The organism is uncultured Flavobacterium sp., assembly GCF_963922255.1.
Taxonomy (GTDB): domain Bacteria; phylum Bacteroidota; class Bacteroidia; order Flavobacteriales; family Flavobacteriaceae; genus Flavobacterium.
Window position 1 is genome coordinate 1 of sequence record NZ_CAWUIC010000015.1, and the last position, 57,671, is coordinate 57,671.

Below are 57,671 nucleotides of genomic sequence, written 5' to 3' on the forward strand. Positions count from 1 at the left end.
TAGTTGGTATGCAACTCCAACAGGAGGAACAGTATTAGCTTCAACAGAAGTATTAGTTGATGGTACAACTTATTATGGTTCTTTGATTGATGGTTCAGGATGTGACAGTGCTATACGATTAGAAGTTTTGGTGATACTATCAAATAATGGAATAGCTCAAATAACTGGAGGTACAAATGAAGTTTGTTCTTCAGATGAGGTAACTTATACAACAGAATCTGGTATGACAAATTATGTATGGACAATTACAGGTGGAGTAGTTGTTTCGGGAGGCCAATCTACAGATAACACTATCACCATTTCATGGACAAACGAAGGATCTGCTTCTGTAAATGTATCTTATCAAAACTCATGTTTAGGATTAAATAATGCGACTTTAAATTTAAGCGTAAATATTTGTTCAGATTTAACAATCACTAAAACTGTAGATAATTTAACACCATTTGTTGGAGATAATGTGGTGTTCACTATAACAGTAAACAATGTTGGAAGTAGTCAAGTTACAGATTTAGTAGTTTCTGAAGTTATACCATCCGGATATACTTACGTAGGTTCACAAGTATCTGCTGGCACATATAACTATTTAACGGGATTATGGAATATACCGCTAATAGACGCAAATCAAAGTGTGTCTTTGGTAATAACTGCCACAGTTTTGGGTTCTGGAGATTATACAAATATTGCCTTTATTGAAACTTCAACACCAATAGATATTGATTTAAACAATAATTCAGCACAAGTTACTACAGAGCCATTATGTCTCTTAGTATACAATGAGTTTAGTCCAAATAATGATGGTTCTAATGACTTCTTTACAATTGATTGTATTGAAAATTATCCTGCTAATAAATTAGAAGTATTTAATAGATATGGTGTGCTTGTTTATTCAAAAGACAGATACACAAACGATTGGGACGGAACAGCCAATGTTTCTGGCACCGTAAATAAAGATGATAGATTACCTGCGGGTACTTATTATTACCTTTTAGATATAGGTGAAAAAGAAGGCAAAAGAAATGGTTGGTTATCAATAGTTAGATAAAGTCTTACAATAAATATTTACACTAAAATTTATTATTATGAAATTAAATATAAAATTAAAAATGTTTTGTTTTTTAGGCTTAAGTCTAATTGGATATTCTGAAATGAAAGGACAACAAAACCCTGAATATACTCAATATATGTACAATACTATGACCATTAACTCAGGTTATGCTGGTTCAGTTGGAACCTTAGAAGCTGCACTTCTTCATCGTTCTCAGTGGGTCGGAATAGACGGTGCTCCCACAACTCAATCTTTTACCTTACATTCACCCTTGCGAAATGATAATGTTGGGTTAGGTTTAAGTGTGGTTAATGATAGATTAGGTCCTTCTAGTGAGTTTAATTTTGAAGGAAATTTTTCTTATGCTCTTAAATTTGCTGAAGATAAAAAACTAGCATTTGGTTTAAAAGCCGGAATGCGAAAACTAGATGTCGACTGGACAAAAGGAAGATATAAAGATAACTCTGATGTTTTACTTAATTCAAATATTAGTAATGAAATAAAACCCTCATTAGGAGCAGGTTTATACTACTACACAGACAAATGGTATTTGGGAGCTTCAATTCCTAACTTTATAAGAGGTAATTACTATGATGATGTACAGGAATCCGTAAACATTGACCGATTACATTATTATTTAATTGGAGGTTACGTTTTTGATGTTACTGAAGGATTAAAATTTAAACCTGCATTTTTAGCAAAAGCAGTAAGTGGAGCACCACTTTATTATAATGCATCTTTAAACTTTTTAATTCAAGAAAAACTAACATTAGGAGCTTCCTATCAATTTGATGATTCAATGAGTGCTGTTGCGGGATTTCAAGTATCAGACAGTTTTTTCTTAGGATATTCCTATGATTATACTATTACTGAGCTTAATAAATATAACGATGGTTCTCATGAAATAATTCTTCGTTATCAATTTCAAAAGAAAACTACTCAAATTAAATCACCAAGATTCTACTAAAAACTACAACCATGAAAAAAATTTATATACTTAGTTTACTTTTATGTTTTGCAACCGTTTTTTCACAAGCTAAATTAAATAAAGCTGATGACCTATTTAAGTCATTAGCGTATATGGATGCAGCTAAAGCTTATGACGAATATCTTGAAGATGTTAAACAACCGTCTGTGCAAACCTTAAAAAATGCTGGGGATTCCTATTATCATATTAACGATAATAGAAATGCATTAAAGTGGTATCAAAAACTATACGAAATAGAAGGAAACGGTTTAAGCGATGATTATTTCCTAAGGTTTATCCAATCTTTAAAAGGAGTTATGGATTATGACAAAGCTCATACGTTAATTAGAGAACGTTTAAAATTCAAGGGTGACCAAAAGGAGATTGAAAGGTATATGTATCAGAAAAGATACAACGATAGTCTTGCTAAAGAAAAACCAATATACACCCTTACAAATTTAGACATAAATACAGATCAATCTGATTTTGGAACAACTTTTTACGGAAATAAAATTGTATTTACATCAAGCAGAGAAGACGGAAATTCAAAGGACAAATTATATTCCTGGAATAAACAACATTTTCTAAATTTATATGTTGGAGAGAGAAACCAAATTAATGGAAATCTTTATAACCCAATTCTTTTCTTAAAAGATGTTATGACAAAATATCATGAAGCAACAGCAACTTTTAGTCCAGATTTACAAACAGTTTACTACACAACTAATATTGTTAAGAAAAACAAATTGGCTTTGGATGATACAAGAACTAATAATTTCCAAATTATTAAAGGGAAGGTTAAAGACGGAAAATTAGTAGATTCAGAAAGCGTTTTCTTCAATAGTAAAGAGTATTCTGTGGGTCATCCTTCATTGTCAGCAGATGGGAAATGGTTGTTTTTTGCTTCTGATATGCCAGGTGGATATGGTGAAACAGATTTATATGTAGTAAGAATTGCTGATGATGGAACTATGAGTTCCCCAAAAAACCTTGGGCCAAAAATCAACACAATTGGAAATGAATTATTTCCTTTTTTTAAAAATGGAATTCTATATTTTTCATCAGACGGACATTATGGTTGGGGTGATTTAGATGTTTATCAAAGTACATTATTAGAAGGATTAGATTTTACAACACCACACAATTTGGGTTCACCCATTAACAGTAACAAAGATGACTTTGCTTATATAGTTGACGAAACAGATAGTTTTGGTTATGTGTCATCTAACAGAGCTTTAGGAAAAGGTGATGATGATATTTATTACTTTACTAAAGCAAAACCTGAGTGTAAACAAGTTGTTTCTGGAAACGTAATTAATACAAAATCAAGAGAAATTATAGCTAACGTTAAAATTGAAGTGTTTGATTTGTTTGATGTTCTTGTTTTAACTACAACAACAGATCAGAAAGGGAACTATAAATTTGAAATTCCTTGCAATAAAAAAGTTAAAGTAGTTGCATCAAAGGATAATCATAGCAACGACAAAAAAGAAGTTGAAATAGATGGTCAAAACGGTAAAGAAACTAAAGGTGTTAACTTTGAATTGAGCAATTATTCCGATTTAATAGTTACTGATAATGGGCAAGAAAAAATTAATATTGAGCCTATATTTTTTGATTATGACAAATTTGATATAACTCATCAAGCTGCAATGGAATTGGACAAAGTTGTTTTTGTATTGGAAAAATTCCCTAATGTAAAAATCAAAATAGAATCGCATACAGATTCAAGAGGAAACGACGATTACAACTTAAAACTTTCTGACCAAAGAGCAAAATCAACTCAAACCTATATCTTATCAAAAGGAATTGATGCTTCACGAATAATCAGTGCAAATGGTTATGGAGAAAGTAGATTAATCAATAAATGTTCAAACGGAGTAAAATGTACAGAATTGGAACATTTTAAAAACAGAAGATCCGATTTTATTATAACTGCAAAATAAGATTTTTTATAAATATCTATAAAAAGCCTTCTATATCAGAAGGCTTTTTTTTTATCTTTACCCAACATTTATACGATTTAATGAAATACGCTAGACTAACAAAAGAACAATTAGAAGAATTACATCCTGAATTTATTAATTTTTTGGCTACTCAATCAATAGACAAGAAAGAATGGGATGAAATTAAAGAAAATAAACCTCAAGTAGCTTTGCAAGAAGTAGATGTTTTTTCTGATTTAATTTGGGAAAGAGCTTTAACTAATGTCAATTATATTGATCATTTTTCAACTAATTATATCTTTTTGTTTAAATGTGTAGGCACTGTAGTTTTTTCATTAGTAATTAATACAAGTGATAAAAACGTTGACTTTCTTACCAAAGAAGGTATCAATTGGTTAAGTGAAAATATGTTTTCAGACAGTGTAGAAATTCAAAAAGGTAAAAAAGATATCTCTGAAGACAGAAATCAAGCTCTTTTTAAAATCATCAAAGAAGGAGGAATCATCAGTAAAGGCGAATTGTTTTCCAAATTAGAACATCTTATCAATAACTAGTTTTATGAACGTTTTAGAAACTATAACAAAGCTTCGTGCTGAATTAAATCAACATAATTATAATTATTATGTTCTAGATAACCCAACAATTACTGATTATGAATTTGATATAAAGCTAAAAGAACTTCAAGAATTAGAAAACAATCATCCTGAATATTTTGATGAAAATTCACCAACACATAGAGTAGGAGGAACAGTAACCAAAAATTTTGAAACAGTTCAACATGAATATCGAATGTATTCGTTAGATAATTCCTATTCTAAAGAAGATTTACAAGACTGGGAAGCTCGTTGTAAAAAAATAGTAGGTGATGTTGCTATAGAATATACTTGTGAACTAAAATATGATGGAGCATCAATTAGTATTAGTTATGAAAACGGATTACTTAAAAGAGCTGTAACTCGTGGAGATGGTTTTCAAGGTGATGATGTAACGAATAACATCAAGACTATAAAATCAGTTCCTATAAAATTAAAAGGAGATTTTCCTGAAAAATTTGACATTCGTGGAGAAATCATTTTGCCTTTTGCAGGATTTGAAAAAATGAATCAAGATTTAATTGAAATTGGAGAAACTCCCTATTCAAACCCAAGAAATACAGCTTCAGGAAGTTTGAAATTACAAGACAGTGCTGAAGTTGCAAAACGACCTTTAGATTGTTTATTATATTCAATTATTGGAAATAACTTAAATTTTAAAACGCAAGATGAAGCTTTACAAAAAGCAAGAGATTGGGGTTTTAAAGTTCCAAATCAATCCAAACTAGCTAAAAACTTAGATGAGGTTTTTCAATTCATTGATTATTGGGATGTGCATCGTCACGATTTGCCTTATGAAACGGATGGAGTAGTGGTGAAAGTCAATTTAATTCAATACCAAAATGAATTGGATTACACAGCAAAATCACCACGTTGGGCAATGGCTTATAAGTTTAAATCAGAACAAGTTAGTACTGTTTTAAACTCAATTTCTTATCAAGTTGGACGAACCGGAGCCATTACACCAGTTGCAAATTTAGAACCTGTTCAATTAGCTGGTACAATCGTAAAAAGAGCCTCTTTGCATAATGCAGACCAAATTGAAAAATTAGATATTCGAATAGGTGATACCGTTTATGTAGAAAAAGGAGGAGAAATTATTCCGAAAATTATAGCAGTTGATTTAGCAGCCAGAAATTCAAATGCTGAACCAACGCAATACATTACTAATTGCCCAGAATGCAACACAGAATTAGTAAGAATTGAAGGAGAAGCCAATCATTATTGTCCAAATTTTTACGGTTGTCCACCACAAATTATTGGAAGAATTCAACATTTTATTTCGCGAAAAGCAATGGATATTGAAGGTCTTGGTGGAGAAACGGTTGCTTTATTGTTCAATGCTGGTTTGGTTTCAAATTATGCAGATTTGTATGAATTGCAAAAAGAACAAATTATTCCATTGGAAAGAATGGCAGAAAAATCAGCCGAAAATTTAGTTAAAGGTGTAGAAGCATCTAAAAAAGTTCCATTTGAACGTGTTTTGTATGCTTTAGGAATTCGTTATGTAGGAGAAACTGTAGCTAAAAAATTGGCAAAACATTACAAAAACATTGATGCAATTGCTAATGCTAATTTGTTAGAATTAATTTTAGTGGATGAAATAGGAGATAAGATTGCACAAAGTGTAGTTCAATTTTTTGAAAATCAAGAAAATATCACTATCATTGAAAGATTGAAAAATTATGGTGTTCAATTGGAAATGAATGCTGCCAACGACACAAGTGTTTCAGAAAAATTAAAAGGCAAAATTTTCGTTGTTTCAGGAGTTTTTGAAATTTATTCAAGAGACGAACTCAAAAAAGCCATTGAAGATAATGGTGGAAAAGTTGGAAGTTCAATATCGTCAAAAACCGATTATGTCATTGCTGGTGATAATATGGGGCCATCAAAATTAGAAAAAGCAAATCAACTTAAGATTCCAATCATCACGGAAGTTGATTTTAACCAATTATTGAATGGATAATACAAGATTATTAAATTTATATTTCAGTCTAATAGCACTAGAGTTTATTTCTTTGTTTTTTGGACTGGAAATATTGCATATTCTTTCAAATGTTTTAGGAGCTCCGTTAATATTGTTTATTTATTTAAGAATCACAAAACTTAATTATAAATGGTATTTTATTTTCTTAATTTTAGCTCTTTATGCAACAGATATTTATCATTTAATAACAAAACCAAGTATTAATAATTTATTTTGTGCCTATCTAAATTCAATAGCTTACATCATTTTGGTTTTCTTTATTTTAAAAACTATGGATTATAAAAAATCTAAGCACTTAGACTTTATTTTCTATTTATCCTTTGTTATTGTTTGCTGTTTTTACCTTTATATTCTATATGTCGTAAATGAAATATTGTTAGAGCAACAGGTAGAAAACTACTTTATTTTGGCACTTTATGCTGTTATTATGTTTATAATGAGTATTCTAATAACAATTAAATATATTCTTAAACCAAACATAAGTAATACAAGTTTACAAATTGCAGTAGCTTGTTTTATTGTCAGTGATGTTTTCTATTTAATTTTAACCATTTATGATGATATAAATGTATTTAAGTTTCTATTCTTAATTCCACAAATAACTGTCTATTATTTTTTGTTAAAATTTGAACTAAACCGAAATAAAATTTTTGACCTTAAATAATAATGTTTTTTGATTCATTACTATATTTTTTATCATCAGAAAAATAAAAATCCAATCGACCTAAATTAATTCCATAGCACCCAACTTGATTAATTAATACATCGTTTCCATCACTATTTTTTTCAATAACGGGCTTGTCTAAAAAAGTATGAGTATGACCACCAATTATTAAATCAATATCTTTTGTTTGTTGAGCTAAAAGTACATCGCATATTTTTTCAGGGTTGTTTTTGTATTTAAAACCAAGGTGTGAAAGACAGATAATCAAATCACATTTTTCAATCTCTTTTAATTCTCGAACAATATCTTTAGTAACATCAATAGGATTGTTATAAGCTGTTTCTTTGTATAGTTTTTTGTCAACCAAACCTTCTAGTTCAACACCTAAACCAAAAACTCCAATTTTTAAACCCGCTTTTTTAAAGATTTTATAAGGTTTAACAATGCCATCTAAAATAGTGTTTTTGAAATCATAATTAGCTGAAACAAAATCAAATTTTGCATTAGGTAATTGTGTATAAAAGCCATCAATTCCATTGTCAAAATCATGATTTCCTAACGTTGCCAAATCATATTGCATCATACTCATTAATTTGAATTCCAATTCCCCACCATAATAGTTAAAATAAGGTGTTCCTTGAAAAATATCACCAGCATCTAATAACAAAACATTTTCTTCTTCGGACCTAATTTTTTGAATAATTGAAGCCCTTCGTGCAGCACCAGCTTGGTTAGGGTTTTTAGGGTCATCTGCAGGAAATGGATCAATGTGGCTATGGGTGTCATTGGTATGTAAAATCGTTATTTTTTTTATTTTTTCAACAGTATCGAAGTTGGTTAATGATAGTCCTCCAAAAGTCAATAAACTTGAAGTTGCTGCTGTGTTTTTTATAAATGCTCTTCTTTTCATCTTATTCTTCAATTACGGTTTTTTCATTAAATAGTTCAATCGTTTCCACTTTTTTGAAGTAATCAATCAGCAAATTTCGTAATTTATAATCCAAATCATATTTTAGTTGGCTTTCAACAAAAAAGCTCATATTATCACCACCATTAGCTAAATAATCAGAAGTAGCAACATAATAAATTTTGGCATCATCAACAGGTTGATTGTTGATCTCTAGTTTTGTGATTTCTTGCTTATTATTTACATGTATTTTTAAACCGTGTAAAGGATGAGGCTTTCTTTCAGAAATAATATAGTTGGCTAGCTCTCTAATTTTTAAACCAGATAAACCAATAATGATTACGCTGTTTTCAAACGGCATAACATTGTAAGCTGTTCGAGTTGTAACGTTTCCTTTTGGAATGATAGAACGAATTCCACCATGATTTAAAAGGCAAATGTCAATGGCTTTTTGTTCTCTTTTTTCAAAAATAGGATTCGCTAATTCATAAGTTACATTGGCCATAAATAAACCAATATTTGTTTCCCATTTTCCTTTACTTTTATCTAATGTTTCTGGACAAAAAGCTAAAACACTATCTAAATCTTTATTAATGTGAGTTCTAAAAGGTGCTATAAATTGTTCAATAGAACTGTCAGAATTATAATTTTCATTAACATTTATTTTCGAACTTAAAACTTCATAATTATAATAGCTTTTTGATTTACAAGAAACTAAACTTATAAATGTTAATAATATAACAAAATAGGTCGAAAATGCGTTTATCTTTTTTACTTTTACCATCATAATATAAGATGAATAATTTAATTTTGTATTTGGTAAAAATACTATGTTTTATAGAACTATTAAAGATTTTCTAGTAAAAAAGCAGATTAAGAAATCATTAGCTTTAGGTTTGTCGGCCGTTAACAATGAACCCATCAAAACAATTGGAGTTCTTATTGACGGAATTCACTTTTCTGATAAAGATAAACTAATAAATGAATTTAAAAAATATGCTAATGGTCAATTTAAAGTCAATTTGTTGGTTTACAGAAAAAAAGCAAAGAAGGATGAAAGTATAGAATACCCTTATTTCACTAAAAGGGATATTAGTTTTTCTGGAAATTTTTCTAAAGGAGAAATTGACAATTTTGTAAACTTCCCTTTTGATTTGTTGGTTAATTATTACGATGAAAGTAATGCAAATTTAGAATTAATTACAGCACAATCTAAAGCAAAATTTAAAGTTGGATTTGCTTCAGTAAATAAAGAATTAAATCATTTTTTTGTCAATACTTTTGTAGAAAAACATGTAGAATTTACACAAGTGTTATTTGATTATTTAAAAATTTTAAAAAAAGTTTAGTATGCAAATGTTTGTAGGAACGGGTGTTGCATTGGTCACACCATTCAAAAAAGATTTTTCAGTAGATACTGAAGCTTTAAAGCGAATTGTAAATTTCGTTATTGAAGGTGGAGTTGAATATTTAGTGGTTTTAGGGACAACTGCTGAATCCGCAACTTTGACAAAAGAGGAAAAAGAACTTGTAATTGAAACAATTAAAACTGCAAATGCCGGTAGATTGCCTTTAGTTTTAGGTGTTGGAGGAAATAATACAATGGATGTTGTAGAAGAACTTCAGACCAGAGATTTTACAGGATTTGCTGGAATTTTATCCGTTTCACCTTATTACAATAAACCTACTCAAGAGGGAATTTACCAACATTTTAAAAAAATTGCAGAAGCTTCACCGCTTCCAATAATTTTATACAATGTTCCAGGTAGAACAGCAAGTAATATGTTGCCTTCAACAGTTGTACGTTTGGCAAAAGACTTTAAAAATGTAATAGGAGTTAAAGAAGCTGCTGGTGATATTGTTCAAGCAATGAAATTAATCCAGCATGCTCCAGAAGACTTTCTAGTGATTTCTGGTGATGACATGATAACTTTACCTATGGTTTTAGCTGGTGGAGCAGGAGTTATTTCTGTAATTGGGGAAGGTTTTCCAAAAGAATTTTCAGAAATGGTTCGATTGGGATTACAAAGAAAAGTCCATGAAGCTTATGAATTACATTATAAATTAGCTGATTCTATTGATATGATTTTTGAACAAGGAAATCCAGGTGGAATTAAAGAAATATTCAAATCAAGAGGTTTGGCAGAAAACACAGTTCGTTTACCTTTAGTGAACGTAGATGAAAATTTGGCTAAAAGACTAGATGATTTTACTAAAAGCTTAAGCTAAAAAAAGATTTTTATACTCCATAAATATTCCCTAAATTTGCCGACTGCTTTTTATGGTCTATCAATTTAGAACTTAATAAGTTAAAAAAACATTGATGAATAAAATAATTTACATACTTCTTATTGCATTGGCTTTTGGCTCATGTAGCGAATATCAAAAAGCTTTAAAATCAGATGATTTGGCTGTTAAGACTAAATTAGCAGCAGATTATTTTGAGAAAGAAAAGTATAAAAAAACCATTGGTTTACTGGAACAAGCAACACCATCTCTTAGAGGAAAACCAAGTGCTGAAAAAATATTCTACATGCTTGCTAAGTCTTACTATGAGACAAATCAATATTATTTAGCAGGTTATGCTTTTGAAAGTTTTGCTTCAAATTATCCAAAAAGTGAAAAAAGAGAAGAAGCTGCTTTTTTAGGTGCTAAATGTTTTTACACCAAGTCTCCAAGATATAGTTTAGATCAAGCTGACACATACAAGGCATTAGAAAAATTACAAAGTTTTATCGATACATATCCAAAATCAGAATATTTGCCAATGGCTAATATTTTGGTAAAAGAGTTAACAGATAAGTTAGAGAAAAAAGCTTTTGAAAACGCAAAACAATATAATACTATAGCAGAATACTACAGAGATTTTGTGGCTCCAATTAAGGTTTTAGATAATTTTTTAGCAGATTATCCTGGTACAAAATACAAAGAAGATGCTTTGTATTATAAATTTGACACATTGTATCAATATGCATTAAACAGTATTGAATCAAAGAAGCAAGAACGTTTAACGAATGCTAAAATGGCATACGAAACTTTAATCAAGTTTAAAATCGACACAAAATATAAAGAAACTGCCGATAAGCAATTAGCAGAAATTGAAAGAGAATTAACGCAATATTCAAATAATTAAGATGGATTTAAAGAAAACAACTGCTCCAATAAACACTATCACTTACAACAAAAGTGAAATTGAAGCTCCAACAGGAAATGTGTACGAAGCGATTACAATTATCTCAAAAAGAGCTAATCAAATCAATGCTGATATTAAAAAGGAGTTAATTGAAAAGTTAGAAGAATTTGCAACTTACAATGATAGTTTAGAAGAAATCTTCGAAAACAAAGAACAAATTGAAGTTTCTAAATTTTACGAAAAATTACCAAAAGCTCATGCTTTAGCTGTTCAAGAATGGTTAGAAAATAAAATCTATTACAGAGATTCAAAAAATCAATAATAATATGTCTGTTTTAAGTGGTAAAAAAATCTTACTAGGTGTTTCTGGTGGAATTGCCGCGTATAAAACAGCGTCTTTAGTTAGACTCTTTATAAAAGCAGGTGCTCAAGTACAAGTTGTAATGACACCTGCTTCTAAAGATTTTGTTACTCCTTTAACATTATCTACTTTATCCAAAAATCCAGTTTATTCCAGTTTTTATAATGAAGAAGATGAAAATGCAATGTGGAACAACCATGTTGATTTAGGTCTTTGGGCAGATTATATGGTCATTGCACCAGCAACTGCCAATACATTATCAAAAATGGCCAATGGAACATGCGATAATTTGTTATTAGCTACTTATCTTTCCGCTAAATGTCCAGTTTATTTTGCTCCAGCAATGGATTTAGATATGTATAAACATCCTTCTACTTTAGTAAGTTTTGAAAAATTAGCCAGTTTTAAAAACACAATAATTCCTGCTGAAAGTGGAGAATTAGCCAGTGGTTTATCAGGAGAAGGTCGAATGGCTGAACCGGAAAATATAATTTCATTTTTAGAAAAAGATATTGAAAGTAAATTACCTTTAAAAGGAAAAACAATTCTTATTACAGCTGGTCCAACATACGAAGCCATTGATCCTGTTCGTTTTATAGGTAATCATTCTTCAGGTAAAATGGGTTATGATATTGCTCATGAAGCAGCACAATTGGGAGCAAAAGTAATTTTAGTTTCAGGTCCTTCTCATCAAAAAATAAATCATCATTTAGTAGAATTGGTAAACGTAACTTCTGCTCAAGAAATGTATGAAGCTTGTCATGCTACTTTTTCAAAAGTTGATGTAGCTATTGCAGCAGCAGCTGTTGCGGATTATCGACCAAAAAATGTGGCTTCTCAAAAAATAAAAAAGAACGATTCAACGTTATCTATAGAGTTAGAGAAGACAAAAGATATTTTAGCTTCTCTTGGTGAACAAAAGAAAAACCAATTTTTAATTGGCTTTGCATTGGAAACCGAAAACGAAATTGAAAATGCAAAATTGAAAATTCAGAAAAAAAACTTAGATTTGATTGTTCTAAATTCTTTAAACGATGAAGGAGCAGGTTTTGGAAAACCAACAAATAAAGTTACTTTTATCGATAAGAATTTTTCAATTGAACCTATAGCTTTAAAATCAAAAGAAGACGTTGCCAAAGATATCATTGAAAAGGTATTGCAACACTTTCAAAAATAAAATAAAATGATGAAGAAATTAACATGTATAGTTGCGTTTTTTGTGGTTAGTATGGCTAACGCTCAAGAATTAAAAGCTACAGTTACCATTAATTACGATAGAGTAACAAATGTTAATACACAAATTTTTAAAACCCTTCAAACTCAAATAACAGAGTTTTTAAATAACACTAAATTCACTAATCAAGAGTACCAACAAAATGAGAAAATTGAATGCTCTTTTTTCTTGAATATATCTTCTTTTGATTCAAATAATTTTGGTGCAACCCTTCAATTGCAGTCTTCTCGACCAATATTTAATTCAAGTTACAATTCACCAATTGTTAATTTTAATGATAATGATGTAAGTTTTAGATATATTGAATATGAGAATTTTATTTATGATCCAAATAGTTATACTTCTAATTTAATTTCAATTTTAGCGTATTATGCTAATATTATTATTGGATTAGATAAAGATTCTTTTGAAGAAATGGGTGGTACAAAACAGCTAGAAATAGCTTCAAATATTATGAATTTAGCGCAATCAAGTGGTTATGGTGGTTGGAGTCAATCAGATGCGAAATACAACAATAGATATTATATTATTTCTGATATTTTATCGAGTACCTATTCACCTTACAGAAAAACTTTATATGAATATCACTTAAAGGGATTGGATTTAATGGCTGAAGATTTAAAGTTAGCAAAGGAAAAAGTATTAGAATCCATAAAAACTATTTCTCAAATTAATAAAGTTAGACCAAATGCTTTATTAACAAGAACATTTTTTGATGCTAAATCTGATGAAATTGTAAGTATATTTTCTGGTGGACCTACAATGTCTAATACTGAATTATTAGATATATTAAATAAAATTTCTCCACTCAATTCAAGTAAATGGAATAAAATTAGATAAGCGTTTTTAAGTCTTATCTTTTTGCTTAAATTTGAAGCTTATTTATAAACTACATGCTTCAATCATTATATATTAAAAACTACGCACTTATTGAATCGCTAGAGATTAACTTCTCTACAAATTTCTCTATTATTACAGGGGAAACTGGTGCTGGAAAATCTATCTTGCTAGGTGCTTTAGGGTTAGTGCTAGGAAATAGAGCTGATTTATCTACACTAAAAGACAAAGAACAGAAATGTGTTATCGAAGCTCATTTTTCAATTTCAAATTATAATCTTAAACAATTGTTTGAATCTTTGGATTTAGATTATGACGATAATACAATAATCAGAAGAGAAATTCTTCCAACAGGAAAATCTCGTGCTTTTGTAAATGATAGTCCAGTTAATTTGCAAGAACTTCAAGAGTTAGGGAATTACTTAATTGATATTCATTCGCAATTTCAAACTAGAAACATAATTAATGAAGAATATCAAATTGATTTATTAGATAAAGTTGCTAATAATGAGTCTGTTATCCAAATTTTTCAAACGGAATTGAAGAACTATAAAGCTTTTCAATCAGAATTAAAGAAAATTATTTTCGAAAAAGAAACATTAGGAAAAGAACAAGAATACAATTTGTTTTTGTTTGAAGAATTAGAAAAAGCCAAACTTAAAGTTGGTGAACAAGAAGACCTAGAAGCCGAATCAGAAAAACTGAACAACCTAGAATTTTTGAAAGAAAATTTAAGTAAAGTTATTGCTATCTCAAACCAAGAAGAAATCGGACTTTTAGCAAATTTAAAAGAAGTAAAAACGAGTTTACAAAAGATTGCACCTATTTCTTCAGAGTTTAATGATTTACATGAGAGAATTACGGTTTCTCTTATTGAAATTGAAGATATCATTGCAGAAAATGAGTCATTAGCTGAAAAGTTAATTGATGATCCAACTAGAACAGAATTAGTAAATAATAAGCTGCAAGCTATTTATGATTTACAGAAAAAACATCAGGTAAATTCGATAGAAGAGTTGCTTCAAATTCAAGAAAATTTAGAACAAAAAGTAGTTAAGTTTGATGATATTGATTCCTTGATTAAAAAGTTAGAAAGTAAAATTTCAGCCTCAAAAGAAACATTAGACAAACAAGCTTCAATAATTACTCAAGCTAGACAAAAAGCGTCTAAAATATTCATTACACAAATCACTCAAATCATAACGCAATTAGGAATGCCTGATGCTCAATTTGAGTTCGAAATCACAGCAACAGAAACATATAACAAGTTTGGAAAAGATCAAATAAACTTATTGTTTTCAGCCAATAGAGGCTCAAAATTAGAACCTATAAAAAAGGTAGCTTCTGGTGGAGAAATGTCGAGAATAATGTTGGCTATAAAAGCTGTTTTAACGGATTATTCAAAATTACCAACAATACTATTTGATGAAATTGATACAGGAGTTTCAGGTGAAATTGCTTTAAAAATGGCAGAAATCATGAAAATAATGAGTGATAAAATGCAAGTATTTGCCATAACACATTTGCCTCAAATTGCATCAAAAGGAAATCAGCATTACAAAGTATTTAAAATCACACAAAATAACGATACTATTTCTGAAATTAAGTTACTAACAGATGACGAAAGGGTAGTGGAGATTGCAGAAATGCTTTCAGGTAAAGATATTTCAGAATCAGCAATCAATCACGCAAAAGCACTTTTAAATTAAGTAAATATGGATAATTTAGCCTATTATGAAAATCAGTTTATCAAAGCAGATGCTTTAATTTCTGAAGGAAAAGTTTCAGAAGCAAAAGAAATTTTAGAAGAAATTTTGGAGCAATGTCCAGATTTTGGTAAAGCTCATAATCATATTGGTTGGATTTACTATAATAAATTGAGTAATTATGAAAAAGGTATTTTTCATTATAAATTGGCAATGAAATTTGATCCAAAATATGCTGCTCCTTATTTAAATTATACTTATCTTTTGATTGATATTGGAAGATATAAAGATGCAAAGGAGCATATAGAAAAATCATTTAGAACGTTAGAAAATTTAGATTATGCTACGTTTTACAGTGAATTAGGAAGAATAGCAGAATTGGAATTTGATTACTTGGAAGCCTATAAAAATTATTCTTTATCAAAAAAACATGCCTTCAATCCACAGTTTATAGATAATATGAATATTAATAATAAAAGAGTTTATGATAAAATGTCTATTTTTGAAAAGTTAAAAGTAAAATTTAAATAAAAAATATAAAAGATGATTATAGAACCAAGAATGAGAGGATTCATTTGTTTAACAGCACATCCAAAAGGTTGTGAACAAAATGTAAAAAATCAAATTGAATATGTAAAATCGAAAGGAAAAATTGATGGTGCAAAAAAGGTATTGGTAATTGGTGCTTCAACAGGTTTTGGATTAGCTTCTAGAATTGCAAGTGCTTTTGGTTCTGATGCTGCTACAATTGGAGTTTTCTTTGAAAAACCACCGCAAGAAGGAAAAACAGCTTCTCCAGGTTGGTATAATTCAGCTGCTTTCGAACAAGAAGCAACTAAAGCTGGTTTGTATGCAAAAAGTATCAATGGAGATGCATTTTCTGATGAAATAAAAAGACAAACTTTAGATATGATTAAAGCTGATTTAGGTCAGGTTGATTTAGTAATTTATAGTTTAGCTTCACCGGTAAGATTACATCCAAAAACGGGAGTTTTACATCGTTCAACTTTAAAACCTATCGGACAAACTTTTACAAATAAAACTGTTGATTTTCACACCGGAAATGTTACAAATGTTTCAATTGAGCCAGCTAATGAAGAAGATATTGAAAACACGGTTACAGTAATGGGTGGTGAAGATTGGGCAATGTGGATAGAAGCTTTAAAAAATGAAAATTTATTGGCTGATGGAGCAACAACAATTGCATATTCTTATATCGGGCCAACATTAACAGAACCAGTTTATAGAAAAGGAACAATTGGTCGTGCAAAAGATCATTTAGAAGCAACTGCTTTTGAGATTACAGATAGTCTAAAAGACCTTAACGGGAAAGCTTATGTTTCTGTAAATAAAGCATTAGTTACTCAGGCAAGTTCAGCTATTCCAGTGATTCCTTTATATATTTCGTTATTATACAAATTAATGAAAGAAGAAGGAATACATGAAGGTTGTATTGAGCAAATTCAACGTTTGTATGCTGATAGAGTTTTTACAGGAAAAGAAATTCCATTAGATGAAGCAGGAAGAATCAGAATTGACGATTGGGAAATGCGTGATGATATTCAAGAAAAAATTGCAGTTCTTTGGGAAAAGGCAACTACAGAAAACTTACCAGAAATTGGTGATTTGGCCGGTTATAAACAAGATTTCTTAAATTTATTTGGTTTCGGATTTGAAGGAGTTGATTATTTAGCTGAAGCTGATGAAATGGTTCAAGTATCAAGTATATAACACGAACCTAATAATTTATATAAAACTCACAATTTCTTTGTGAGTTTTTTTTATTTTATTTACATTTTTTTTAATGATTAGGTAAAGTTATTTGTAATTTATTTCTTTAAATTAAATTGAATGAAAATTAAAAAATTTTCTCTAAGTAATTATGATTTCATGGTTTAAGTTGTTGTTTTTTAGGTAGTTGTTTTTGTTTTTTTGATTATAAAAGATTATTCACATAAAAATTTTATAACTTTTTAATATTTTTATGTGATAAAATCATTTTCAAGTAATTTTTTTAAAGTTAACTATTTAATAATAAACTAAATTGCATAGCTAAGTCATGGAATATTGACATGCAATATAATTAACTAACAAATACCATTAAAATGAAAAAAATTACCTTATGGTTATTTCTACTATTAGCGTGTAGTCAAATGAATGCGCAGTTGTGGAATATTACAACCTGTGGAACTGGTGGTTCATTAACTTACGGACCAATGTATAGTACCAGTGCAGTAAATGCAAATAACAGAACAGCTGTTATTTACCCTGCTTCTCAGCTTACAGGCATTGTAGGTCAAAACCTAACTACAATGTATTTTAATAGAACCACTGCAACTGGTTCAATGGCAGGAACACCAAATTTTAAAATCTATCTGAAAGAAGTTACTGTTACTGATTTTGGTTCAGGTGCGATAGATTGGGCAACTCAAGTAAGTGGTGCAACATTGGTGTATGACTCAAACCCTGCTACTGCAGTTGGGACTGACGCTGGTTGGAAAATGTTTACACTGTCGACAAATTTTTTATATTCAGGTCAAAATTTAGCAGTTTTTTATGAATATATTAATACTACTGCAAGTGCTTCCATTTCATGGAATTATGAATTTACTACACCATGTGCAAATACGTCTAATAATAATACTACAAAATATAGTAATAATACAACAGGTACTTTAGCAACTTCTCTTGGTTCGTCAAATTATAGAAGACCTATGATAGGTTTTGATTTTGTTGTTTCTTGTAATGCTCCAAACACAATAATTTCTTCAAATTTAATGAGTACATCTATTGATGTTGCATGGACAGAAAACGCTATTCAACCTCAAAACGGTTATGAATATTACAATTCAACCACAAATACAGCTCCAGATGGAACTACGACACCTACAGGTACTACAACAACTGGAGTCACATCAGTTTCTTTGTCTTCATTAACACCAGCAACTAACTATTATTTCTGGGTAAGAGGTAATTGTGGAGCTACAGACAAGAGTATTTGGGTAGGACCCTTATCATATACCACACCATGTATAGCATATGTTGCACCATTTTCAGAAAACTTCGACAGTTTGCCTTTAACATCTCCTTATACAAGTTTGCCAAACTGTTGGGAACAACAAGTTGGTCCTGACTATTGGGATGTTACAAATGATGTAACAAATAGTGGTCACACCTATTTACCAAATATTGGAGATCATACAACAGGTACTTCAAACTATATGTGGATTGATGCTTCGGGTGATATTACTGCAAATGAAATGGTTTCTCCTAATATTGACTTAAGTGGTTTAACTTCTCCTTATGTAGGTTTTTGGTTCGCTTCTAATAATGTTGATAATGCTATTAATCATACTATTAATTTAGATGTTTGGAATGGTACATCTTGGATAAATATAACTTCTTTATCAGGAAATTTTGCAACTTGGGTAAAAGTAGCGGGTGTTGTTCCTTCAACTATACCTTCTATAACGAAGTTTAAAATTTATGCTACTGCTAATCCAGCAGGTACAACTGCAGATTATTACTTTAATGATTTAGGTGTAGATGATTTTTTTGTTATTGAAACACCAACTTGTGTTGAACCAGTTAACTTATTAGCATCTAATTTAACTTCTAGTTCAGCAGAAATAAGTTGGACTTTAACAAGTTCAGCTTTAAGTTCAAATATTGAATATGGTATATCTGGATTTTCTCAAGGTTCAGGTACTATGATTAATGGAGTAACAACTAATCCATATACCTTAACAGGTTTAAATTCAAATACAACTTATAGTTTTTATGTACAATCTAATTGTGGAGCTACTGATGGATTAAGTATTTGGGCAGGTCCATACATTTTTACTACTCCTTGTGCAGAAGTTACAGATTTTAATGAAAATTTTGATACATCACCAACTGGCTCAGGTAACTTGCCTGCATGCTGGAGTAAATTAGGAACTAGTACAATAGTTTATAATCAAACTGGATCGACAGCACCTATGTCGCCTTCTAATAGGCTATACATGAGTATCTCTACGACTACAACAGCTTTTGCTATTATGCCACCAGTTTCTAATTTACAAGCAAACACGCATAGATTAAAATTCAAAGTTTATTGTACTACTTCTAATAAAACTATGAATGTTGGTTATTTTACTACTCCAGGTGATATAAATACTTATGTTCAAATTGCTTCTTTTCAAATGCAAGGAACAACTGTTGCTTCTACAGAAGAATTTACTGTTATCCCAACGGGTATACCTGTAGGTGTTAAACAATTGGTTTTTTCAATTCCATCAGGAACATCAACAACTCTTTATATCGATGACGTGAAATGGGAAATAAATTCTTCATGTGTAGAACCTACAGCTCTATCTGCAACTATGATAACAAATTCAAGCGCTACACTTGGATGGACTAATGGTGGACCTGAGACAATGTGGGACGTTCAATATGGTTTAGCAGGTTTTAATTTAGGAACAGGAACAATGGTTAATGGCTTAACATCAAATCCTCATGTTTTGACAGGTTTAATTGCTAACACTTCATATGAGTTTTATGTAAGAGGAGTTTGTACTGGGCCGCAAAATAGTTCATGGTCAGGTCCTTATGTTTTCAAAACACAATGTGGAGATGTTACAGAATTTTTTGAGACTTTTGAAGGTTACCCTACAGGAACAGCAAATCCATTGCCAGATTGTTGGGGAGAATTAAATACAGGAACCGGTAATTCCTATATTACTACTGGAGCTACAGCACCGATGTCTCCTTCAAATAGGTTATATATGACTGCTAGTGGAACAACTCCTACTGAAACTTGTGCCGTTTTACCAGCTGTTTCCAATTTACAAGCAAATACACATAGACTAAAGTTTAAAGTATTTTCTTCTTCAGGTACAGATAGAGTTGTAGCTGTGGGATATTTGACAGATCCATCTGACTTAGCTACTTTTATTCAATTAGAAGAGGTAAGTATTCCAGGAACTGCAAGTACGACTACTCAAGAAATTACTGTTGTTCCAGGGATACTGCCAGCAGGTGTTAGTCATCTAGCCATTAAAAATGCAGGTCACCCAACAGGAACTACAATTATTTATATAGACGATGTAAAATGGGAAGCAATACCATCTTGTGTGGATCCGAACATCAATTTGATTACAACAAATTTAATTACAAATAATTCAGCGAATATTTCTTGGGTTGAAGCAGGTACTGCAACACAGTGGGAAATAGAGTATGGGGCTCCAGGTTTTGTTTTAGGTTCAGGAACAATTGTTTCTGCACCAACAAACCCATTTGTTTTAACCGGCTTAACTGCTAATACAACTTATGATTTTTACGTAAGAGCAGTTTGTAATACAACAAGTTCAAGTCCTTGGGCTGGTCCTTTAACATTTAAAACTCAATGTGATGATGTAACCGAATTTTCAGAGAATTTTGATACTTATCCTACAGGAACTGCAAATCCACTAGGTAATTGTTGGGCAAAAGGAGGTAATGGTTCTGTTTATTTGACTACTGGAGCTAATTCACCTATGTCACCAGCGAATAGAATTTTTATGTTTGCTAGTAGTACTGCTACACCTAATACGGTTAGTTATGCAATCATGCCACCAGTATCAAATTTACATGCAAATACGCATAGACTTAAATTTAAAGGTTTTGCAACTGCTATGGATAGAGTTGTACAAGTTGGATACTTAACAGATCCTAGTGATGTTAGTACCTTTGTACAAATTGAAGAGGTAGCACTTGCTTCAACTGTAATAGCAAACACACAAGAATATACTGTAGTTCCAACTACTATTCCAGCTGGAGTTAAACATTTAGTCTTGAAGAATCCAGGTTTTGCATCTGCATCAACAACTATGTATATAGATGATGTGATCTGGGAAACTATACCTGCATGTCCTGAACCATATGTACCTTCAGCTACAAATATTACAGCAAGTACTGCTATTTTAAACTGGACTGAAATGGGTGCAGCGACAACTTGGAATATTGAATATGGACCTACAGGATATACTCAAGGTTCAGGAACATTAATTTCAGGAGTCAATACAAATCCATACACATTAATTGGATTAACTTCCGCTACTACTTATGATTATTATGTTCAAGCTGATTGTGGAGGCACAAATGGAGTAAGTACTTGGACGGGACCATTTACTTTTACTACACCTTGTACAGCTTTTTCAGCTCCATATACTCAAAATTTTGACAGTTTAGCATTGGTAAGTCCTTACACAGCATTACCTAATTGTTGGGAAACTCAGGTTGGACCTGATTTTTGGGATGTAACTAATGGTACAACTAATTTGGCTACTTATTTAGCAGGTTTTGTGGATCATACTACTGGAACAGGTAATTTTATGTGGATTGATGCCTCATCAAATATTACAGGAAACGAAATGGTAACTCCATTAATAGATTGTAGTAGTTTAACAAATCCTTACGTAGGTTTTTGGTTTGGATCAAACAATGTTACAAATGCCATTAATCATACTATAGCTTTAGATGTATGGGATGGTTCTGCATGGTTAAATATAGCAATGCAGACAGGGAATTTCACTACATGGGTTGAAGTTGGAGCAGCTATTCCTTCAACTGTACCTACAACAACTAAATTCCGTATTTATGCTATTGCAAATCCGAATGGTACAGGTACCGATTATTTTCAAAATGACTTGGGAGTAGATGACTTCTTTGTTACGGAAGCTCCTGTAATGTCTGTTGATAATTTTGATGCATCAAATTTTAAAGCATATCCAAATCCAGTTAATGACATTTTGAATTTATCTTACTCGTCAGAAATTACTTCTGTTAGAGTGATTAACTTACTAGGGCAAGAATTAATTTCTAAAAATGTAGGCAATACTACTGCTCAAATTGATATGAGTAGTTTATCTGCAGGAACTTATATTGTTAATATAATTATTGATGATTTAGTTAAATCAATAAAGATCAATAAAAAATAAAAATTATAACACTTTATAACTATTATGTGAAAAACCGCTTTCGAGCGGTTTTTTTTATAGAGATGATTAAATTATAGATTAAATTGCGCGTTAATTACTGTTTAATAAATTTACTAACAAGTCACTAACAAACACAAAAAAATGAAAAAAATTACTATTTGGCTTTTTACGCTCTTTGCGTTTACCCAAATGAATGCGCAATTATGGACTATAAATACATGTGTGACATCAACATCAACTGCTTACGGTCCAATGTATAGTACAACAACTGCAAATGCAAATAACAGAATGGCTGTTATCTATCCTTCTTCTCAGTTATCTACGTTAGTAGGTCAGACATTGAACTCTATTTATTTTAAAAGAGCCACTTCTTCTGGTGCAATGACAGCTGGTGCAAATTTTAAAATTTATGTAAAAGAAGTTACTGCAACTGGTTGGGGTTCAGGTGCGCTTGATTGGGCAACAGCTACAACAGGAGCAACACTCGTTTATGACTCTGACCCTTCTACAATTGTAGGTAATACAGCAGGGTGGAAATCATTTCCTTTTTCAACTAATTTTGTGTACACAGGAACTCAAAATTTAGCTGTTTTTTTTGAATACTACAACCCGACTGCCAGTACTTCAATAACATGGGAATATGAATATTTTGAACCATGTATTGATGGAAATAATACTAATTCTTCAAAATACAATAATAATACTACAGGAACTTTAGCTACTTCTTTAGCAAGTTCAAATGTTAGAAGACCTGTAATAGGTTTTGACTTTATAACTACTTGTTATTCCCCAACTACATTAAACACTTCAAATCTTACACCTACAACTGCAGATATTATTTGGACTGTAAATAGTGCTCAACCAGTTAGTAGTTTTGAATATTATAATTCAACATCAAGTGCATCTCCATATCCCACTACAATTCCTACAGGAACAACTGCGACAGGAGTTACATCTGTTACTTTATCATCATTAAGTCCAGGTACTACTTATTATACATGGGTAAGATCTGATTGCGGAACTGACGGTAAGAGTATATGGATAGGCCCTGCAGTTTATACAACAGTATGTGTTGGCGTTCCAACTTTTACAGAAAGTTTTGATTCTACTCCTACGGGAACTGGAAACTTACCAAATTGTTGGAGTAAACTAGGAACTTCGAGCAACGTATATGTAAGTGCTAGTTCGTCATCAGCTATGTCGGCACCTAATAGGTTATATATGAATATAAGTGCAACAACAACTGCTTATGCAGTTATGCCATTCCTTTCTAATTTGACATCAGGTACACACAGACTAAGATTTAAGGTTTATTGTTCAACAACTAATAAAGCTATTAGTGTAGGTTATTTCTCTACACCAGGTGATGTGAGTACTTATATTGAAATTAATCAATTTCCTATGCAAGGAACTAATGTTGCGTCTACAGAAGAGTTTATAGTTACACCTGTAGGCATTCCAGCTGGAGTTGATCAACTAGCATTTAGTATTCCAAGTGGAGTTTCAACAACTTTATATATTGATGACGTAATTTGGGAAGCAATTCCTTCTTGTATTGATCCTGACGCTAGTTCATTTGCCACAAATTTAATTACAAATAATTCAGCTACTATTTCATGGGTTGAAGCAGGAACTGCTACTCAATGGGAAATTGAATATGGAGCTCCAGGATTTACACAAGGTTCAGGCACTGTAGTTGCTGCATCAACTAATCCATTTGTGTTAACAGGTTTAACTGCTAATACAAATTATGACTATTATATAAGAGCAATTTGTAGTACAACGGATTTAAGTCCTTGGGCTGGTCCATCAAATTTTAAAACCCAATGTGATGATGTAACCGCTTTTATTGAAGATTTTGAAGGTTATGCTACGGGAACATCAAATCCCTTACCAGATTGTTGGGGAGAATTGAATACAGGAACAGCGAATTCTTATATTACAACAGGAGCTACAGCACCAATGTCGCCATCTAATAGATTGTACATGAGTGCTAGTGGAACTATTCCTACAGAAACATGTGCTGTTTTACCACCGGTTTCTAATTTACAGGCAAATACACATAGATTGAAGTTTAAAGCTTATTCTACTTCTGCAGGAAGATTTCTAGTGATAGGATATTTATTAAATCCAAATGATCTAACTACTTTTATTCAATTAGAAGAGGTTAATATTCCAGGAACATCAAATACAGACACTCAAGAATTAACAGTAATTCCTTCGGGAATACCTGCTGGAGTTAAACATTTGGCAATTAAAAATGCAGGTCATCCATTAGGTACAACAATTGCTTATGTTGATGATGTGATTTGGGAGCCAATACCTTCATGTTTAGAGCCAAATGCTGTTTCATTTGCAGCAAATTTAATAACAAATAATTCTGCTAATATTTCATGGATTGAAGCAGGAACAGCAACACAATGGGAAATTGAATATGGAGCTTCAGGATTTACACAAGGTTCAGGAACAATAATTACTGCATCAACTAATCCGTTTGTTTTAACAGGTTTAATGTCTGATACTGTCTATGATTATTACATTAGATCAGTTTGTAGTACTACAGATTCAAGTACTTGGTCTGGGCCTTCAGTATTTAGAACACAATGTGATGCTGTTACTGAGTTTTCTGAAAACTTTGATTCTTATCCTACAGGAACCACAAATCCTCTGCCAGATTGTTGGAATAAAGCAGGTACATCAAATGCTTATATTGCAACAGGTGCTACTGCTCCAATGTCACCATCTAACAGAATGTATATGTTTGGTAACGGTTCAGTTGCTCCACCAACTGTTAGTTATGCTATCATGCCGGCTGTATCAAATTTACAAGCAAATACTCATAGACTGCGATTTATGGCAGTATCTTCATTAGTAGATAGAGTATTACAAGTAGGATATTTAACAGATCCAAGTGATGTAAATACTTATGTCCAATTAGATGAAATTATTCTACCAGCAGGTGTAGCTAGTTTTGCGCAATCATTTACAATTGTGCCTGGTGCTCTTCCTGCAGGAGTTAAAAATTTATGTTTTAGAAATCCAGGTATTTCAACAGCATCGACTACATTATATATTGACGATGTAATATGGGAAGCTATACCAGCATGTCCGGAACCAACAACATTGATGGCTGCTAATATAACATCAAACTCTGCTGAACTAAGTTGGACAGAAATGGGTACGACGACAACTTGGAATATTGAATATGGACCTACAGGATTTACACAAGGCTCTGGAACATTAATTTCAGGAGTAAATACTAATCCTTATATTCTTGGCTCTCTTACTTCATCAGTTACATATGATTTTTATGTACAAGCTGATTGTGGTAGTACAAATGGAACTAGTACATGGACTGGGCCGTATACATTTACTACACTTTGTGTAACCAATATGGCTCCTTATTTTCAAAATTTTGATAGTTTGCCATTAGTTTCTCCTTATACTGATATGCCAAATTGTTGGGAAGCTCAAACAGGTCCTGATTATTGGGATGTAACTAATGATGTAATAAATGTATCACATACTTATTTGCCAAATATAGGAGATCATACAACAGGAACATCAAATTATATGTGGATAGATTCATCAGGTGATATTGCTGGAAATGAAATGGTTACGCCATTAATTGATATGAGTGGATTAACTTCTCCTTACGCAGGTTTTTGGTTTGCATCAAATAATACTGATAATGCTATAAACCATACAATTGCTTTAGATGTTTGGGATGGAGCAGCTTGGTTAAACATTGCGATGCAGACAGGAAATTTCACAACATGGGTAGAAGTTGGAGCAGCGGTACCTACAACAGTGCCTTTAATCACTAAATTCCGTATTTATGCTATTGCTAACCCAGCAGGTACGGCTACAGATTATTATTTCAATGATTTAGGAGTTGATGATTTCTTTGTTGTGGAAAACACAACTGCATCAGTTGATAATTTTGATGTATTAAATTTTAAAGCATATCCAAATCCAGTTAATGATATTTTGAATTTATCATACAGTTCTGAAATTACTTCTATTAGAGTAATTAACTTATTAGGACAAGAATTAATTTCTAAAACTGTAAATAGTAATTCTACTCAAATTGATATGAGTACTTTATCAACAGGTACTTATATTGTCAATGTAGTAATTGATAATACAATCAAAACAATAAAGATTAATAAGAAGTAAGATTTTTTGCATTTTTATCATATTTTAATGAAAAAGCCACTATTATTAGTGGTTTTTTTTGTTTTTTACCTTAAAAATGATTAAATTGGCGTCTAATTAAGATTTTATTAACAAATACAAAAAGAAATGAAAAAAATTACGATTTGGCTCTTTGCCTTATTAGCGTTCACTCAGGTGAACGCCCAACTATGGACTATTAATTCTTGTTCTAACTTAGGATCAACCACTTACGGTCCGATGTATAGTACTTCTACTGCTAACGCGAATAATAGAACAGCTATTATTTACCCTTCAGCTCAATTGGCTACTTTAGCAGGACAAACCTTGAACGCTATGTATTTTCAAAGAAGTACTACGTCAGGTTCAATGGCAGGAACGCCTAATTTTAAAATATACTTGAAAGAAGTTGCTTCAACTGATTGGGGTACAGGTTCACTTGACTGGACTACTGAAACTACTGGAGCAACTCTTGTTTACGATTCAAACCCAGCTACTATTGTGGGAAGTGATGCAGGATGGAAATCATTTCCTTTAACAACTAACTTTTTATATTCAGGAACACAAAATTTAGCTGTGTTTTTTGAATATCAAAACTCAACTGCGAGTAGTTCAATTTCATGGAATTATGAATATACTTCTCCATGTGCTGACACTTCGAATAATAATACAACTAAATATAACAACAATACTACAGGAAATTTAGCAGCATCTTTGACTTCTTCGAATTACAGAAGACCGTTAATAGGATTTGACTACGTTGTTTCTTGTAATGCACCTAATACTTTAGTGTCTTCAAATTTAACAACATCATCTGTTGATATTGCATGGACTGAAAATGCTATACAACCTCAGAATGGATATGAATATTATAACTCTACCTCTAACACTGCTCCAGATGGAACAACAACACCAACTGGAACTACTGGTTTAGGTGTAACAACAGTTTCATTATCTTCATTAACACCAGCTACTAATTATTATTTCTGGGTAAGAGGAAATTGTGGTACCGCTGACAAAAGTATTTGGTTAGGTCCAATTAGTTATACAACTTTGTGTGTTGACGTTGCTTCTTTTGTTGAAAATTTTGATACAACTCCTACTGGAACAGGTAATTTACCAACTTGTTGGAGTAAAGTCGGAACATCAAACAATGTATATGTAAATTCTGGAGCACTTGCGCCAATGTCTCCCTCTAATAGGTTATATATGAATATATCTAGTAGTACAACAGCATTTGCGGTTATGCCACCAGTTTCTAATTTACAGGCAAACACACACAAGCTGAAGTTTAAAGTATATTGTACAACCACAGGTAAAAGTATCAGTGTAGGTTATTTTACTACACCTGGAGACGAAACAACTTATGTTGAAATTAATCCATTTCAAATGCAAGGAACAAATGTTGCTTCAACAGAAGAATTTACAGTAATTCCTAACAATGTACCAGCAGGTGTGAAACAACTAGTTTTTTCAATTCCATCAGGAACAGCAACAACTCTTTATATAGATGACGTGAAGTGGGAAGTAAATTCGACTTGTATTGAACCTTCAGCTTTATCAGCATCAATGATTACGACTACAGATGCAACACTTGATTGGACAAATGGAGGGCCAGAGACAATGTGGGATATCCAATATGGTTTAACAGGTTTCTCAATAGGTTCTGGTACCATAGTTAATGGTGTAAGTTCTCATCCCCATGTTATTTCTGGTTTGACAGCTAATACTTCTTACCAGTTTTATGTTAGAGGTGTTTGTACAGGGCCAGAAAATAGTTCATGGGCAGGACCTTATCAATTTAAAACACAATGTGCAGATGTTACAGATTTTGTGGAAAACTTTGAAGGTTATGCAACAGGATCTTCTAATCCAGTACCAGATTGTTGGGGAGAGTTAAATGTAGGAACTGGTAATTCATATATTACTACAGGAGCAAATGCACCAATGTCTCCTGCTAACAGATTATACATGACAGCAAGTGGAACAGTACCTACAGAAACATGTGCTGTTTTGCCTTCTGTTTCAAATTTACAAGCCAATACACATAGGTTAAAATTTAAAGCTTATTCATCATCAGGTACTGATAGATTTGTAGCGATTGGATATATGATAGATCCATTAGATATCAATACTTTTGTTCAATTGCAAGAAGTAAATCTTCCGGGGACAGCATTATCGACTACTCAAGAATTTACAATTGTCCCTATAGGAATACCTGCTGGAGTTAAACATTTGGCAATTAAAAATTCTGGTCATCCTTCAGGAACTACAATAGCTTACATAGATGATGTAACGTGGGAAGCTATTCCAGCTTGTCCTGAACCAACATCGCCATCGGCTACAAATGTTACATCAAGTACAGCTGATTTAAGTTGGATTGAAATGGGAACTGCAACTACATGGAATATAGAATATGGTCCAGTAGGATATACGCAAGGTACAGGTGGAACTATTGTTTCAGGAGTTACATCAAACCCATATACATTAAGTGGATTAACGCCTTCAACTACATTTGATTATTATGTACAAGCTGATTGTGGTGGAACAGATGGAACAAGTGTATGGGTCGGTCCATTTACCTTCTCAACTTTATGTACATCTTTTGTTGCTCCATACTTTGAAAATTTTGACAGTTTAGCTTTAACATCTCCTTATACAGATTTGCCGAACTGCTGGGAACCACAAACTGGTCCTGATTATTGGGATGTTACTAACGATGTAATTAATACAGGTCATACTTATTTGCCAAATATAGGGGATCATACTAGCACCACTGCAAACTATATGTGGATTGATGCTTCAAGTAATATTACAGATAACGCAATGATTTCACCATTAATTGACATGAGTGGATTAACGGTTCCTTACGCAGGTTTTTGGTTTGCGTCTGATAACACGACAAATGCTATTAACCATACAATTGCTTTGGATGTTTGGGATGGTTCTGCATGGCTTAATATTACTACAGAGTCTGGTAATTTTACGGGTTGGGTAGAAGTAGGAGGAACTGTTCCTTCAACGGTACCAACTACAACTAAATTTAGAATATACGCCATTGCTAATCCAGCAGGAACGACTTCTGACTATTATTATAATGATTTAGGAGTTGATGATTTCTTTGTAATGGAGACACCTACTTGTATTGCTCCTTCGTCTTTAACAGCAACAAATATTACTTCAAATTCTGTTGATTTAGGATGGACTGAAAATGGTACAGCAACTGTTTGGGATATAGAATGGGGACTTTTTGGTTTTACACCAACAGGAACTCCAAATATTACTGGAACAACTACAAACCCTCATAGTTTAACTGGTTTAACTTCAGACACAGAATACAGTTTTTACGTTAGAACTGATTGTGGCGCTACTAATGGACAAAGTATTTGGTCAGGACCGTTTAATTTCACTACCTTAATTTCATGTCCAGCTCCAACAGCATTAAATGCTTCTAATATTTTAACTACATCTGCAGACTTAAGTTGGACTGAAAATGGTACAGCTGCAATTTGGAATTTAGAGTATGGGCCAGTTGGTTTTACTCAAGGTACAGGTGGAACATTAGTGAACGGTTTAACAACTAATCCTTACACATTAACAGGATTAACCGCTGCTACAACATATGATTTTTATGTGCAAACAGATTGTGGAACAGCAGATGGTTTAAGTGTTTGGGTAGGACCCTATTCATTTACTACTGCTTGTATACCATTTGTGGCTCCATATTTAGAAAATTTTGATAGTTTAGCTTTAACATCTCCTTATACAGATTTGCCAAACTGTTGGGAACAACAAGTTGGTCCTGACTATTGGGATGTTACAAATGATGTAACAAATAGTGGTCACACCTATTTACCAAATATTGGAGATCATACAACAGGTACTTCAAACTATATGTGGATTGATGCTTCGAGTAATATTACTGCAAATGAAATGGTTTCTCCATTAATTGATATGAGTGCATTAACTACTCCTATTGCAGGTTTCTGGTTTGCATCGGATAATACAAATAACACAATTAATCATACTATTGCTTTAGATGTTTGGGATGGATCTGCTTGGTTGAATATCAAAACAGAAACAGGAAATTTCACAGGTTGGGTTAAAGTTTCTGCCCCAGTTCCTTCAACTGTACCAGTAATTACTAAATTCCGTGTTTATGCTATAGCTAATCCAGCGGGTACAACCTCTGATTATTATTTTAACGATTTAGGAGTTGATGATTTCTTTGTAGAAGAGGCACCTACTGTAGCTCCTTCTTGTGCAACCAATATTGTCGCAACACCAAACGCTACTTGTGGAAATGAACCAACAGTAATAACTTGGGATGCAACACCTTTAGCTAGTGGTTATTATATGACAATTGGAACTACAACAGGTGGTAATGATGTATTAGATAATGTAGATATTGGAGGTTCTCCAACTTATTCATTTGTTGGTTTAATTAATACTACATATTATTATACGATTACACCTTACAATCCTCAAGGTTCTGCGGTTGGATGTACAGAGCAAAGTTTTATGACATTTGCAACTGGTTGTTATTGTGTATCAAATCCAACATCAAATGACGGTTCAGGGATAACAAATGTTCAATTAGGAACTACAGATTTTCCAACTGGTGATGTTTTCTATTTTGATCACTCTGCCACAGCAGTTTCATTTGCTCAAGATAGTAACGTAAATACTCAAATTACATTTGAGACATCAATTTACGATTATGATGCTCATATATGGATTGATTTTAATGATGACTATATTTTTGATGTTTCAGAAATTGTTTATTCGGGTGTATCAGGAACAACAAGTCCTAATACTTTAAATGCATCGTTCTTATTACCTGCAACCGCACCATTAGGAACTCATAAAATGAGAATTGGAACAGCAGATACTGGACAGTCTACAGCAAATCCATGTTACTCAGGAAGTTATGGTGTTACTTTAGATTTTTCAATAAATGTTACACCGTTGTTAGCAACAGGTAATTTCGATACTGCTAGTTTTGTAGCTTATCCAAATCCAGTTAATGATATTTTAAATATATCATATTCTTCAGAGATTACTTCTGTGAATGTAATTAACTTATTGGGTCAGCAAGTTATTAGTAGAAATGTTGGAAGTACTTCAACTAAAATTGATATGACAAACTTATCAGCTGGAGCTTATATTGTTAATGTTTCAATTGGAAACGTAATAAAAACAATAAAAGTAATTAAGCAATAATTGTTATTAATATATAAATATTTTAAACTGCTCCTTTTAGGAGCAGTTTTTTTTATGTTTTTAACTAAAAAATAACACAATTTAAATAAATTTTGTTATATTAGTGGATTATATTTATTTAACTATTAATAACTAAATTTTATGAAAAAAATTACAATCAAGCAAATGAAGTTTTTTCTTATCCTGTTTGGGTATTTTGCAACTTCATTATTGACAACTAATGCCCAATGTATTAGAACTACTGCATTTGGTACGGTTACATCAAATAATTCTGGTTTACAACAAGGAATTACAACATGTGCCTACAGTACTGTTGAATATTCAACAGTTAACGGCTTAATTGTTGGAGAAGATTATATGTTTTCAGCTCAAGTGGGTAGTACATATTTTTCGGGAAATCACATTTATGTTACATTAACTGATACTTCTAATAATGTAATACAACATGGACTTTCTCCTCAAACTATTACAAATGTGTCGGTAACATCAGTTAGAATTCACCTATCAGATGATTCTAGCTGTGCAGGAACAGCAACTTGTCATAATACTTCAGTAATGTTTTTACCTAGTTGTCCAATTCCTTCTGGATTAACTGCAAGCAATTTAACGACAACTTCTGCAGATATTTCATGGTCAGTTTTAACAAATCCATCAAATGGATATGAATATTATTACTCTACAAGTAATACTGCACCAACAGCAACAACAACTCCAAGTGGAACAGCTACAACTACAACAGCTAACTTGACAGGGTTAACAGCAAGTACAACCTATTATTTTTGGATAAGATCTAACTGTACTTCTGAAAATTCAATTTGGTCAGCAGCAGGTACATTTGATACTGTTTGTAATGATCTTACAGACTTTGTTCAAAACTTTGACAGTTCACTTACAGGTACTACAAGCCCTATGCCTGTTTGTTGGAGTAAAGCAGGAACAGGAAATACATATGTTACAACAGGAGCAACTTCTCCAATGTCTCCATCAAACAGACTTTATATGTTTGCTAGCGGAACAACACCTACAGAAGCATATGCTATTTTACCTTCTGTTTCAAATTTGCAAGCCAACACACATAGATTGAAATTTAAAAGTTATGCAACTATCGCAGGAAGATTTATAGAAATTGGATATATGACAGATCTAACTGATATTACAACATTTATTCAATTAGAAGAAGTAAATCTTCCTGGAACTGCAATCGCATCTACTCAAGAATTTATTATTGTACCTACAGGAATTCCTGCAGGAGTTAAAAATTTAGTAATTAAAAATCCTGGTTATCCTGGTGCCACAACAACAGCTTATATTGATGATGTAATTTGGGAAGCAATACCTGCATGTCCAGAACCAGTTTATTTAACAGCAACCAATATTGGATCAGCATCTGCAGATTTAAGTTGGACAGAATTAGGTTCAGCGACACTATATAATATAGAATATGGACCAACAGGATTTACACAAGGTACTGGAGGAACAGTAGTTTCAGGAGTTGCAAACCCTTATAATTTATCTGGTTTGAGTCCACAAACGACGTATGATTATTATGTGCAGGCTGATTGTGGAACAGCTAATGGAACAAGTGTTTGGGTAGGACCTTATACTTTTACAACGGCTTGTGTTTCATATACTGCTCCTTACACAGAAAATTTTGATTCATTGCCTTTAGTTTCTCCATATAGAGAACTTCCAATATGTTGGGAACCACAAGTTGTAGGTAATGATTATTGGACAGTAACTAATGATGTTATTAATACTGGTCATACATATTTGCCAAATATAGGAGATCATACTACAGGAACATCAAATTATTTATGGATTGATGCATCTACTAATATTATTGCAAATGAGATGATCTCACCATTAATTGATATGAGTGCATTAACAACTCCTTTAGCTGGTTTTTGGTTTGCATCAAATAACACAAATAATGCAATTAATCATACGATTGCTTTGGATGTGTGGGATGGATCTGCGTGGCTAAATTTAACAACAGAAACAGGTAATTTTACAGGTTGGGTTAAAGTTGAAGCTACAGTGCCTTCAACCGTACCAACAACAACGAAATTTAGAATTTACGCAATCGCTAATCCAGCTGGTACAACTGCTGACTATTATTTTAATGATTTAGGTGTAGATGATTTTTATGTGATTGAAACTCCTTTGACTGCTCCTAATTGTGCGACCAACCCTATAAGCACTCCACATGTCTCTTGTGGTAATTTTTCAAATACTTTAAGTTGGGATGCTGATCCTACAGCAACAGGTTATTATATCACAGTTGGTACAACATCAGGAGGAAATGACATTGCTAATAATGTTAATCTAACATCAAGTTCTTACTCATTTGTTGGAAATATTAACGCAACTTATTATTGGACAGTTACTCCTTATAATGCTAACGGATCTGCTAGTGGATGTTTAGAGCAAACTTTTACCACTGCTGCAACGGGTTGTTACTGTACTTCTTTACCAACTTCTAATGATGATTTAGGAATTACAAATGTTCAATTGGGATCAACAAATTTCCCAACTAATGATGTTACGTATTTTGATCATACAAGTACAACGGTTTCATTATCTCAAGCTGTTAATACAAATGTTCAAATAACTTTTGCAACAGGTTACACTTACGATACATATATTTGGATAGATTTTAATGATGACTTTACTTTAGAAACTTCAGAAATTGTATATAGTGGTGTCTCGACTAGTGCAAACCCAACTGTATTAAATGCATCCTTTAATATGCCAGCATCGGCTCCATTAGGAATTCATAGAATGCGAATTGTAACAGCTGATGATTTATTAGTTGCAAACCCTTGTTATTCGGGTGCTTTTGGAGTTACTTTAGATTTCTCAATTAATATTCTTCCAGCACCATCTTGTATACCACCAACAAACTTATCTGTTGCAAATATTACAAATGTATCTGCGGATTTAGGTTGGACAGAAAATGGAACAGCAACAGTTTGGGATATAGAATGGGGTACTAATGGCTTTACACCAACAGGAACTCCAAATATTGCAGCTACAACTACTAACCCATATAATTTAACTGGTTTAACAGCTAATACTGCATATAGTTTTTATGTTAGAGCAAATTGTGGTGGTACAAACGGTGAAAGTGCTTGGTCTGGACCATATAATTTCTTAACAACATGTGATGCTACTAATGTACCATATGTAATGGATTTTGAATCAGCAACTGTACCAGCTTTGCCAAACTGTACTTCAATACAAAATGTTGGAACAGGTAATTTATGGACAGTAGCAAACAACCCAGGATATGGTTTTACTAATAAAACTCTGCAATATCTTTATAGTTTTTCAGACCCTGCTAATGTTTGGTTCTACACTCAAGGTGTGAATTTAACAGCAGGAACTACTTATGCTGTTGCTTTTGATTATGGTTCAAACTCAACTGGTTATGTTGAAAAATTAAAAGTTGCTTATGGAACTTCTGATGATGCTGCGGCAATGACTAATGTGATTGTTGACCTTACAAGTATTTCAAATAATACACCTTTAAATAGTTCAACTCAATTTACACCAACAACATCTGGAGTTTATTATTTTGGATTTAATGTTTATTCTGATGCTAACCAATATAATTTATATGTGGACAATATCAATGTAGATGTATTCTTAAATTCAAGTACTTTTGACAATGCAAGTTTTATAGCATATCCAAATCCAGTAAAAGATGTTCTAAATGTGTCTTACACGTCAGAAATTTCATCAGTTAAAGTGATCAATTTATTAGGTCAAGAGGTTATCTCAAGAAAAGTTGGAACTAATTCAACTCAAATAGATATGACAAGTTTAACTGCTGGAGCTTATATTGTAAATGTCACAGTTGGTGATGTTTTAAAGACAATTAAAGTGATTAAGCAATAACACAAAATCTTTATTTTTTAAACTGCTCCAAATTTGGAGCAGTTTTTTTTTATAACAAAATCAAACATATTTGTTATTTATTTATATTAGCGGAAAATTATCTTACTATTAACAAACAATTAAATTATTATGAAAAAAATTACCTTATTGATAGCTTTCTTACTATCAAATGTAATTGGTTTTTCACAAACAACAGTCACAATAGGTACTGGAACAAGTGCCTCTGGAACTAGTGATAATGGAAATCCAATTTACAGGTCATCTGCAACGAGCGGTTTTAGCTTTTCGCAAAGTGTGCAGTTGCTAACACAAGCAGATCTAAGTTCAGTTGGTCTATCTGGTGGTTCAACAATCACAAAAATCGCTTACTATAAGACAAATACTTCTACTATGGGAGCTGGTAGGACTGCGGATTTAAAAATTTATTTAAAAAATTCTGGTAGTACAAGTTTAGTTACAACTCAAAACATGACTACATGGACTACTGGAGCCACATTATGTTATTCTAATCCAGCTGTTTCTGATACTAATATTCCGGCTACTGCAGGATGGGTAGAATTTACTTTTACAACTCCATTTAATTATACTGGAGGATCAATTGAAGTAGCAATAGATTGGACTGGAAACGGTGCAGGTAGTGGATTAACTACTGGAGCATTTCTTTGGCAATATACAGCAGCAACTGCTGTTAAGGCAGTAGGAACATCAAATAGTAGTGCTATTACGGGTAATTTAACTACTTCACAATCTAGATTATACAACACACAATTGACTTTTTCAAATTCTCCTTGTACTGGTGTTCCAGCTCCAGGGAATACAATTGCTTCTAACTTAACTCCTTGTGCAGGAGGAACAGTTACTTTTACTACACAAAATCCTACTATGGGTTCAGGTGTAACCTATCAATGGTATAATTCTTCAGGTGCCATTTCTGGAGCCACAAATTCAACTTACAGTCAATCAATCACTACACCAGATTCTTTCCATTGTGAAGTTACTTGTGCTGGAAACACAACAGCAACAACTTCAGTTAGTGTAACACCTTTAATCATCAATTCTTTTCCTTGGTTAGAAGAATTTAATACTTTTTTACCAAATTGTTGGCAAGCTGCTGATAATGGTGATTTAATATCTGGTCCTGCAACTTTTGGCAGTAGTTCTTGGGTAGCGGATGGTTTTGGAAATAATGGTACAACAGGTTCTATTAGATATGAAATTTGGTTAGCTGCTGCTAATGATTGGATTATTTCTCCATTAGTAAGCGTTCCTGCAACTGGTTATGAGCTAAAGTTTGATGCTGCTGCAACACAATGGAATACAACTGCAGCACCAACAACACCTTGGGAATCTGACGATTTTGTAGAAGTATTAGTATCAACTAGTTTAAGTAACTGGACAGTTTTATATACTTATAATGATACAAATGTGCCATCACCAACAGGAGATGTAAACATTATTAATTTAGATGCTTATGCAGGACAAAATGTAAGATTTGCTTTTAGAGTTGTTGAAGGAACAGCAAATGGATTAGCAGATATAAATTTTTATGTTGATAATGTTCAAGTAAGACAAACACCTTCTTGTTTAGAACCAACATTATTAACAGTAAATACAATAACAGCTAATTCAGCTGCTTTAGGTTGGACTGAATTAGGAACTGCTAATACTTGGGAAATTGAGTATGGACCTGCAGGATTTGTAAGTGGTACAGGAACTTTAGTTCCGGCATCAACTAATCCGTTTGTTTTAAATGGTTTAACATCAAATACATCATATGATTTCTATGTAAGAACTGTTTGTGGTGCTACTCAATTAAGTTACTGGGCTGGACCTATGGCATTCAAGACCAAGTGTAATGATTTAACGGATTATTTTGAAAATTTTGATACATATATCACTGGAACTAACAGCTTACCAGAATGTTGGAGTAGAGGAGGTACAAGTTTAAATACATATATAACAAATGGTGCAGTAGCTCCTATGTCTCCTTCTAATAGATTATACATAAATGCTAGTGGAATAACTCCAACAGAAGCTTATGCTATCTTACCAGCAGTTTCAAATTTACAGGCTAATACACATAGGTTAAAGTTTAAAGCTTTTTCAACTACTGCAAATAGTCCATTACAGATTGGTTATTTAACTGATCCAACAGACATGAATACTTTTATACAGTTGGAAGAGATTACATTGCCATCAACTTTAATTCAAAACACACAAGAATTTACAATTGTTCCTGTAGGAATACCTGCTGGAGTTAAACATTTAGCAATTAAAAACTCAGGTTATCCTGGTGCTGTTACAACAGCATATATTGATGATGTTAAATGGGAATTAATTCCTGCTTGTCCAGAACCAATGATGTTATCAACTTCTTCAATTACTTCATCTTCAGCACAATTAAATTGGATTGAAGGAGGAAGTGCAACAACATGGAATATTGAATATGGATCTGTAGGGTTTGTTTTAGGAACAGGTACATCAATTAATGCAATAACAGCAAATCCATATACATTAAATGGATTAACACCTTCAACAGCTTATAGCTTTTATGTTCAAGCTAGTTGTGGTAGTACAAACGGAAATAGTGTTTGGGTTGGACCATTTAATTTTACTACTCCTTGTCTACCGTACACAATTCCTTATTTTGAAGGATTTGAATCTGGATATACACATAATGTAGCTGTTTCAGGTTGTTTATCACAATCTTCAGTAACTGGTACTTCTGTTTGGACAGCTAATAATACTTTAACTACTTATAACAGAACTCCAAGAACAGGAAATTGGAATGCATTTTTACAATACAGTAATGAAGATTGGTTATTTATACCTATTGAATTAGTAGGAGGAACTAGCTACACCGTTGAATTATATGCACGTCAAGATGGAGCAACGGCAGCAAACTCTAATATGTTAGTTAGTTATGGTTCAAGTGCAACATCTGCAGCAATGATTAATGCTATTGTACCTTCTACAGGTATTATTAACGGTAATTATCAACTTATTTCAGGAGCATTTACACCTGCTACAAATGGAACTTACTATGTAGGGATTAAAGGGTATATGAGTGGTACTCCATGGTATATTTCTTTAGATGATATTAAAATTGATGTAACACCTTTATGTTTAGCTCCAACTAATCTAACTGCTTTAAATATTACAAGTAATTCAGCAAATTTAGGTTGGACAGAGAATGGAACCAGTGCAAATTGGGATATAGAGTGGGGAACTTCAGGTTTTACACCAACAGGAACACCAAATATCGCAGCGACAACTACAAATCCTCAAAGTTTATCAGGATTATCTCCAAATACTTCTTATAGTTTTTATGTAAGATCAAATTGTGGTAGTACCATTGGTTCAAGTACTTGGTCAGGACCTTTCAGTTTTACAACTTCTTGTGTTCCATATACAATTCCTTATTTTGAAGGATTTGAATCTGGATACACGCATAATGCAGCTGTTGCAGGTTGTCTATCACAATCTTCAGTAACTGGTACTTCTGTTTGGACAGCTAATAATACTTTAACTACTTATAACAGAACTCCAAGAACAGGAAATTGGAATGCATTTTTACAATACAGTAATGAAGATTGGTTATTTATACCTATTGAATTAGTAGGAGGAACTAGCTACACCGTTGAATTATATGCACGTCAAGATGGAGCAACGGCAGCAAACTCTAATATGTTAGTTAGTTATGGTTCAAGTGCAACATCTGCAGCAATGATTAATGCTATTGTACCTTCTACAGGTATTATTAACGGTAATTATCAACTTATTTCAGGAGCATTTACACCTGCTACAAATGGAACTTACTATGTAGGGATTAAAGGGTATATGAGTGGTACTCCATGGTATATTTCTTTGGATGATATTAAAATTGATGTGACTCCTTCTTGTGTAGCTCCAACAGCAATAAACGTTACAACTACAACACAAAACTCTTTAGCATTTGCTTGGACAGCTTCTCCAACAGAAACTGGTGGATATGAATGGAGAGTAATGAACAACGGTAGCGATGTAAACCTAGTCACACCTGCAGCTTCAGGTTCTGTAACAACAGGAGTTACAAATGCTTTAGCAACAGGTTTAGTAATGGATACAACATATCAAATTTATGTTAGAACATTATGTGGAACTTCTGAAACTAGTGATTGGTCTACACCTTTAACTGCAATTGTTGGATATTGTGTTCCATCAGGAACAAGTAATGCCACTTATGTTGATAATTTTTCAACAACTTTAGGAGCAACTAACATAACAAATACAGCTTCTGGATTTTCAACTGCAAATTATGGTAATTTCACTTCTCAAAGCGTTTCTGTTGGTTCAACACAAAGTTTTAATTTCAATATTGTTGTTGCTGGTGGAACTCTTGGATGTGCTATTTGGGTTGATTGGAATAATAATTTAGTGTTTGATGCAAACGAAATGGTATTCTCAACTACATCTTATGGATCTGGACCATATACAGGAACTATAAACGTACCTGCAGCAACAGCTAATGGTAATTATAGAATGCGAGTAATGGTAGATTATAATGATTCTAATCCTGGTGATGATGACGCATGTGCTTTTGCTAGTGGAAGAGGTGAAATAGAAGATTATACAATCACTGTAGATAATGCATTATCAAATGAAACTTTTGATAACGCTAGTTTTGTAGCTTATCCTAACCCTGTTAGAGATGTATTAAATTTATCGTACTCTACAGAAATTACTTCTGTTAAAGTAATAAACTTATTAGGTCAAGAAGTCATTTCAAGAAAAGTTGGAACTACTTCAACTCAACTTGATATGAGTAATTTAACAGCTGGTGCTTATATTGTAAACGTTACTGTTAATAATGTAACTAAAACAATTAAAGTGATTAAGCAATAATTTATAAAATATAAATCAAAAAATATTTTAACTGCTCCTTATTTAGGAGCAGTTTTTTTTGTATTCAATTTTTTAATACATTTGAGCTGAAAAACAATTGTTTATGAAAAAAATTACGATTCTCATAATTTGTCTTATTTCTTTAGATTTATTCTCACAAGTCACTATTTCTGAAGATTTTAACGTTTCTACTTCATTGCCTACAGGATGGACTTCGAGTAGATATTCTGGTTCTGCAAATCAAGCTTGTAATGGGAATTCTTTTAGATGTAGCTTATATACTGGAACAACCTCTACATCAGGTTGGCTATCAACTCCAAATTACCCATCTGTATCAAATGGACAAAATGTTGTAATTACATTTGATTATAAAATAATAAATTTTTCAGGAACGAACGTACCAACTCCAGCAGGGTGGGGAAATATGCAAGTACAAATGTCTCAAGATAATGGAAGTAATTGGGTAACCCAATTTACAGTTGATGATTCAAATCATATAGTTAGTAATATTTGTGCTAATAAATCATTTACAATTCCTGCTGCATCAATACCCAACGGTTCAAATTTTAAATTAAGATTTTTATCTTCTTGGACAGCTGGTGATTATTATTTTTATATAGATAACGTAAATGCTTCGCAAAGTGCTTCAGTTCCTAATTGTAATGCAGTTATGACAACTCCAACTAACTTAGCATCTAATGTAAGTGAAACTACAAATTTATCATGGTCAGCAGCTACAGGATTTCCAACTGGATATATTTTAAATGTTGGAACAACTTCTGGAGGAACACAAGTTATAAATAATCTAAATGTTGGTAATGTAACTTTTTATGATTTACCCATTTTGTCGTATTCCACAACTTATTATGTGTTTATAACTCCTTACAACGGTAATGGAAATGCAATAGGATGTACTCAGTATTCATTTACAACAAATGCTGCTCCTCCATTAGGAAATGTCTGTGAAAACCCAATAATAATTTCATCTTTACCCTATAATGTAACAGATAACACTTTAAACTATGCAGATGATTATTCTGGTGGTCAAGGATCCAATTGTGGAAGTAATACTCAGTTTTATTTAGATGGAGATGATGTAGTTTACAGATATACTGCAACAATTACAGGTTTTATAAATATAAATTTAACACCTTCTACAAGTGCAGATATATATTCTGGTATTTTTGTTTATGGTAGTTGTTCAGATATTGGAGCAAATTGCTTAGCTGGTGTTGCAAATGGGACATCTAATCTTAGAACTATTTCTCAGTTTCCAATTACTAGTGGACAATCTTATTATTTTGTAATATCTTCTTATCCTTCACCACAATCTATATCTTATACACTTGATATTCAAATAGCAACTTGTATAAACCCTTCAGCAACTTATACAATAATTCCTGATTGTACTAATGGAAATACTCAGTTTTTTGTTAGTACAAATGTCACTAGTTTTGGATCAGCTTCATCTGTAACAGTTTCCGATAATTTAGGAAGCAATCCAATTAGTTTGAGTTCTATAGGAAATGTTCAATTAGGACCTTTTCAAAATGCAACTTCTGTTGTAATTTCGATAACAAATAATCAAGATTCTTCATGTGTACTTACAAGTCCATTTTTAACTCAATCGAGTTGTCCACCAGCTAATGATGATTGTAGCGGAGCTATTAATTTAAATGTTGGAAATAGCTTTACTCAAAACGAAATTACATCAGCAAATTATGGAGCTTTAGCATCAACTGTTCCTAGTCCAGGTTGTACTGGTTCAGTTTTTCTAGACGTTTGGTATAAAGTTACTGTTCCATCTTCAGGAAACATTACATTGGAAACAAAACAAGAACCTGGTGGTTTGTCTGATACTGGAATGGCATTGTATGCTGGAAGTTGTTCCAATCTAACTTTATTACAATGTGATAATGATAGTGGTTCTGATCCATTTCATGCTAAAATTGCTCTAACAGGTCGAACACCTGGAGAAATTATTTATGCGAGAGTTTGGGATTTTGGAGGAAATGATTTTTCATTATTTAGAATTTCAGCTTATGACGGAACTCTTAGTACACCTGATTTTGATTCAAATAGTTTCAGTTCTTATCCAAATCCAGTTAAAGATTATTTTATGATAAGTTATTCTTCAAGAATATCATCTGTAAAAATCACTAACACTTTAGGTCAAGAAGTTTTTGCTCAAAAGATCAATGAAAAGGAAGCTATTTTAGATTTATCAAAATTAACGGCAGGAAACTATATAGTTACTTTACTCATTGATGATTTTATAAAGACCCTAAAAATTGTTAAACAATAATTCATAAAGCCACTTTTTTTAAAGTGGTTTTTTTTAGAATTAAAGTATCTTTGCTACATGAATTTTTCGTTTATCATACCTGTTTATAATCGTCCAGAAGAAACTAAAGAACTTTTAGAGAGTTTGTCTAATCAAACTGATTTAGGTTTTGAAGTTGTCATTGTTGAAGATGGTTCAAAAAACACTTCAGAAGAAATTGTAAAAACATTTTCTTCCAAATTAACTATTTTGTATTTATTTAAGCAAAATTCTGGACCAGGAGATTCTAGAAATTATGGTATGAAAAGAGCTTCTGGTGATTATTTTATCATTTTAGATTCAGATTGTATACTTCCAAATACATATTTTGAAAATGTTAAAAATGCTTTGCAAGAAAACTATGTTGATTGTTTTGGTGGTCCAGATAACGCTTTAGATAGTTTTTCAAATGTTCAAAAAGCTATTAATTTTGCGATGACTTCTTTCTTTACAACTGGAGGAATTCGAGGTGGAAGTGAAAAATTAGAAAAATTTCAACCTAGAAGTTTCAATATGGGTTTATCCAAAAAAGCTTTTGAAGATTCAAACGGTTTTGGAAACATTCATCCTGGTGAAGATCCAGATTTATCTATACGACTTTGGAAAAAAGGTTATAAAACAACTTTAATTAAAAAAGCATTTGTATATCATAAACGAAGAATAGATTGGAGAAAATTTTACATACAAGTCAATAAGTTTGGAAAGGCTAGACCTATTTTAGATTCATGGTATCCAGAATACAAAAAAAATACTTTTTGGTTTCCTTCAATTTTCTTGTTGGGTATACTATTTGCATTAATAATGGTGTTTTTTCAATTTTATTTACCCATTTTAATACTATTTGCATACTTTTTGATAGTAGCTATTGATAGCACTGTTAAAAACAAAAGCATCGTGGTAGGTACGTTGTCTATTATTGCAACTTTGATACAGTTTTATGGTTATGGAAAAGGATTTTTATTATCATTCATTAAAATTAAATTAATGAAGCAAGAGCCTAAGATAGCTTTTCCGGAATTATTTTTTTAAAAAAAGCATGACGAAAATTATTGGCTTGACAGGAGGAATTGGTAGTGGAAAAACCACTGTTGCAAACTATTTATTAGAGAAAAATATTCCTGTATATATAGCTGATGATGAAGCTAGAAAAATTACAAATTCAAAAAAAGTGATAGATAAAATTGTTGCTATTTTTGGAAATGAAGTTTTAAAAAACAGTAAAATCGACAGGGCAGCGTTAGCTAAAATTGTTTTTAAGGATAAAGAAAAATTAGCTCAACTCAACGCTATTATCCATCCTGAAGTAAAAAAACATTTTAAAAAGTGGTTAAAAAGTAAGCTAGATTACAAATTTGTTGTCAAAGAATCTGCAATTTTGTTTGAGTCAGGTTCATACAAGGATTGTGATGCTATTATTTTGGTCACAGCTCCATTGGAAGTTCGAATTGAACGAACAATGAAGCGCGACAAAATTGATAGAGAAAGTGTATTGCAACGAATTAATAATCAAATGTCTGAAGAAGAAAAGATAAAAAAAAGTGATTATATCATTCAAAATAACTACTTGAAAGACACTCATTCTCAGTTAGATAATTTGTTAAAAAATTTCAAATAACATAATCTACTTCCTATTTGTTAATGTTTGGTTAATGTATATTCATTAATTATGTTAAAATACTAAATTTGTATTGATGAACAAAGCAAGATTTAGAATATTGGTTTTTTTTATGAGTGTTTCATTAATTGGACTAATATTAATTAAGTTTTATTGGATAAACCTGTTGCTGCAAAAAAATAACGAACAGTTTAAGCAACATGTGCAACAAGTTATAGGGAATGTATCACAAAAGATTAATGATAGAGAGTTTTATACCTTCTACAAACAATTTAATCAAATGGCTGATAGTCTTGGAAAACTACCTAAGCAAAGTGATATTAGAAATTTTTATTATATCTCAAAGAATAATAATACTAATGAAACCATAATTTATTCAAATTCAATAATTCCTCAAGATTTTGATATTAAAGGTACGTTCTTTGACAGTAAAGCAGATACAGCATCCATAAAATCATATGTTGCAGAACGTAAAACTGAAGTTTATAATGGAAATGCTATTGACAATTCATCAATTGGATTAAGAAACACTCCTGATGTTACGATTGAAAACAAAGGTAATTTAGATATATTAGATAGAGCACAATACGAAATTGCTTTTAAAGATGTAATGGCTCAAAAATCTCTTTATGAGCGATTATCTAAAGCTGATTTAGAACGAATTTTATTCAATGAATTGAATAAATATGAGGTAAAAACACCTTTTGAGTTTAGTGTGTATAATAATGGGTTAGCCACTAAATTGAAGTCTGAGAATTTCACCTACGATAAAGAAAATTCATATGGAGTGCCTATTTTTCAAGATATTGATGGCAATAGTCGATATCAATTATTAGTCACTTTTCCTCAAAAAAATAAATATGTATTATCATCTATTTTTTGGGTAGTTGCGTTGTCTTTGTTATTAACATTGATTATTATTTTGACTTATGCGAGTGCTTTAAAACAATTAATTACACAAAAGCAAATCTCAGAAATTAAGTCAGATTTCATTAATAATATGACACATGAGTTTAAAACTCCAATTGCAACAATAAATTTGGCTTTGGATGCTATTAAAAATCCCAAAATTATTGATGATAAAGATAAAGTGCAGCGATACCTTCAAATGATTAAGGATGAAAATAAAAGAATGCATGCTCAAGTTGAAAATGTACTTCGTATTTCGAAATTAGAAAAGAAAGAATTAGATATTAATAAAGAACCACATAATGTTCATGATATTATTGAGGTCGCAGTGGAACACATCAGTTTAATTGTAGAAGATAGAGAAGGTGAAGTAACAACTGATTTTAAAGCAACGAGAACAACTGCTTTATTAAACGATTCGCATTTTACAAATGTGATTGTAAATATATTAGACAATGCCATAAAATATTCTGTTGAAAAGCCAATTATAAGTATTCATACAGAAAATTTAAGAGACTTTATCTTAATAAAGATAAAAGATAACGGAATAGGAATGAGTAAAGTAGCTCAGAAAAAAGCTTTTGATAAGTTTTTTAGAGAACATACAGGGGACGTTCATAATGTAAAAGGACATGGTTTAGGCTTGTCATACGTTAAACAAATTATAGATGACCACAACGGTTATATTTCGGTAGAAAGTGAAAAAGGAAAAGGAAGTACTTTTACCATTAAAATGCCAATTATTAATTAAAAGAAAAGAAAAATACTATGGAAACAGCAAAAAAAATATTACTCGTAGAAGATGATCCAAATTTTGGAGCCATACTTAAAGATTATTTAATGTTAAATGACTTTGAAGTGACTCATGCCAAAAACGGAATGGAAGGTTTTGAAAAATTCAAAAAAGACACCTTCGATTTATGTATTTTGGACGTGATGATGCCTTACAAAGATGGTTATACTTTAGCAAGAGAAATTCGCGAAAAAAATCAAGATGTGCCAATTGTTTTTTTAACTGCAAAATCTATGAAAGAAGATGTGTTAAAAGGATATAAAGTGGGTGCTGATGATTATTTGAATAAGCCTTTTGATAGTGAAGTTTTGTTAATGAAAATCAAAGCGATTATTCAAAGAAAAAGTGCTGAAACAAAACCAGATTCAACGGTGTTTGAATTTAACATTGGCAAATTCCATTTAAATTCTAAATTAAGACAATTATCATTTGATGGCGGAGAACCTATTAAACTGTCTCCTAAAGAATGTGAATTACTTAAAATGCTAGCTTTGCACGAAGATGATGTAATGCCAAGAGAATTAGCACTTACAAAAATATGGAGAGATGACAACTATTTTACTTCAAGAAGTATGGATGTTTACATTGCTAAACTTCGAAAATACTTAAAACCAGATGAGAATGTAGAAATACTAAATATACATGGTGAAGGATTTAGATTAGTAGTGAAGAAATAATTTGATCCTGCAATACTTTAAGCTCTAAGAAATTAGGGCTTTTTTTATGTTTTCTATTCAAATTTAACACCTAAATTTATTTGAAATCTACTTGCTTTTCCAAAATAGTCTTCATATGCTTTATTGGTATTAATATTCAAATCTGTTAAAACATAATTAAAACCTATAAATGTTGAAAATGTTTTGGTAAAGTTATAATTTATTGAAGTTCCTAGTCTAAATTCTGTTCCTTCTTGACTTCCAAAATTTCTTTTAGCAGATTTATATTTATTATTAACATATCCATAACCAATATTAGGAATTACTTTTAGTTTATCATAAACAACTATATCATAATCTATTTCACCATAAATTACTGAATAATTAAGTCGATTAATATCTCCAACATTAGAACTATTAATTACATGATATCTTGAAAATTGATACCCAAAAACCAAACTAAAATTATTGTATGAAACCAAGGATAAATTTGTATTAAAACCTATTTTAGGTTCAAAATCTTTAGCTAGAGAATGATTACCAGTTTGAATAGGAAGGATGAAATTAAATCTGAAATAGTTTTCAAAACTAACCTTTTTTACATCATTATTTTCTTGGCAAAAATTAAGTTGACTTGTTAAAAGTAAAGCAACAAAAAAAATCTTTTTCATAATTATACTTTTAATAAGTTAAGGTGTAATTTAATGATTGTTCTGCTATATTTAAATTTACATTACTTTCTTCCAATAGCATAGTTGTATAATTGTAAACATAATATCTAAGCGTAAAACTTTGATTTTTTAATAAATTAAAATACGTTTGAAGCTCATAATAATTATTTGAAGTTTGAATAGGGTTTAAATACTCATATTGGTTGTAAATTTCACCAATAACTTCAATTTTTCGCAATTCTTTATCCTGACTTGTTTGGTTTATTTCTATTATAAGATCTACAAGTTCATCAAATTTTACTAATTTAATTTCGTCTAAAACCAATTTATAATCAATAAAATTATCTTGTTTTATATTATAAATGTTTTTATTTAAAAAACCATTAATAGAATTAGTAGTATTATTTACCGATATAGTAAAGTTCTCTACATCTGGTTTTGGAAATATCATTCTAATATAACCATTTTCATCAGAAATTGAACTTGATATTGTTTCACCACTATTATTTGCGTCTACATAGACTTCAATTTTTTCATTTGAAACAGCATTTCCATTAGAATCAACTAATTTGGTTTCAATAATGTATCTTGTCTCTAGGTCATACGGGATTGAACATGAGTTAAGTAGAATAGAAATGATAGCCATTAAAACAATTTTTTTCATACAAATAATTTTTAAAATAAAGATGATGAAAAAATAAATTGGTTGCGTTAATTTTCATTCACTTAATATAAATTTAATATAGAATTTATTTCCATTCAATTTTTAGCGCATAAGCTACTTTGTCATCTTTTGATAATGTAAAAGTACTTTCATTTTCATTTGAACTGTTCCTAATTTCAGCTTCATCATTTAAGTTTAATTCACGCATAAAATTCATATCAAACGCTTTAACTTGGCTTTTTAAAAGTTTTTTAGAATTTTCAAAATCCAAACACCATTCTAAATATTTTACGTTATTAGCATGATTGACGATGTCTAAATCTGAAAAAACTACAAGTTTGTTTCCAACTTTTTTAAATTCTTCATTAGTACTTATTTTTTCAGTTGGTTTTACAGTTGCATTTATATCAAAAAGTTGAAAATGATCATGGTTTAAAGCTAAATTTTCAGGTCTTCGTGTTTTGGTATTAATTACAACCCAATAGGTTTCACAACCCATAATTTTCTCACCATTCAAATACATTTCCATACAACGAATGGAACGTGAATTTTCCAATGATTTAATCCAAGTTTTCATGGTAACAACATCACGCCATTTAGGTAATTTTGAAATTTCAACTCGCATTCTACTGACTACCCAAGCTTGATCTTTGGTTTGCATATCAGAATAACTAATTCCTCCTAAATCTGCATGATTTCCAGCAACAATTTGAATAAAATTGCATAAATCAGTGTACTTTAATAAACCATTTGGATAACAGTTTAAAAAAGTAAGTTCAAATTCTTGTTTGTACGTAGATGTGAAATTGGGGTTAATTTGCATTCTTTATTTTTTCTGAAATTGTATTTATAATTGTTGAAGTTTCCGTTTGAAAATCAAACCAAATGGTATTTTCATTGCGTTTAAACCAAGTCAATTGACGTTTGGCAAATCTTCTAGTATTCATTTTTATTTGTTCGATGGCAAAGTCTAAAGTAGTTTTGTCATCAAAATAATCAAATAATTCTCTATAGCCAACAGTTTGTAAGGCATTTAACTCTTTATTTGGATAAACACTTTTGGCTTCTTCAAGTAAACCTTCATTTATCATGATGTCAACTCTTTGATTGATTCTGTTGTACATGATTTCTCTATCTGCTTCTAATCCAATGACAATTGGTTTAAAATTTCGTTGATTTATTTTCTGATTCAAAAAAGAAGAATAAGGTAAGTTTGAAGCCATACAAACTTCTACAAAACGCATCATTCGTTGTGGATTTTGTAATGTTTGAGGATTTTCATTAGAAAGAGTAGAGTAGTAGACTGTATCTAATTCTTGGAGTTTTTGTTGTAAAAATTCAAGACCTTTTTCTTCATATTGATTTCTAACATTTTCACGAATTTCAGTTGGAATATCAGGAAAATCATCAAAACCCTGTAAAATAGCATTTACATATAAACCTGAACCACCAACGACAATTTGAACATTATTTTGTTGAAACAGTTCATCTAATTTGGCAATTGCTTCTTTTTCAAAATCACCAACCGTATAAGTTTCAAAAATCGATTTATTTTGGATAAAATGATGAGATGCAGCTGCTAATTCTTCATCATTTGGAACAGCAGTACCAATTTTCATTTCCTTAAAAAACTGACGACTATCGCAGGAAAGTATGTCGCAACCAAAATGTTGAGCTAATTTAATACTTAGAGCTGTTTTTCCAATAGCTGTTGGACCAACGATTATGATCAGAATATTTTTCAATTATTTTACTTTAGCGATTGATTCAAAAACGGTATTCCAACTGCTATATTTTCCGTAATCTCTACCTAATCTTACAATTATTGTTTCAGTTTTTGGATTTACATAAATATATTGACCTAAAATTCCTTGAGCATTAAAACTCATATCTTCTTTGTTTGAAATCCACCAATGATTTTGATAATACCAAACACCACTTAAATTATTTTCTGCTTTTGTAGTTTTTTCAACCCATTCTTTAGAAATGATTTGTTTACCATTCCAATTTCCATTATTTAAAAATAAACGTCCTAATTTGGCATAATCAATGGCAACCGAATTTAAACAACAAAATGTCTTTTCAACACCTTCTTTTTTATCTAAACTCCAACTAGCATTATATTCCATTCCTAAAGGTTTCCAGATTTTTTCTTCAAGATATTCGCTGATTTTTTTACCTTTTAAACTTGATTCTAAAATTAATCCTAAAATTTGAGAATCACCGCTACTATAACTAAAAGAATTATTGTGGTTTTTTTCTAATTTTAATTTTGAGATTTCTTTTTTTAAATTTCTACCATAATAAACACTTGCAGCATTTCCAAAAGGGTTATAGTAACTTTCATTAAAATCAATACCCGATGTCATGTTTAATAAATGACTAATGGTAACTTTGTTAAAACCGTTTTCTTTTAATTCAGGCAGATAATTGGTTATAGGTTCATCAACAGATTTTATATAACCATCATCAATAGCACAACCAATTAATATAGAGATTACAGATTTTGCCATTGAAAATGAAGGCACAATTTTTTCTTTGTCATAACCATCAAAATATTTTTCATAGATGACGGTATCCTTTCTGATTACTACAAAAGCAACCGTTTTATTCAATTCTAGATATTCGTCAAAAGAATAAACTTTTTCTTTACCTTTAATATCTAAAGTAACTTTTTTTGCTATTTGGTCTCTTAAATTATAATGAAATTGGAATGGTTCAATTGGTTTTTCAATTTCTCTTTTTGGAAATTTTTTATGGTCATTAATATCCGCAAAATTATAGATTATAAAACGACCTAATTTACACGAAATTAAAGTTGATAAAATCAAAACTAAAAAAACAACTCTTTTCCACATAATTAGATGCTTTTAATTACTTTATTAATTTACTTCCACACTCATAGCAATATTTGGCTAAATTTCTTTGGTCATCAGTTCCACAAGTTGAACATGGTGTGTTTTTATCAATTGCTGTATTAGTTTTTTTAGTGCTTACATATTCTGCTGAAACGATACCCGTTGGTACAGCAATAATTCCATAACCTAATATCATAACAAATGAAGCTATAAATTGACCTAAAGGGGTTATTGGTGAAATATCTCCATAACCAACTGTTGTTAATGTAACAATCGTCCAATAAATACTTGTTGGAATACTAGTAAAACCACTTTCTGCTCCTTCGACCACATACATAATTGAGCCAATAAAAACGGTACTAATTAAAACGAAATAGATAAAAACTACTATTTTTCCTTTACTTGCAATTAATGCTTCTTTTAGATGCAATGATTGTCCTGTAAATTGAGGGTGATTTAATATTTTAAATAGACGTACTAACCTAAATGCTCTAATAATCGTGAGCACACTTGTTCCTGTTAAAAAAATAGACAAATACATAGGCAAAACTGCAATTAAATCGATAATGCCATAAAAGCTTAAGATATATTTTAATGGTTTTTTAATAGTTAATATTCGCAATATATATTCGACAGTAAAAAAAGCTGTAATTATCCATTCAAAAAAAACAACTTCTTTATGGTATTTTAAATCAAAACCTTCTACTGTTTCTAGCATAACTAAAATTACACTCAGTACTATTAATCCTAAAAGAAGCAAATCAAAAAGTCTACCTGCAACAGTATTTGTTCCGTAAATAATTACGAATGTTTTTTGTCTTAGCCTTTCAAAAAAAGTTTTTTTTCCTTCCATTAAGTATTAAATATAAACAAATATAATTAATTAAACTTTACTATCTTCAAGTGTTTGTTTTTTCGCATATATGCTTGAATAATAGAACGTGTATCTCTATTATTTTGCATTGGAATTATTAAGTTTCGAAGAATTTCAATATTGTTTATTTGGTAATTCAAATCATAGAAACAATAGCCTTTATACACCCCATTTTCAATTAAAATGGCACTTCGTTCATCATAAGATCTTCCTCTATCAATAATAACCATATTGTTATTTTCAAATGAATTATTTTGTATAAATTCATTGACTCTTTTGTTATATTCTTCCGGGTTTTCTTTGCCAATACAAGCACCAAAACACTGCTTTATATCATATTGAAAACAGCTTTTTTTAGTGTCATAAATACCGTTTACTTTTTGACAAAGATTATATTTTTCGGTAATTTTAAACAAAGCATTTTTTCCTTCTTGAAGAGACGAAAATGATGTTATTTCTTTTTTTCTGCCATCAGTTTTTTCAACTTTTAACGAAATGTATCCATCTTTGTTTTTTTCTGAATATAAAGCCCAATTTAACAAAGTTTTTCGTTGTGCTCTGTTGTATATAGGTTTGTTGATTTTAATTTCTTCACTTTCTTTCAAAAGAGCAATTAACTCAGAGCCAGTTTCTTCATAAGTTACAGCATAAACTTGCTTTTGAATTTTTATAGATTTTGAAACTTTTGAAGTAAAGTGTTGGTTGATTCTGTTTTTAATATTTTTACTTTTACCAATGTAAATTAAATCCCCTTTTTCATTATGAATGTAATAGATTCCCACTTTGTTGGGTAAACTTTCAACAATATCTAGAAGTTTTGGAGCCATTCCAGGTTTAACTTCTGTCTTAATGTATTCTTTTACGATTTCTTTAGTGGTATCTTTTGATAAAAGAAGTTTAAAAAGTTTCACAGTTGCCAATGCATCACCACTTGCTCTATGTCTATCAGTAACTGGAATTCCAAGTGAACGAACCAGTTTACCTAAACTATAAGAAGCTTGTTCTGGAAGTAGTTTTTTTGATAATTCAACAGTACAAATTGTTGGACGAATATATTTATAACCTAAACGGTCAAATTCGGTTCGTAAGATTCTATAATCAAATGATGAATTGTGAGCTACAATAATGCACCCTTCAGTAATTTCGATGATTCTTTTAGCAACTTCATAAAACTTGGGAGCAGAACGCAACATAGCATTGTTAATACCCGTTAATTTTACAACAAATGGTTGAATTGGTTTTTCAGGATTAACAAGACTTATGAATTGGTCAATTACTTCATGTCCATTGTATTTATAAATAGCAATTTCTGTAATTCCTTCTTCATTAAATTGACCACCAGTGGTTTCTATGTCGAGAATTGCGTAAATTTTCTTTTTCTTTAATGTTGCAAGGAAACAAAGTTACAAAGCGTAAAGTATTTATACTATCTTTTTTAAATTTTCTTTTATGAATTATCTTGAACCAAAAATACTACTTCCAATTCGAACCATTGTACTTCCACATTTAATAGCTAATTGATAATCACCTGACATTCCCATTGAAAGAGTGCTTAGTTGCAAGTGTTCTGTGTTCAGTTTATCAAAAAGCGATTTTAAATGAAGAAATTCTTTTTTGATTTGGGTTTGATTATCTGTGAAAGTAGCCATTCCCATTAAACCTATAATTTTGATGTTTTCAAACTTGTCATTCTGTACTTGATTCAGAATCTCTTCCAATTCTTCTTCATCTAAACCAAATTTTGTTTCTTCTTCAGCAATATGCATTTGCAATAAAACATCAATAATTCTATTATGCTTTTTAGCTTGTTTATTAATTTCTTTTAGCAATTTTAAACTATCAACACCATGAACTAAACTTACATATTCAGCCATATATTTGACTTTATTGGTCTGAACATGACCAATCATATGCCATTGAATATCTTTGGGCATTTCTTCCCATTTTTCTGTCATTTCTTGGATTTTGTTTTCACCAAAAATGCGTTGACCAGCTTCATAAGCTTCCATTAAATCTGCTACAGGTTTAGTTTTTGAAACGGCAACAAGTGTAACATTTGATGGTAATTGAGTTTTTATGTTTTTAAGGTTGTTTGCTATTGACATTTTTTTATTTTTTTGGAACACAGATTTAAGAAATTTCAAAAATTATAATAATTCCTTATATCTGCGTTCCTTTTTTATCTGTTTTTTCTAAGTCTTAATACATAAATCTTCTACCTTAATACTTTCTTACAATTCATAAACAACCAAACCACTTCTAAACTTCGGCTCAATATAAGTGCTTTTTGGAGGCATAATTAAACCGTTGTCAGCAAAGTCTTTTATTTCATTTATATTAGATGGATAAAGCATAAAACCTACCTCAAATTCTCCTTCGTCGACAATTAATTTTATAGCAGCAACAGATTGTTTTCCAGAAATATAATCAATGCGTTCATCGTTTCTCAAATCTCCAATTCCTAAAATAGGTTGCAGGACTTTATCATATAAAATTTGTGCATCTAAATTTTCTAAAATTCCGTTTTCATTATTATTTTTTTTATAAAATAAAGCATAGAAATCTCCGTCTAAATACATTCCAAATTCAAACTTGTCTTGCGGTTTCCACAATTCTTGTTCTTTGCTTTTAATGATGAAATTTTCTTCTAATTTAACTAAAAATTCTTCTTTCGAATTTCCATTTAAATCACGAATTATCCTATTAAATTCATAAATTTTTACATTACTTTCAGGAATTAAAAAACTCATAAAATAGCTTAAGTTTTTATTTCCTATATGTTTACCTTCTTCATAAAGTAATTCTGCCGAAGCCGAACGATGATGTCCGTCTGCGATATATAAATTTGGTATGTTTTCAAAATGTGTTTGAAGCCAGTTTATGTCGTGTTCTGTCTCAATTTTCCATAGCGAATGTTTCTCTTTATTTGTTGTAGAAAATTGATAAAGAGGTTCGTTTTGTTTTTTGAGTAAAATCCAAGTGTTTAGTTCAACACTATCAGGATAAGTGATTAAAACAGGCTCAGTATTAAATTCAGTTTGATGTAAGTAATCTTTGAACATTTCAACACGATATTGCAGTGTATCCTCGTGTTTTTTAATGATATTTTTTTGATAATCTTCTACTGATGTTCCAGCTATTATTCCAGTAAATTTTTGAGTTTTAGATTCAATTTCATAAACATAAAAAACAGGATTTTCTTCCTGAATAAAAATTTTTTCGTTTTTAAAATCCTGATATTTTAGAGCAACTCCTTTAAAACGTTTATCCAAAGTTGTTTTTTGAGCATGAATGTACGCAGGGTTTATTACATGTAGAAAAGAATATGGATTAAAATTTAACCACGCGGCCAATTCAGCTGCACTATAATCATCGTAATTTCTACATGAAACTAGTGCAACTTTATCAGGAGCAGGACGAACTGCTTTAAATGGGATTATTTTACTCATGTTTGAGTGATTAGTGATTAGTAATTAGTAATTAGTAACTAGCTATTCACTAATTACTAATCACTATTCACTTTATTTACTAAATTGTTTTGAAACTTTCTCTGCTTTTCTACTTTCAGCATAATCGTAAAAACCTTCACCAGATTTTGCACCGAGTTTTCCAGCCATCACCATATTTACTAATAAAGGACAAGGAGCGTATTTTGGGTTTTTGAAACCATCATACATCACGTTAAGTATAGAAAGACAAACGTCTAAACCAATAAAATCGGCTAATTGTAATGGTCCCATTGGATGAGCCATACCTAATTTCATAACGGTATCAATTTCTTCAACACCAGCAACACCATTATATAAAGTTTCGATGGCTTCGTTAATCATAGGCATTAAGATTCTGTTTGCCACAAAACCAGGATAATCGTTAACTTCTGTTGGAGTTTTTCCTAATTTAACGGATAAATCCATGATGATTTTAGTTACTTCCTCAGAAGTGTTGTAACCACGAATGATTTCGACTAATTTCATGATGGGTACTGGATTCATAAAATGCATCCCTATAACTCGTTCTGGATGAACTACTTGTGCAGCAATTTGCGTGATAGAAATTGAAGAAGTATTGGAAGCTAAAATCACATTATGATCACAAGTATCACTCAATTGTTTGAAGATATTCATTTTTAAACCCACATTTTCTGTGGCAGCTTCAACTACTAAATCACAACCAACGACACCATCTTTAATGTCAGTATAAGTGATTATATTTCCAATGGTTTTGTGTTTATCTTCTTCTGATATTGTTCCTTTAGAAACCATTCTGTCCAAGTTATTAGCAATAGTTGCCATTCCTTTTTCTAATGATTTTTCAGAAATATCGATTAATTTTACAGTAAATCCTGATTGAGCAAAGGTATGAGCAATTCCGTTACCCATTGTTCCAGCTCCAATTACAGCTATTTGTTTCATTGTGTAAGTTTTGTTTATTATTTTTTAAAACCATTAAGATATTAAGTTTCATTAAGTCTTAATTTTACTAAATATCTTAATGGTTAAATTTTTTATTTTTCATTCATAGAATCAATAATCATATAAGCTACTCTCAAAGCTTCCGTTCCATCTTCTAATGTTACAATTGGAGTTGAATTATTTACAATTGCATCAGCAAAAGATTCCAATTCATCTAAAATGGCATTGTTTGGAGACACTTCTGGATTATCAAAATAAATCTGTTTCTTTTCACCTTCTGCATTTTGTAAAATCATATCAAAATCACCAGGAACTTCTGGAGCTTCTTTCATTTTTACGACTTCACAAATTTTATCTAAATAATCTACTGAGATATACGCATCTTTTTGAAAGAAACGAGATTTTCTCATATTTTTCATCGAAATTCTACTTGAAGTAATGTTGGCAACACAACCATTTTCGAATTCAATTCTAGCATTAGCAATATCTGGAGATTGACTCAAAACAGAAACACCACTGGCATGTACCGCTTTAACTTTAGATTTTACAACACTCAAAATGGCATCAATATCGTGAATCATTAAATCTAAAACCACAGGAACATCTGTGCCTCTTGGATTGAATTCAGCCAAACGATGCGTTTCAATAAACATTGGACTTTCAATTTGATTTTTCACAGCTATAAAAGCAGGATTAAATCGTTCCACGTGTCCAACTTGGCCTTTTACATTATATTCTTTAGCAAGAGCTATGATTTCTTCAGCTTCTTCAACAGTTGTTGAAATAGGTTTTTCTATAAAAACATGTTTTCCAGATTTGATAGCTACTTTAGCACATTTATAATGTGAAAGCGTAGGAGTTACAATATCCACAACATCAACAGCGTGAATTAACCTTGCGATAGTGTCAAATTGTTTATAACCAAATTCGGCTGCTACTTTTTTTCCATTTTCAAGATTATCATCGTAGAAACCAACTAATTCATATTTTTCAGATTGTTGCAATAATCGTAAATGTATTTTTCCAAGATGACCAGCACCTAAAACTCCGACTTTTATCATAAAAATTAAATTTTATCAAAAGTACTAAATATATAAGAAATTCCAATAGTAGAAATTCCAAATTCCAATTTAATAGGATAAAAAAGAACTATTTTATTTAATCTATATATTTTGGAATTTGGGATTTGCTTTTTGGAATTTTTAGGTATATTTTTACCATTCAAATTTATATTCCAAATTGAAAAACACAGCCAAACATCAGGGTCTTCGAAACCAATTAGCCAAATTACTTGAAGATAAAGGAATTACAGATAAAAATGTCTTAGCAGCTATAAAAATTATTCCGAGACATTTGTTTTTAAATTCGAGTTTT

38 protein-coding genes (1 of these 38 running past the window's edge) are annotated in these 57,671 nt (G+C 31.3%); 25 read left to right on the plus strand and 13 right to left on the minus strand.

Features of this window, described 5'->3' with window-relative positions; all coding sequences use genetic code 11:
* From AABJ49_RS11700 to ligA, 5 genes are all read left to right on the plus strand, one after another.
* A partial coding sequence (locus AABJ49_RS11700; protein WP_338378461.1) for a gliding motility-associated C-terminal domain-containing protein occupies window positions 1-1,042 on the plus strand: 1,042 nt, incomplete at its 5' end.
* Window positions 1,043-1,079: 37 nt separating this feature from the next.
* Window positions 1,080-2,012 (plus strand): type IX secretion system membrane protein PorP/SprF, encoded by a 933-nt coding sequence (locus AABJ49_RS11705; protein ID WP_338378462.1) that lies wholly within the window; start codon window positions 1,080-1,082, stop codon window positions 2,010-2,012.
* A gap of 11 nt (window positions 2,013-2,023) precedes the next feature.
* On the plus strand, window positions 2,024-3,958 hold the full coding sequence (locus AABJ49_RS11710; RefSeq protein ID WP_338378463.1) for an OmpA family protein: 1,935 nt from the start codon (window positions 2,024-2,026) through the stop codon (window positions 3,956-3,958).
* An 80-nt stretch (window positions 3,959-4,038) separates the two neighbouring features.
* Window positions 4,039-4,512, plus strand: a complete 474-nt coding sequence (locus tag AABJ49_RS11715) for a DUF6495 family protein (RefSeq protein WP_338378464.1) — start codon at window positions 4,039-4,041, stop codon at window positions 4,510-4,512.
* A gap of 4 nt (window positions 4,513-4,516) precedes the next feature.
* Entirely contained in the window at window positions 4,517-6,517 is a 2,001-nt protein-coding gene (ligA, locus tag AABJ49_RS11720; RefSeq protein WP_338378465.1) for an NAD-dependent DNA ligase LigA, read from the plus strand.
* 677 nt (window positions 6,518-7,194) lie between these two features.
* Here ligA and AABJ49_RS11725 read toward each other — a convergent pair.
* Window positions 7,195-8,112, minus strand: a complete 918-nt coding sequence (locus AABJ49_RS11725; RefSeq protein ID WP_338378466.1) for a metallophosphatase — start codon at window positions 8,110-8,112, stop codon at window positions 7,195-7,197.
* Window position 8,113: 1 nt separating this feature from the next.
* Window positions 8,114-8,896, minus strand: a complete 783-nt coding sequence (locus tag AABJ49_RS11730; RefSeq protein ID WP_338378467.1) for a 5'-nucleotidase — start codon at window positions 8,894-8,896, stop codon at window positions 8,114-8,116.
* A gap of 43 nt (window positions 8,897-8,939) precedes the next feature.
* Here AABJ49_RS11730 and AABJ49_RS11735 point away from each other — a divergent pair, with 43 nt between their 5' ends.
* The 19 genes from AABJ49_RS11735 to AABJ49_RS11825 all read left to right on the plus strand — a co-directional run bounded on the left by AABJ49_RS11735 (window position 8,940) and on the right by AABJ49_RS11825 (window position 46,839).
* On the plus strand, window positions 8,940-9,458 hold the full coding sequence (locus AABJ49_RS11735; RefSeq protein ID WP_338378468.1) for a hypothetical protein: 519 nt from the start codon (window positions 8,940-8,942) through the stop codon (window positions 9,456-9,458).
* Window position 9,459: 1 nt separating this feature from the next.
* Entirely contained in the window at window positions 9,460-10,338 is an 879-nt protein-coding gene (dapA, locus tag AABJ49_RS11740; protein WP_338378469.1) for a 4-hydroxy-tetrahydrodipicolinate synthase, read from the plus strand.
* Between the two features lie 94 nt (window positions 10,339-10,432).
* Complete coding sequence (gene bamD / locus AABJ49_RS11745; protein WP_338378470.1) at window positions 10,433-11,242, plus strand: outer membrane protein assembly factor BamD; 810 nt, start codon at window positions 10,433-10,435, stop codon at window positions 11,240-11,242.
* A 1-nt stretch (window position 11,243) separates the two neighbouring features.
* Complete coding sequence (locus AABJ49_RS11750; RefSeq protein ID WP_338378471.1) at window positions 11,244-11,564, plus strand: DNA-directed RNA polymerase subunit omega; 321 nt, start codon at window positions 11,244-11,246, stop codon at window positions 11,562-11,564.
* A gap of 4 nt (window positions 11,565-11,568) precedes the next feature.
* Entirely contained in the window at window positions 11,569-12,780 is a 1,212-nt protein-coding gene (coaBC, locus tag AABJ49_RS11755; RefSeq protein ID WP_338378472.1) for a bifunctional phosphopantothenoylcysteine decarboxylase/phosphopantothenate--cysteine ligase CoaBC, read from the plus strand.
* A 6-nt stretch (window positions 12,781-12,786) separates the two neighbouring features.
* On the plus strand, window positions 12,787-13,677 hold the full coding sequence (locus AABJ49_RS11760; RefSeq protein ID WP_338378473.1) for a DUF4835 family protein: 891 nt from the start codon (window positions 12,787-12,789) through the stop codon (window positions 13,675-13,677).
* A gap of 53 nt (window positions 13,678-13,730) precedes the next feature.
* Complete coding sequence (gene recN, locus AABJ49_RS11765; protein ID WP_338378474.1) at window positions 13,731-15,383, plus strand: DNA repair protein RecN; 1,653 nt, start codon at window positions 13,731-13,733, stop codon at window positions 15,381-15,383.
* 6 nt (window positions 15,384-15,389) lie between these two features.
* The gene (locus tag AABJ49_RS11770; RefSeq protein WP_338378475.1) at window positions 15,390-15,911 is read left to right on the plus strand and encodes a hypothetical protein; all 522 of its coding nucleotides are present in this window, start codon (window positions 15,390-15,392) and stop codon (window positions 15,909-15,911) included.
* 12 nt (window positions 15,912-15,923) lie between these two features.
* Window positions 15,924-17,111, plus strand: a complete 1,188-nt coding sequence (gene fabV, locus AABJ49_RS11775; protein ID WP_338378476.1) for an enoyl-ACP reductase FabV — start codon at window positions 15,924-15,926, stop codon at window positions 17,109-17,111.
* A 374-nt stretch (window positions 17,112-17,485) separates the two neighbouring features.
* Window positions 17,486-22,339, plus strand: a complete 4,854-nt coding sequence (locus tag AABJ49_RS11780) for a fibronectin type III domain-containing protein (protein WP_338378477.1) — start codon at window positions 17,486-17,488, stop codon at window positions 22,337-22,339.
* Between the two features lie 141 nt (window positions 22,340-22,480).
* A complete protein-coding gene (locus tag AABJ49_RS11785; RefSeq protein ID WP_338378478.1) occupies window positions 22,481-26,518 on the plus strand; it encodes a T9SS type A sorting domain-containing protein in 4,038 nt (1,345 codons plus the stop codon).
* 126 nt (window positions 26,519-26,644) lie between these two features.
* Complete coding sequence (locus AABJ49_RS11790; protein ID WP_338378479.1) at window positions 26,645-31,738, plus strand: fibronectin type III domain-containing protein; 5,094 nt, start codon at window positions 26,645-26,647, stop codon at window positions 31,736-31,738.
* A 141-nt stretch (window positions 31,739-31,879) separates the two neighbouring features.
* The gene (locus AABJ49_RS11795) at window positions 31,880-35,638 is read left to right on the plus strand and encodes a fibronectin type III domain-containing protein (protein ID WP_338378480.1); all 3,759 of its coding nucleotides are present in this window, start codon (window positions 31,880-31,882) and stop codon (window positions 35,636-35,638) included.
* Between the two features lie 129 nt (window positions 35,639-35,767).
* A complete protein-coding gene (locus AABJ49_RS11800) occupies window positions 35,768-40,522 on the plus strand; it encodes a fibronectin type III domain-containing protein (RefSeq protein WP_338378481.1) in 4,755 nt (1,584 codons plus the stop codon).
* 103 nt (window positions 40,523-40,625) lie between these two features.
* Complete coding sequence (locus AABJ49_RS11805; protein WP_338378482.1) at window positions 40,626-42,827, plus strand: T9SS type A sorting domain-containing protein; 2,202 nt, start codon at window positions 40,626-40,628, stop codon at window positions 42,825-42,827.
* 57 nt (window positions 42,828-42,884) lie between these two features.
* Window positions 42,885-43,874, plus strand: a complete 990-nt coding sequence (locus AABJ49_RS11810) for a glycosyltransferase (protein ID WP_338378483.1) — start codon at window positions 42,885-42,887, stop codon at window positions 43,872-43,874.
* A 7-nt stretch (window positions 43,875-43,881) separates the two neighbouring features.
* Window positions 43,882-44,460 carry a dephospho-CoA kinase gene (gene coaE, locus AABJ49_RS11815; protein WP_338378484.1) on the plus strand — a complete coding sequence of 193 codons (579 nt, stop codon included), beginning with the start codon at window positions 43,882-43,884 and terminating at the stop codon, window positions 44,458-44,460.
* Window positions 44,461-44,536: 76 nt separating this feature from the next.
* A complete protein-coding gene (locus AABJ49_RS11820; RefSeq protein WP_338378485.1) occupies window positions 44,537-46,120 on the plus strand; it encodes a HAMP domain-containing sensor histidine kinase in 1,584 nt (527 codons plus the stop codon).
* 17 nt (window positions 46,121-46,137) lie between these two features.
* On the plus strand, window positions 46,138-46,839 hold the full coding sequence (locus AABJ49_RS11825) for a response regulator transcription factor (RefSeq protein WP_338378486.1): 702 nt from the start codon (window positions 46,138-46,140) through the stop codon (window positions 46,837-46,839).
* A gap of 53 nt (window positions 46,840-46,892) precedes the next feature.
* Here the strand turns inward: AABJ49_RS11825 and AABJ49_RS11830 are convergent, their stop codons facing one another.
* From AABJ49_RS11830 to AABJ49_RS11880, 11 genes are all read right to left on the minus strand, one after another.
* Window positions 46,893-47,489 (minus strand): hypothetical protein, encoded by a 597-nt coding sequence (locus AABJ49_RS11830; protein WP_338378487.1) that lies wholly within the window; start codon window positions 47,487-47,489, stop codon window positions 46,893-46,895.
* Between the two features lie 10 nt (window positions 47,490-47,499).
* Window positions 47,500-48,153: a hypothetical protein gene (locus tag AABJ49_RS11835; protein WP_338378488.1), complete on the minus strand. Its 654-nt coding sequence runs from the start codon at window positions 48,151-48,153 to the stop codon at window positions 47,500-47,502.
* 85 nt (window positions 48,154-48,238) lie between these two features.
* Window positions 48,239-48,976, minus strand: coding sequence for an acyl-ACP thioesterase domain-containing protein (locus AABJ49_RS11840; protein ID WP_338378489.1), 738 nt, complete (start codon window positions 48,974-48,976; stop codon window positions 48,239-48,241).
* A complete protein-coding gene (gene miaA / locus AABJ49_RS11845; protein WP_338378490.1) occupies window positions 48,966-49,898 on the minus strand; it encodes a tRNA (adenosine(37)-N6)-dimethylallyltransferase MiaA in 933 nt (310 codons plus the stop codon). Before miaA ends, AABJ49_RS11840 begins: the two co-directional genes overlap by 11 nt.
* A complete protein-coding gene (locus AABJ49_RS11850; RefSeq protein WP_338378491.1) occupies window positions 49,899-51,011 on the minus strand; it encodes a serine hydrolase in 1,113 nt (370 codons plus the stop codon).
* 16 nt (window positions 51,012-51,027) lie between these two features.
* Window positions 51,028-51,864: an ion transporter gene (locus AABJ49_RS11855; protein ID WP_338378492.1), complete on the minus strand. Its 837-nt coding sequence runs from the start codon at window positions 51,862-51,864 to the stop codon at window positions 51,028-51,030.
* 26 nt (window positions 51,865-51,890) lie between these two features.
* Window positions 51,891-53,255, minus strand: a complete 1,365-nt coding sequence (locus AABJ49_RS11860; protein ID WP_338378516.1) for an exonuclease domain-containing protein — start codon at window positions 53,253-53,255, stop codon at window positions 51,891-51,893.
* Between the two features lie 84 nt (window positions 53,256-53,339).
* The gene (locus AABJ49_RS11865) at window positions 53,340-53,990 is read right to left on the minus strand and encodes a YggS family pyridoxal phosphate-dependent enzyme (RefSeq protein WP_338378493.1); all 651 of its coding nucleotides are present in this window, start codon (window positions 53,988-53,990) and stop codon (window positions 53,340-53,342) included.
* Window positions 53,991-54,116: 126 nt separating this feature from the next.
* Window positions 54,117-55,334, minus strand: a complete 1,218-nt coding sequence (locus tag AABJ49_RS11870; RefSeq protein WP_338378494.1) for a DUF1015 domain-containing protein — start codon at window positions 55,332-55,334, stop codon at window positions 54,117-54,119.
* A 72-nt stretch (window positions 55,335-55,406) separates the two neighbouring features.
* On the minus strand, window positions 55,407-56,297 hold the full coding sequence (locus tag AABJ49_RS11875) for a 3-hydroxybutyryl-CoA dehydrogenase (protein ID WP_338378495.1): 891 nt from the start codon (window positions 56,295-56,297) through the stop codon (window positions 55,407-55,409).
* A 92-nt stretch (window positions 56,298-56,389) separates the two neighbouring features.
* Entirely contained in the window at window positions 56,390-57,358 is a 969-nt protein-coding gene (locus AABJ49_RS11880; RefSeq protein WP_338378496.1) for a Gfo/Idh/MocA family oxidoreductase, read from the minus strand.
* A gap of 178 nt (window positions 57,359-57,536) precedes the next feature.
* Between AABJ49_RS11880 and AABJ49_RS11885 the strand changes: the two genes are divergently transcribed.
* A protein-coding gene (locus AABJ49_RS11885) for a protein-L-isoaspartate(D-aspartate) O-methyltransferase (RefSeq protein ID WP_338378497.1) crosses the window boundary here: on the plus strand, window positions 57,537-57,671 show its 5' end (the start). The gene runs 507 nt beyond the window's last position; only the first 135 of its 642 coding nucleotides appear in the window; its start codon is at window positions 57,537-57,539; its stop codon lies off the right edge, out of view.

Bases quoted from the DNA above. Each gene is read 5' to 3' on its own strand.
- AABJ49_RS11705 (WP_338378462.1), top strand. From the start codon at position 1,080: ATGAAATTAAATATAAAATTAAAAATGTTTTGTTTTTTAGGCTTAAGT.
- AABJ49_RS11710 (WP_338378463.1), top strand. From the start codon at position 2,024: ATGAAAAAAATTTATATACTTAGTTTACTTTTATGTTTTGCAACCGTT.
- AABJ49_RS11715 (WP_338378464.1), top strand. From the start codon at position 4,039: ATGAAATACGCTAGACTAACAAAAGAACAATTAGAAGAATTACATCCT.
- ligA (WP_338378465.1), top strand. From the start codon at position 4,517: ATGAACGTTTTAGAAACTATAACAAAGCTTCGTGCTGAATTAAATCAA.
- AABJ49_RS11725 (WP_338378466.1), bottom strand. From the start codon at position 8,112: ATGAAAAGAAGAGCATTTATAAAAAACACAGCAGCAACTTCAAGTTTA.
- AABJ49_RS11730 (WP_338378467.1), bottom strand. From the start codon at position 8,896: ATGATGGTAAAAGTAAAAAAGATAAACGCATTTTCGACCTATTTTGTT.
- AABJ49_RS11735 (WP_338378468.1), top strand. From the start codon at position 8,940: ATGTTTTATAGAACTATTAAAGATTTTCTAGTAAAAAAGCAGATTAAG.
- dapA (WP_338378469.1), top strand. From the start codon at position 9,460: ATGCAAATGTTTGTAGGAACGGGTGTTGCATTGGTCACACCATTCAAA.
- bamD (WP_338378470.1), top strand. From the start codon at position 10,433: ATGAATAAAATAATTTACATACTTCTTATTGCATTGGCTTTTGGCTCA.
- AABJ49_RS11750 (WP_338378471.1), top strand. From the start codon at position 11,244: ATGGATTTAAAGAAAACAACTGCTCCAATAAACACTATCACTTACAAC.
- coaBC (WP_338378472.1), top strand. From the start codon at position 11,569: ATGTCTGTTTTAAGTGGTAAAAAAATCTTACTAGGTGTTTCTGGTGGA.
- AABJ49_RS11760 (WP_338378473.1), top strand. From the start codon at position 12,787: ATGATGAAGAAATTAACATGTATAGTTGCGTTTTTTGTGGTTAGTATG.
- recN (WP_338378474.1), top strand. From the start codon at position 13,731: ATGCTTCAATCATTATATATTAAAAACTACGCACTTATTGAATCGCTA.
- AABJ49_RS11770 (WP_338378475.1), top strand. From the start codon at position 15,390: ATGGATAATTTAGCCTATTATGAAAATCAGTTTATCAAAGCAGATGCT.
- fabV (WP_338378476.1), top strand. From the start codon at position 15,924: ATGATTATAGAACCAAGAATGAGAGGATTCATTTGTTTAACAGCACAT.
- AABJ49_RS11780 (WP_338378477.1), top strand. From the start codon at position 17,486: ATGAAAAAAATTACCTTATGGTTATTTCTACTATTAGCGTGTAGTCAA.
- AABJ49_RS11785 (WP_338378478.1), top strand. From the start codon at position 22,481: ATGAAAAAAATTACTATTTGGCTTTTTACGCTCTTTGCGTTTACCCAA.
- AABJ49_RS11790 (WP_338378479.1), top strand. From the start codon at position 26,645: ATGAAAAAAATTACGATTTGGCTCTTTGCCTTATTAGCGTTCACTCAG.
- AABJ49_RS11795 (WP_338378480.1), top strand. From the start codon at position 31,880: ATGAAAAAAATTACAATCAAGCAAATGAAGTTTTTTCTTATCCTGTTT.
- AABJ49_RS11800 (WP_338378481.1), top strand. From the start codon at position 35,768: ATGAAAAAAATTACCTTATTGATAGCTTTCTTACTATCAAATGTAATT.
- AABJ49_RS11805 (WP_338378482.1), top strand. From the start codon at position 40,626: ATGAAAAAAATTACGATTCTCATAATTTGTCTTATTTCTTTAGATTTA.
- AABJ49_RS11810 (WP_338378483.1), top strand. From the start codon at position 42,885: ATGAATTTTTCGTTTATCATACCTGTTTATAATCGTCCAGAAGAAACT.
- coaE (WP_338378484.1), top strand. From the start codon at position 43,882: ATGACGAAAATTATTGGCTTGACAGGAGGAATTGGTAGTGGAAAAACC.
- AABJ49_RS11820 (WP_338378485.1), top strand. From the start codon at position 44,537: ATGAACAAAGCAAGATTTAGAATATTGGTTTTTTTTATGAGTGTTTCA.
- AABJ49_RS11825 (WP_338378486.1), top strand. From the start codon at position 46,138: ATGGAAACAGCAAAAAAAATATTACTCGTAGAAGATGATCCAAATTTT.
- AABJ49_RS11830 (WP_338378487.1), bottom strand. From the start codon at position 47,489: ATGAAAAAGATTTTTTTTGTTGCTTTACTTTTAACAAGTCAACTTAAT.
- AABJ49_RS11835 (WP_338378488.1), bottom strand. From the start codon at position 48,153: ATGAAAAAAATTGTTTTAATGGCTATCATTTCTATTCTACTTAACTCA.
- AABJ49_RS11840 (WP_338378489.1), bottom strand. From the start codon at position 48,976: ATGCAAATTAACCCCAATTTCACATCTACGTACAAACAAGAATTTGAA.
- AABJ49_RS11850 (WP_338378491.1), bottom strand. From the start codon at position 51,011: ATGTGGAAAAGAGTTGTTTTTTTAGTTTTGATTTTATCAACTTTAATT.
- AABJ49_RS11855 (WP_338378492.1), bottom strand. From the start codon at position 51,864: ATGGAAGGAAAAAAAACTTTTTTTGAAAGGCTAAGACAAAAAACATTC.
- AABJ49_RS11865 (WP_338378493.1), bottom strand. From the start codon at position 53,990: ATGTCAATAGCAAACAACCTTAAAAACATAAAAACTCAATTACCATCA.
- AABJ49_RS11870 (WP_338378494.1), bottom strand. From the start codon at position 55,334: ATGAGTAAAATAATCCCATTTAAAGCAGTTCGTCCTGCTCCTGATAAA.
- AABJ49_RS11875 (WP_338378495.1), bottom strand. From the start codon at position 56,297: ATGAAACAAATAGCTGTAATTGGAGCTGGAACAATGGGTAACGGAATT.
- AABJ49_RS11880 (WP_338378496.1), bottom strand. From the start codon at position 57,358: ATGATAAAAGTCGGAGTTTTAGGTGCTGGTCATCTTGGAAAAATACAT.